At 45.4% G+C, this 57,671-nt stretch carries 52 protein-coding genes (1 of these 52 running past the window's edge); 7 read left to right on the top strand and 45 right to left on the bottom strand.

Annotated features, from left to right (window positions below):
* The 5 genes from RIN81_RS14785 to RIN81_RS14765 all read right to left on the bottom strand — a co-directional run.
* Positions 1–1,083, bottom strand: partial view of a Zn-dependent hydrolase gene (locus RIN81_RS14785; RefSeq protein ID WP_309091465.1) — the 5' portion only. Its footprint begins 144 nt before the window's first position; 1,083 of the gene's 1,227 nt are visible here — the first part of the coding sequence; its start codon is at positions 1,081–1,083; its stop codon lies off the left edge, out of view.
* Between the two features lie 152 nt (positions 1,084–1,235).
* Positions 1,236–2,066, bottom strand: coding sequence for a D-amino-acid transaminase (gene dat / locus RIN81_RS14780; protein ID WP_309091463.1), 831 nt, complete (start codon positions 2,064–2,066; stop codon positions 1,236–1,238).
* A 38-nt stretch (positions 2,067–2,104) separates the two neighbouring features.
* Positions 2,105–3,103: a class I SAM-dependent methyltransferase gene (locus RIN81_RS14775; RefSeq protein WP_309091461.1), complete on the bottom strand. Its 999-nt coding sequence runs from the start codon at positions 3,101–3,103 to the stop codon at positions 2,105–2,107.
* A gap of 1 nt (position 3,104) precedes the next feature.
* Positions 3,105–3,392, bottom strand: coding sequence for a hypothetical protein (locus RIN81_RS14770; protein WP_309091459.1), 288 nt, complete (start codon positions 3,390–3,392; stop codon positions 3,105–3,107).
* Position 3,393: 1 nt separating this feature from the next.
* Complete coding sequence (locus tag RIN81_RS14765) at positions 3,394–3,516, bottom strand: hypothetical protein (RefSeq protein ID WP_309091457.1); 123 nt, start codon at positions 3,514–3,516, stop codon at positions 3,394–3,396.
* Between the two features lie 113 nt (positions 3,517–3,629).
* On the opposite strand from RIN81_RS14765, the gene RIN81_RS14760 reads away from it, so the two are divergent.
* The gene (locus RIN81_RS14760; RefSeq protein ID WP_309091455.1) at positions 3,630–4,097 is read left to right on the top strand and encodes a GyrI-like domain-containing protein; all 468 of its coding nucleotides are present in this window, start codon (positions 3,630–3,632) and stop codon (positions 4,095–4,097) included.
* A 392-nt stretch (positions 4,098–4,489) separates the two neighbouring features.
* Here the strand turns inward: RIN81_RS14760 and RIN81_RS14755 are convergent, their stop codons facing one another.
* Complete coding sequence (locus tag RIN81_RS14755) at positions 4,490–5,293, bottom strand: ZIP family metal transporter (protein WP_309091453.1); 804 nt, start codon at positions 5,291–5,293, stop codon at positions 4,490–4,492.
* Positions 5,294–5,483: 190 nt separating this feature from the next.
* Here RIN81_RS14755 and RIN81_RS14750 point away from each other — a divergent pair, with 190 nt between their 5' ends.
* A complete protein-coding gene (locus tag RIN81_RS14750) occupies positions 5,484–6,359 on the top strand; it encodes a cation diffusion facilitator family transporter (protein ID WP_309091450.1) in 876 nt (291 codons plus the stop codon).
* Positions 6,360–6,416: 57 nt separating this feature from the next.
* Here the strand turns inward: RIN81_RS14750 and RIN81_RS14745 are convergent, their stop codons facing one another.
* The 20 genes from RIN81_RS14745 to pdhA form a co-directional block, all read right to left on the bottom strand.
* Positions 6,417–6,749, bottom strand: coding sequence for a bh protein (locus tag RIN81_RS14745; protein ID WP_309091448.1), 333 nt, complete (start codon positions 6,747–6,749; stop codon positions 6,417–6,419).
* Positions 6,750–6,877: 128 nt separating this feature from the next.
* A complete protein-coding gene (locus RIN81_RS14740; RefSeq protein WP_251271464.1) occupies positions 6,878–8,167 on the bottom strand; it encodes an NAD(P)H-dependent oxidoreductase in 1,290 nt (429 codons plus the stop codon).
* A gap of 2 nt (positions 8,168–8,169) precedes the next feature.
* A complete protein-coding gene (locus tag RIN81_RS14735; RefSeq protein ID WP_309091446.1) occupies positions 8,170–8,568 on the bottom strand; it encodes a PTS glucitol/sorbitol transporter subunit IIA in 399 nt (132 codons plus the stop codon).
* 14 nt (positions 8,569–8,582) lie between these two features.
* Positions 8,583–9,620: a PTS glucitol/sorbitol transporter subunit IIB gene (gene srlE, locus RIN81_RS14730; protein ID WP_309091444.1), complete on the bottom strand. Its 1,038-nt coding sequence runs from the start codon at positions 9,618–9,620 to the stop codon at positions 8,583–8,585.
* A gap of 21 nt (positions 9,621–9,641) precedes the next feature.
* Complete coding sequence (srlA, locus tag RIN81_RS14725) at positions 9,642–10,175, bottom strand: PTS glucitol/sorbitol transporter subunit IIC (protein WP_309091442.1); 534 nt, start codon at positions 10,173–10,175, stop codon at positions 9,642–9,644.
* A gap of 34 nt (positions 10,176–10,209) precedes the next feature.
* On the bottom strand, positions 10,210–10,578 hold the full coding sequence (locus RIN81_RS14720; RefSeq protein ID WP_251271458.1) for a transcriptional regulator GutM: 369 nt from the start codon (positions 10,576–10,578) through the stop codon (positions 10,210–10,212).
* 175 nt (positions 10,579–10,753) lie between these two features.
* On the bottom strand, positions 10,754–11,485 hold the full coding sequence (locus tag RIN81_RS14715) for an SDR family NAD(P)-dependent oxidoreductase (RefSeq protein WP_309091439.1): 732 nt from the start codon (positions 11,483–11,485) through the stop codon (positions 10,754–10,756).
* Positions 11,478–12,149 (bottom strand): SDR family NAD(P)-dependent oxidoreductase, encoded by a 672-nt coding sequence (locus RIN81_RS14710; RefSeq protein ID WP_309091437.1) that lies wholly within the window; start codon positions 12,147–12,149, stop codon positions 11,478–11,480. The genes RIN81_RS14715 and RIN81_RS14710 overlap by 8 nt, the downstream gene beginning before the upstream one ends.
* Before the next feature lie 11 nt (positions 12,150–12,160).
* Entirely contained in the window at positions 12,161–13,189 is a 1,029-nt protein-coding gene (locus tag RIN81_RS14705) for a zinc-dependent dehydrogenase (RefSeq protein WP_309091435.1), read from the bottom strand.
* Positions 13,186–13,620 (bottom strand): hypothetical protein, encoded by a 435-nt coding sequence (locus RIN81_RS14700; RefSeq protein ID WP_309091432.1) that lies wholly within the window; start codon positions 13,618–13,620, stop codon positions 13,186–13,188. The genes RIN81_RS14705 and RIN81_RS14700 overlap by 4 nt, the downstream gene beginning before the upstream one ends.
* Before the next feature lie 56 nt (positions 13,621–13,676).
* Complete coding sequence (locus tag RIN81_RS14695) at positions 13,677–13,955, bottom strand: PTS sugar transporter subunit IIB (RefSeq protein ID WP_251271448.1); 279 nt, start codon at positions 13,953–13,955, stop codon at positions 13,677–13,679.
* Positions 13,956–13,974: 19 nt separating this feature from the next.
* Positions 13,975–15,381, bottom strand: coding sequence for a PTS galactitol transporter subunit IIC (locus tag RIN81_RS14690; protein WP_309091429.1), 1,407 nt, complete (start codon positions 15,379–15,381; stop codon positions 13,975–13,977).
* A gap of 42 nt (positions 15,382–15,423) precedes the next feature.
* Entirely contained in the window at positions 15,424–15,903 is a 480-nt protein-coding gene (locus RIN81_RS14685; protein ID WP_309091427.1) for a PTS sugar transporter subunit IIA, read from the bottom strand.
* Complete coding sequence (locus RIN81_RS14680; protein WP_309091425.1) at positions 15,866–17,977, bottom strand: BglG family transcription antiterminator; 2,112 nt, start codon at positions 17,975–17,977, stop codon at positions 15,866–15,868. Before RIN81_RS14680 ends, RIN81_RS14685 begins: the two co-directional genes overlap by 38 nt.
* A 159-nt stretch (positions 17,978–18,136) precedes the next feature.
* A complete protein-coding gene (locus tag RIN81_RS14675; protein WP_309091423.1) occupies positions 18,137–19,081 on the bottom strand; it encodes a sugar-binding transcriptional regulator in 945 nt (314 codons plus the stop codon).
* Between the two features lie 167 nt (positions 19,082–19,248).
* Positions 19,249–20,190: a sugar-binding transcriptional regulator gene (locus RIN81_RS14670; protein ID WP_309091421.1), complete on the bottom strand. Its 942-nt coding sequence runs from the start codon at positions 20,188–20,190 to the stop codon at positions 19,249–19,251.
* Positions 20,191–20,210: 20 nt separating this feature from the next.
* Positions 20,211–21,599: a dihydrolipoyl dehydrogenase gene (gene lpdA / locus RIN81_RS14665; RefSeq protein ID WP_309091467.1), complete on the bottom strand. Its 1,389-nt coding sequence runs from the start codon at positions 21,597–21,599 to the stop codon at positions 20,211–20,213.
* 9 nt (positions 21,600–21,608) lie between these two features.
* On the bottom strand, positions 21,609–22,940 hold the full coding sequence (locus RIN81_RS14660; protein WP_309091419.1) for a dihydrolipoamide acetyltransferase family protein: 1,332 nt from the start codon (positions 22,938–22,940) through the stop codon (positions 21,609–21,611).
* A 15-nt stretch (positions 22,941–22,955) separates the two neighbouring features.
* Entirely contained in the window at positions 22,956–23,963 is a 1,008-nt protein-coding gene (locus RIN81_RS14655) for an alpha-ketoacid dehydrogenase subunit beta (protein ID WP_309091417.1), read from the bottom strand.
* 20 nt (positions 23,964–23,983) lie between these two features.
* A complete protein-coding gene (pdhA, locus tag RIN81_RS14650) occupies positions 23,984–24,967 on the bottom strand; it encodes a pyruvate dehydrogenase (acetyl-transferring) E1 component subunit alpha (RefSeq protein WP_309091416.1) in 984 nt (327 codons plus the stop codon).
* A gap of 202 nt (positions 24,968–25,169) precedes the next feature.
* Here pdhA and RIN81_RS14645 point away from each other — a divergent pair, with 202 nt between their 5' ends.
* Positions 25,170–25,949 carry a Cof-type HAD-IIB family hydrolase gene (locus RIN81_RS14645; RefSeq protein WP_309091414.1) on the top strand — a complete coding sequence of 260 codons (780 nt, stop codon included), beginning with the start codon at positions 25,170–25,172 and terminating at the stop codon, positions 25,947–25,949.
* Positions 25,950–25,993: 44 nt separating this feature from the next.
* Here RIN81_RS14645 and RIN81_RS14640 read toward each other — a convergent pair whose 3' ends face one another.
* From RIN81_RS14640 to fdhD, 4 genes are all read right to left on the bottom strand, one after another.
* Positions 25,994–26,782 (bottom strand): formate/nitrite transporter family protein, encoded by a 789-nt coding sequence (locus RIN81_RS14640; RefSeq protein ID WP_309091412.1) that lies wholly within the window; start codon positions 26,780–26,782, stop codon positions 25,994–25,996.
* Between the two features lie 73 nt (positions 26,783–26,855).
* Entirely contained in the window at positions 26,856–27,473 is a 618-nt protein-coding gene (locus RIN81_RS14635; RefSeq protein WP_309091410.1) for a helical membrane plugin domain-containing protein, read from the bottom strand.
* A complete protein-coding gene (gene fdhF, locus RIN81_RS14630; RefSeq protein ID WP_309091408.1) occupies positions 27,466–30,423 on the bottom strand; it encodes a formate dehydrogenase subunit alpha in 2,958 nt (985 codons plus the stop codon). The genes RIN81_RS14635 and fdhF overlap by 8 nt, the downstream gene beginning before the upstream one ends.
* A gap of 280 nt (positions 30,424–30,703) precedes the next feature.
* Complete coding sequence (gene fdhD / locus RIN81_RS14625; protein WP_309091406.1) at positions 30,704–31,495, bottom strand: formate dehydrogenase accessory sulfurtransferase FdhD; 792 nt, start codon at positions 31,493–31,495, stop codon at positions 30,704–30,706.
* 120 nt (positions 31,496–31,615) lie between these two features.
* Between fdhD and RIN81_RS14620 the strand changes: the two genes are divergently transcribed.
* Positions 31,616–32,500, top strand: a complete 885-nt coding sequence (locus RIN81_RS14620; protein WP_309091404.1) for an NAD(P)-dependent oxidoreductase — start codon at positions 31,616–31,618, stop codon at positions 32,498–32,500.
* Positions 32,501–32,605: 105 nt separating this feature from the next.
* On the opposite strand, the gene yidA is transcribed toward RIN81_RS14620, so the two are convergent.
* Together yidA and RIN81_RS14610 are read right to left on the bottom strand one after the other, a co-directional pair.
* The gene (gene yidA, locus RIN81_RS14615) at positions 32,606–33,415 is read right to left on the bottom strand and encodes a sugar-phosphatase (RefSeq protein WP_309091402.1); all 810 of its coding nucleotides are present in this window, start codon (positions 33,413–33,415) and stop codon (positions 32,606–32,608) included.
* Positions 33,416–33,550: 135 nt separating this feature from the next.
* Positions 33,551–34,528 carry an aldo/keto reductase gene (locus RIN81_RS14610; RefSeq protein WP_309091400.1) on the bottom strand — a complete coding sequence of 326 codons (978 nt, stop codon included), beginning with the start codon at positions 34,526–34,528 and terminating at the stop codon, positions 33,551–33,553.
* Between the two features lie 189 nt (positions 34,529–34,717).
* Here RIN81_RS14610 and helD point away from each other — a divergent pair, with 189 nt between their 5' ends.
* Entirely contained in the window at positions 34,718–37,045 is a 2,328-nt protein-coding gene (gene helD, locus RIN81_RS14605) for an RNA polymerase recycling motor HelD (protein WP_309091398.1), read from the top strand.
* 41 nt (positions 37,046–37,086) lie between these two features.
* Here the strand turns inward: helD and RIN81_RS14600 are convergent, their stop codons facing one another.
* Positions 37,087–37,515 carry a VOC family protein gene (locus RIN81_RS14600; protein WP_309091396.1) on the bottom strand — a complete coding sequence of 143 codons (429 nt, stop codon included), beginning with the start codon at positions 37,513–37,515 and terminating at the stop codon, positions 37,087–37,089.
* Positions 37,516–37,644: 129 nt separating this feature from the next.
* A complete protein-coding gene (locus RIN81_RS14595) occupies positions 37,645–40,758 on the bottom strand; it encodes a PAS domain S-box protein (RefSeq protein WP_309091394.1) in 3,114 nt (1,037 codons plus the stop codon).
* Positions 40,759–41,106: 348 nt separating this feature from the next.
* On the opposite strand from RIN81_RS14595, the gene RIN81_RS14590 reads away from it, so the two are divergent.
* A complete protein-coding gene (locus tag RIN81_RS14590) occupies positions 41,107–41,523 on the top strand; it encodes a very short patch repair endonuclease (RefSeq protein ID WP_309091392.1) in 417 nt (138 codons plus the stop codon).
* A 91-nt stretch (positions 41,524–41,614) separates the two neighbouring features.
* Here the strand turns inward: RIN81_RS14590 and RIN81_RS14585 are convergent, their stop codons facing one another.
* From RIN81_RS14585 to RIN81_RS14535, 11 genes are all read right to left on the bottom strand, one after another.
* Complete coding sequence (locus RIN81_RS14585) at positions 41,615–43,612, bottom strand: DUF262 domain-containing protein (protein ID WP_309091390.1); 1,998 nt, start codon at positions 43,610–43,612, stop codon at positions 41,615–41,617.
* 69 nt (positions 43,613–43,681) lie between these two features.
* The gene (locus RIN81_RS14580; RefSeq protein ID WP_375164558.1) at positions 43,682–45,199 is read right to left on the bottom strand and encodes a DUF3427 domain-containing protein; all 1,518 of its coding nucleotides are present in this window, start codon (positions 45,197–45,199) and stop codon (positions 43,682–43,684) included.
* Positions 45,200–45,341: 142 nt separating this feature from the next.
* A complete protein-coding gene (locus tag RIN81_RS14575; protein ID WP_309091386.1) occupies positions 45,342–46,619 on the bottom strand; it encodes a DNA cytosine methyltransferase in 1,278 nt (425 codons plus the stop codon).
* Positions 46,620–46,732: 113 nt separating this feature from the next.
* Positions 46,733–48,457 (bottom strand): hypothetical protein, encoded by a 1,725-nt coding sequence (locus RIN81_RS14570; protein ID WP_309091384.1) that lies wholly within the window; start codon positions 48,455–48,457, stop codon positions 46,733–46,735.
* A gap of 175 nt (positions 48,458–48,632) precedes the next feature.
* Positions 48,633–50,108, bottom strand: coding sequence for a sigma-54 interaction domain-containing protein (locus tag RIN81_RS14565; RefSeq protein ID WP_309091381.1), 1,476 nt, complete (start codon positions 50,106–50,108; stop codon positions 48,633–48,635).
* 54 nt (positions 50,109–50,162) lie between these two features.
* Entirely contained in the window at positions 50,163–51,014 is an 852-nt protein-coding gene (locus RIN81_RS14560; protein WP_309091379.1) for an aromatic acid exporter family protein, read from the bottom strand.
* 73 nt (positions 51,015–51,087) lie between these two features.
* Positions 51,088–52,347: a Glu/Leu/Phe/Val family dehydrogenase gene (locus tag RIN81_RS14555; protein ID WP_309091377.1), complete on the bottom strand. Its 1,260-nt coding sequence runs from the start codon at positions 52,345–52,347 to the stop codon at positions 51,088–51,090.
* A 17-nt stretch (positions 52,348–52,364) separates the two neighbouring features.
* The gene (gene putP / locus RIN81_RS14550; protein WP_309091375.1) at positions 52,365–53,828 is read right to left on the bottom strand and encodes a sodium/proline symporter PutP; all 1,464 of its coding nucleotides are present in this window, start codon (positions 53,826–53,828) and stop codon (positions 52,365–52,367) included.
* 80 nt (positions 53,829–53,908) lie between these two features.
* Positions 53,909–55,477: an L-glutamate gamma-semialdehyde dehydrogenase gene (gene pruA, locus RIN81_RS14545; RefSeq protein ID WP_309091373.1), complete on the bottom strand. Its 1,569-nt coding sequence runs from the start codon at positions 55,475–55,477 to the stop codon at positions 53,909–53,911.
* Positions 55,478–55,496: 19 nt separating this feature from the next.
* A complete protein-coding gene (locus RIN81_RS14540; RefSeq protein WP_309091371.1) occupies positions 55,497–56,408 on the bottom strand; it encodes a proline dehydrogenase family protein in 912 nt (303 codons plus the stop codon).
* Between the two features lie 199 nt (positions 56,409–56,607).
* Complete coding sequence (locus RIN81_RS14535) at positions 56,608–56,760, bottom strand: hypothetical protein (protein WP_309091369.1); 153 nt, start codon at positions 56,758–56,760, stop codon at positions 56,608–56,610.
* A gap of 123 nt (positions 56,761–56,883) precedes the next feature.
* Between RIN81_RS14535 and RIN81_RS14530 the strand changes: the two genes are divergently transcribed.
* A complete protein-coding gene (locus tag RIN81_RS14530) occupies positions 56,884–57,516 on the top strand; it encodes a hypothetical protein (protein WP_309091367.1) in 633 nt (210 codons plus the stop codon).
* The last annotated feature ends 155 nt before the right edge of the window (positions 57,517–57,671 follow it).

Raw genomic sequence — 57,671 nt, 5'->3', positions numbered from 1 at the left:
CTGCGCATCATGCCCTGCTCCGCTCACCATCCGCTTGTGAGAAAAACCGAGTGAAGCAGCCGACTGCTCAAAAGCATCGCGGAGCGCCGGCTCAAACCAGACCGTCTCACGTCCCCACAATTTTTGAACTTTCACATTGCATGCTACCCTTTCTGCAGACCCCTGCATCTCCCGAATGATGTCCTCTACTTTTTGGATCTTTTCTGCGGAAGTATGCCGTGCTTCCAATGAAAAAACCACTTTGTTTGGAATGACTGTGTGGATGTTCGGCGACACGTTCATCCGTCCAATTGTATAAACGAGGTCATCACCAAGCGCAGCCAGCTTTTCTCTCGCTTCTTTGATTAAATCCACCGCTGCAAACAGAGCATCGCTGCGCATCGACATCGGCGTGGTGCCAGCGTGGTCCGATTCACCTGCTACTTCAATTTCATAACAGACCATACCGAGCACACATTCAACGATGCCAATCGACAGCTTCTCTCTTTCTAAAATCGGCCCCTGCTCAATATGTAATTCCAAGAAAGCTGCCGCTTCTTTCATCCTGTTTTCCACTTTGCCTTCATAACCAATCGATCGCAATGCTTCTCCAAACGTGATGCCTTCTACATCTTTTTTGGCCATCATTTCTTCTTTGTTAAACTTTCCGGAAAGCACACCGGAGGACATCATCGATGGTTCAAAGCGGGCGCCTTCTTCGTTGGTCACATTCATGACGACAACCGGCACACTTGGCTTTACGCCGTTTTCTGTTAAAGTCCGCATGACTTCAAGCCCCGCCGCTACACCAAGCACACCGTCAAAGCGTCCGCCTTTTTTAACAGAGTCAAGGTGAGAACCCATGACAACCGGCGGTTTGTTTTCACGGCCCGGGAGCATCCCATACATGTTGCCCATATCGTCCACCGATAAGGAAAGACCTATCTCTTCACAGCATGTGCGAAAATAATTGCGTGCAAGGCGGTCTTCTTCCGATAAAGCAAGCCGTGTCACACCGTTTCGAGCTGTCCGGCCAAACCTAGCAAACGTTTCAAGTGATTCCTGCAGGCGTTCACCGTTAATCTTTATTTTTTGATCATTCACATTGCATCCTCCCTTAAAAATATTTTTAAAAAATAATGCAATCAATAAATCATGTTTCTTATTATGGCACAGATAGAGAAGATTGAATAGCATATTTACAGAAAATTCTGTACATATAAATTTAAAAAAGGCCCTGTTAAAGGGCCTGTGCTTTAAACGCGTTTCATAAACGCTTCATAGATTTTTTTCGTTATGTCGCCTGGCTTTCCGCTTCCAATCTTTTGATCATCCGCAGTTGTAACCGGCACAATCTCAATCCCAGTACTCGTTAAAAATACTTCATCTGCTTTCAAAACAGCTTCAGGTGCAAATGTCGCCTCTTTTACCGGAATACCGAGCTCTGCAGCGATATCAATCACAGCCATACGCGTAATACCATGCAAAATATGCTTTGTTGCAGGCGGAGTAATTAATTCTTCTTCTTTGACGAGAAATAAATTAGAGCTTGATCCTTCTGTTACCACACCATCGCGGACGAGCACTGCCTCAAATGCACCCGCTTCAAACGCTTCCTGCTTCGCCAGGAGATTTGGCAAAAGATTGAGCGTTTTAATCCAGCAGTTTTGCCAGCGTTCGTCAGGCAGAAGCTTGATGCTGGCTCCATTTTCCCGAAGTGTTTCATCGATCGCCCGGAACGGCTTGACCGTCATGGAAATCGACGCGGGCACATTCGGAAACAAGTGGTTGCGCGGAGCAATGCCGCGTGTCGCCTGCATGTATATATCGCAATCAGACAGCTCGCTTCTCTTGATCAAGCCGGCTGTAATCTCTTCAATGTCTTCTCGTGAATGATCCAGATTCAGCTTGATCGCCTCAGCACTTTTAAAAAAGCGGTCCAGGTGCTCCTTCATCATAAAAGGACGTCCGCTGTAAACACGAATATATTCATACACTCCGTCACCAAATTGATGTCCGCGTTCATCAATCGGCAGCACAGGATCATCTGAGTTTATGATTTTCCCGTTCAAGTACCCAATTGCCATTTTATCCGCCTCACTTTAGTTTGTTTCCTTCATTATATCTATTTTTTTGAAAAATTTATACAATACCAGCTTCCTTCGCGCACGACCGTTTTAATCGATTTTAGCTGTAGTCCCGCTTCCTCTGCATCCCGGATAAGTTCATCCTTTCTTGGCAGCGGGTATAAATTTTCATGCGCTTCCATAAATGAATTAAACGCAGCTGAAAACCGCTGTCCGCCTCGTTCCAGATAAAGGGGGGTAATAATAATAACGGTCCCGTTTTGGCTGATCAGCTTTGAAACACGGGCGAGCAGCTCTTTTCGCGCATCCTGTGAATAGTAATGAAGAAGGTTATTCATCATGATCACATCAAAAAAACAGCTTGGCACTTCCCACGTATTGATATCTGCATAATAAAAATTTACTTTTTCTCCCAGGCTCTTCTTCCGGACTTTTTGGCGTGCTTCTTCAATGCATTCTTGACTGATGTCCACCCCAACGAAAGTTCCTTGTTTTATTTTATCGGCCAGTTTTATTAAATAGCCGCCCGTTCCGCAGCCAATATCCAGCACCCAGCGTGGTTTTTGTGCATTTATCTCCGACAGTACATGTCCAAATGCTCTTTTTTCAATTAAAGCGGAGGTGGCCGCAACTGTTTTGCCAAAATCCTCTCCGTTAAACCGCCCTTTTTGATTGGATGTAATCATTTGGGGATAGTTCATCAAAGAAGGCATATGCATTTCAAATAATTCCTTGAGCAGCTCACCAACCGAGTGATCACTTTCCTGCGAAAAAAACTTCAGCATTTTTTTAGAAGGAACAAGCCGGCTGCCGTCCTGTTTTAAATGACCCAGCACGATTCCTGTATCGGCCCAGGAACTCAGAAGTGTTTCTTCATAGCCATAGTCTTCTGCAAGCGATTCGAGTGTCGCTCCGCCTGCGAGTTTATGAAACAAATCAAGCCGGTAGCCGACATATGCCTGCCATGTCGGCAAAAAGGGTTCATTTTTCTTCAGCCAGTTTCGCGCTTCCCACATTTTTCGGTATTCAGCAATCATGTTACTTCCCCCTGTTTTTCCAAAGATAGTCATCACCGTCTGTATATAGATGCTCTGCGCCGTTTGCTTTCAGCAGGACAGTTCCGGGCAACCCCCCGTTTGCACAAAGCGGCTCACTTCGCTTCATCTCTTTGTATTCTTCTTTTTTAATAAGGAGTACCGTGCGCACCCGTAAATCAGGAAGAGGAAAAAATCCAGGAAAGGAATGACCGCATACAACCATTTCGCCTTCTGTTATGCTTTCAGGCTGGGGAAATGTAGTGGTTAGAAAGCAATGGTTGTATGCCATTTCAGTCCATCGAAGGCGCAGCGTCTCTTTCGGCAGCGATCATGTTGACGCCGCTTTGCGTAAGCTGCATACCGACTAAAAGATCGGACACACCGCCGCCTGAAATACATGTATTTGTTTTCATAAGGGGTCTTCCTTGTATAACTTTTGTTCATTGTTTTTACAATTGCTATTCCCTTAGGAAACGGTGTGAAAACATTTAAAAGCGGGAAAAGAAGGGAAAAAGGAGCTGAGATCATGAATCCGAAACTTGTAGATGTACGTGCAATCACGGTAGTGGGATTTGAAATGAGCGGTACAGAAGAAGAAATTGCTGCTATGCGCCCTGAATGGAAAAAACGGTTTCTAGAAACAGCCAGCCAGATTCCCTCCCAGACAGACGGCTACTTAATGGACATTTGCTTGAAGCGGGCTGGCCAGCTGTATACACACTGCATCGCCATGGAAGTGAGCCATATCGACATTATTCCGTCCGGCATGTCGAGTTTAACGATCCCGGCTGGTTCCTATGCCTTACTTGAGCTTGACGGACAAGAGAAAAATGTAAAAAACGGATTTCGCTCTATTTTGGCATGGGCACGCGAGCATCATATACGGCTTGATCCCAATGAATTTCGGATTCATGTAACCATACACGGTGAACAACATCATTTATACTGGCGGCTGGCGGCTAAACGCAGCGAAGCAGCTGAAGAAGCGGTTTAAATTGTTTGGAAGGAATTCTAACAGACTCGCTGACAATCCTTCTCCGCAAGTTCATACTGAACGTATGAACTTGCTCGGACGAGGAGGAATCACCGTTGACAGACGAAAATGTGGAACGAAAACCTTCTATTTATTTGCCCGGCTTAAGCCTAATTATTTTTTATGAGCTAAAAAGAAAAAAAACAGCGCCTGTTCTCCACTGAGAATAGGGCTGTTTTTTCTTTTATCGGTATCAGGTACGGGCCTTATCCAGCTCCAGGCACCATCAGCTCGAAGGCTCACAGGATGTGAGTTACAAAGGCGTTGCAGCAGGATGCTGCGTTTTAGCCTTTACTCTTTATAGTCAGCTCCTTATGCTTGTCGCTGATAACCAGGGACCTTCCGCTTTCTTATTATCCGAGCGCGACATCGAGCACCATCATCAGGGCAAAGCCGACCATAACACCCATTGTGGCAAGGTCTGTGTTGCGCGAGGATTCTGCTTCCGGAATCAGCTCTTCAACTACGACAAAGATCATGGCTCCTGCAGCAAAAGCAAGGGCGTATGGCAAAATAGGCTGAATAAACAGGACCGCCGCCGCTCCAATAACAGCTGAAATCGGCTCAACGAGCGCCGAAGCCTGCCCGTAGTTAAATGCTTTCATCCGTGACATTCCTTCTCCGCGAAGCGGTACTGACACCGCCGCTCCTTCCGGCATATTCTGAATGCCGATTCCAAAAGCAAGCGCCAGAGCAGCCGCTATAGTGGCTCCATCCATATTCAGCGAAGCCGCTCCAAATGCCACACCAATGGCAAGTCCTTCTGGAATATTATGAAGCGTAATCGCTAAAAATAAGAGCGTCGTTTTTTTCAATTGTGTAGACGGGCCTTCTCCTTTTTCCCGCCCGATATGCACATGCGGCACAACGACATCAAGCAGACGAATAAAAACGCCGCCCAGCAGAAAGCCGATTACTGGCGGCAGCCAGGCAATCTGTCCGCTTTTTTCGCTGAATTCAATGGCTGGTGCCAGCAGCGACCAAAAAGAAGCGGCAATCATCACACCCGCTGCAAATCCTAACATCATTTTCATGATGGATTCTTTAATATTACGAAAGAAAAACACGACCGCTGCACCAAGCGCTGTCATTCCCCAGCTGATCATGCCGCCGGCTAACGCCTGCAGCGCGGGGTGCAGGCTGCTGAATGTTTCCATTGCTTTCACCACCTATTTATTATTCTTTTTTTCTTTTCCCCATTGTTTTGCAATTGACTCTCTTTTTTGCAAAAAAGAACAATTGTAGTACAAGGGCAACTTGTTAAGCCAGCGGCAATCATGTTGCCGTAGACCCACCCGAATAAGGGCTGGTATAGTATAAACACTAACTTTTCTGGAGGAACCAAAGGTGGAAACAGCATACGAAGATTTAAAAAAAGGAGAACGCGGTGCATGGATCAGCATCGCAGCCTACTTATTCCTTTCCGCAGTAAAGCTGACCGTCGGCTGGATCGGCAATTCCGCAGCGCTGAAAGCAGATGGTTTAAATAACTCAACGGATATTATCGCTTCCGTCGCTATTTTGATCGGCCTGCGCATTGCCCGTAAACCGCCGGATGAAAATCACCGGTATGGCCACTTTCGTGCAGAAACGGTTGCTTCACTTTTAGCCGCTTTTATTATGGCATCCGTTGCCATTCAAGTCTTGCTTTCAGCAGGACAATCCCTGTTTGAGGCGAATCATGAAACACCTGATATGTTTACCGCCTGGACGGCTCTGGGTGCTGCACTGGTCATGTATGGCGTTTACCTCTACAACAGGCGGCTTGCCAAAAAAATTAACAGCCAATCTATTTTAGCGGCTGCCCAGGATAACCGTTCAGATGCCCTTGTCAGCGTAGGAGCCTTTGTCGGGATTATCGGATCGCGCCTGGGTCTTGGCTGGCTTGATACGCTCACTGCTTTTGTAGTCGGCCTTATTATCTTAAAAACCGCCTGGGATATTTTTTCTGACGCATCTCTTGCCCTGACAGATGCATTTGACCTTAATGAATTAAAAGGGATGCAGAAAACTGTTGAAAAAGTACCGGGTGTCCGCGGTGTGCCGAGCATTAAAGCCCGCTCGCACGGAAACATTACGCTTGTAGACGTTGTTCTTCTTGTAGACCCGGGTTTAAATGTAATCGAAAGCCATGATATTACCGAGTATGTAGAGGAAGCCCTGCTGCAGGAGCATGGCATCCGCTTGACCCATATTCATATCGAACCAGACGGCCACAAATAAGTGTGCCGTCTTTTTTAAGCACAAAAAAGCGGCTGCTTCAAAAGCATACCGCCTGCGTTAAGAATGTTTAGACTGTTTGAGTACTTTTCTCGTTTCGTTCACATATTTGATGAGTCTGTATGGCTTGCTGATCACCCGCAGCGGCATGCCGGAAACAAACTTGCTTAAGTCCTGCTTATATTCCTGTGTCATTCGTGAAGGCTTTGTTGAAATACGGTCGTACATTTCTTTATATAATTCTTTTTTCGTATCGATTTTCATGCCAGTCAGCCGATGACATTCCTCGCATTCAATGCTTTGAATTTTATTGTTCACATACACAACCCGATGAATGGTTTCATCATGACAACGCGTGCAATAAAGGCCGGCTTCCATTTCGGAAATTTTCACTAAGCCTCACTCCTTCACACCTATTTCTTTCCCTCTTTATTATATGCCAATCAAGGGGACCGGTAAACCAAGCTGTTCAAAACAATTGAAGGGATGCCCCGATATACGGCAGCATCCCCTTTCGTTCCTTAAAAGCTCTGTGCTTGAAGCGAGCGCAGCTTCCAAATTGTTGACTCCCGCTCCTGTTCGATATCATCATATGTTAAAATGTCGCCTTTTTTCACTGCACGTTTCACGACCACATTTGGATCTACAAGTCCGATTGGGAAAGCATTGGCGGCTTTGGATTCTTCCTGGCTGTACAGCGTGCCGTATACCGTAAATCCGCCGATGCCGTCAAGGCGGTCACCTGGCTGCAGATCTTTTTTCGCTGTTGCGACGGTTTCTGCCTGCAGGCCATGCCAAGGTGCGATGGTGGCTGACTGGTTTAAATATGCCCGAGCCACTGAAAGCGGCGTTTCTAAGCTCGTTAAGTGGTAAGGGCGGAACAGAATATAATTTGGTCCCGGGCCCATTTTTAAGTACTGCATTTCATGGTTTACTTCTTCTTTTTCGGAAGAAATGATGGCAAAGACGCCCGGCGCAACGCCATTTACATAGTCGACAATCTTTTTACTTTTTAAAATGCCGCCTTCTTCCTGCAGACGGAAAATATCCGGCAGCTCTTTCACCGTGCCTTCCGGGCCATGCATGCCTGGTTTATCCGGTAAAAATCCTGTTGCATTTGCGACCGCGTTCATTTCAACCATTGTTTTCGTTCCATCCTGGAAGGAAGCGAGCATTTTCGGACTTGAGCCTTTTTCTTTTGCTTCTGCTGCCGCTGAATCCGGATTTGCTTCATAGTTTAATGGGTTGTTTTTTCCTTTTCCAAGAGCGACGATGTCAAAGCCAAGCGCATCGGCAAAGTCATACAGTTCCATAATACAGCCTGGCTCATCACCAGCAGATCCTGTATAAACAACGCTGCTTGCTTCGGCCATTTGATGAAGCAATGGACCGACTGTAATGTCCGCTTCTACATTCAGCATAACGATATGCTTTTTATTCATAATCGTTTTCCAGGCAATTTCAGCACCAAGGTTCGGGATGCCTGTTGCATCTACAATAACATCAATGCCCGGCAGCGCGATCACCATAGACACATCGGTAGTGGCCACCACTTTGTTTTCTCTTAATGCTTTTTCTGCTGTTTCGATTTCTGTTGTGGTAACGATATGCTGCGGCTCCACACCGGCTGTCATGTACGCATTTTGAATAATATCTGTTTTCAAGTCGGCTGTTGCGGCTACACGCATGCCCTTCATGCTTTCAATTTGCGAAATCATGCCGCGTCCCATTTGACCGCAGCCGATCAAGCCGACTTTAATTTCCTTTCCTTCTTTCTCAAGCTGCATTAGTTTTCGGTTAAGTCCCAACATGTTTAGGCCCCCTCAGGCTTTTGAAATGTAATCATTGTTGATACCGAGATGACCGGCATGTCTTTATCCTCTACACAAAGCGTTCCTGGCAGATCTGCATGATCTGCTCCGTTAAACGTAATTGTGCAGTGGCCAAGCTCCGCAACCGTTTCGTTTACTTTGTCCCCTACAAACGTCACCTTGTACGCCTGATCGCCAAAAGTCAGAATATCACCCGCTTCAATTACACCTTCAAGCGGCGCAATGCTATGCACCACCGCGATATCACGCAGGTCTTTCGGTGCGCTTTCATTGAAAATAATCAGCATTTTTTCTTCCGCAAACATCTCCACGTCTGCACCAAGCTCTGTAACAGTTGACTGATAAATCGTTTTCATTTTTACGCCTCCAAGTACACTCAAAGTGACCCCTCCTATTATTCATATAAGCCAAAGCTAAAGAAGTATGCAATCACGACCGCAAGCGGCCCTGTAATTAAACGTGACATTAAAACAGCCGGCACCCCGACCTCTACTGTTTCCGGTTTTGCTTCCCCAAGTGTTAAGCCCACGGGTACAAAATCTGCGCCTACCTGCGGGTTAATCGCAAACAGGGCGGGAAGAGCAAGGCTTGGCGGGATATTTCCTTTGCCAATTTCCACCCCGACGAGTACACCCACGACCTGGGCAATCACGGCACCCGGCCCGAGCAGCGGCGACAGGATCGGCACGGCACAAATCACCGACAGAACGAGAAGCCCGAAGATATTGCCGGCAAGCGGCGATACAAAGTTGGCAATAATATCACCGATACCTGTGTACAGGATAATCCCGATCAAGGTGCTGACAAGCGCCATAAATGGAATGATGTTTTTCAATACCTGCTCAATCGTTTCACGTGCTGCCTGGTACAGCACCCCGATCACGCCGCCCATCGAACGGCCCAGCTTTTCGATGATGTTCTGCTTGCGCGGTTCGCCGCTGCTGGTTTTCATCTGCGCGACTTTTTCGCGCGCTTCCGCTTTCAGCTGCTGGGCATTTTTCGGATGAGCCGCCGCGGTAACGGACGGTGCTGCTGTTCCGTCTGCCGGCTGAATGTCCGGCTCTCTGACGCCGGAAACAAAGTTGTCTTCTTTAATAAATTTCATTAATGGACCGGACGGTGATGTGGGCGTCAGGTTGATCGTCAGCACACCCATCTTCGGATACACACCGCAGCGTGCGGTTCCGCCGCAGTCGATGAGAACACAAGCCATTTCCTCTTTTTCAATCGATGTTTTAAAGCCGTCAACGGTCTGTGCACCGGTTAAATCTGCAATACGCTGGGCAACCGGGTGAATGCCTCCGCCAGTAACGGATACGATATACTTTTTCTGCTCATCCGGCTGGATGACGAGCGGCCCTCCCCATCCGCTGCTGCCTTTGGTAATTTTGACTGCTTTATATGCTGGATTTACTGCTTGATTTTCAGACATCTGCTTCTCTCCCTCTCTTCCTTAGTCCGTTATAGAAATCCCCTGGCGTTTCATCATCGCAATGGTAATACGTTCTGTTAAAATCCCGCGGATTAAAATGACAATCATGCCGACAAGGAAAAACCGGATTGCCAGTGGTCCTGTTGAAAGGCCAAGCGTCGTAATTCCCTGGGCAATTCCCATGTACACGAACAGCTCTGCCGCATTGGCGTGCGGGAAAAGCCCCGTAATCGGATGGACGAGTGAAACAGCTGAATCATAGAAAGCTGGTTTCTGACGCTCTGGCAGGAACTTCCCGAACGTATAAGCCATCGGGTTTGTCAGGAAGAAGACGGCCAGGAGTGGAAACAGCGTATAGCGTAAAATAATATTTTTCGTTGTTTTACGGGCGAAGCGGTCGATCCGCTCTTCTCCGATAATTTTAATTAAAGCGTTTACAGCAAGAATTAAACAAATGAGTGTTGGAATGATACCGGTAAACATGCCCATAAAAGTTTCTCCGCCTTTTTGGAACATCCCGATAAATCCTTCTGCAAATTTTACCAAAAAGTCCATCTTACATTCCCTCCTCTTTCTTGTATAATGAAAGTTAAACGGTTACAGCCGTATTCATTTGCTGTTTGATTTTATCAGTGGCCATTTCGAGCGACTTTTCCCATTGTTCATCATGCAGTACGGAAATATGCTGACCTATAAACCGCTTACATTTTTTGAATTTAGCAAAAACCGTGACACCGCTCATGACCCGGCATTCTTCAACAATCCCTTGCTCATTTGTAACAAGAATCAGCACGGTACCGGAACCAAGTTTCTTTTTCTCAACACCAACACCCAAGTAACCGCTTTCTCTTCTGCTCATATGTTGAATCGTCATTCGATAATGCTTCATCTGACGCATTGTCAAATAAATTTGAAGCAGCCATAAAACGACAAATCCCGCAAGAAGATAACCCCACATTGAAGATCACTCCTTTACATTTGTTCTTATATGTTACCTTTGTAATGATTGTAGTCCATCCTATGAATTAAAGTCAACAGTAATTCACGGATTTTATGAAAAAATTTTCAGACAAAAGGAAACAAGCTATTTTTACAACAGGATTGAACCATTGTAAAAATAGCTTGTTTCCTTTTTAGTAGTTTCCTTGATACGTTCTTCCGCCATCAAGAAGAAAGATTTGGCCATGAATATAATCCGCTTGAGCTGAGCTAAGATACTGCACCAGTTCAGAAATATCAGCCGGCCGGCCCAGTCTTCCGATCGGAATTTTACTCCTGACCGTTTGTTTTAGCTCTTCCGTTGGATAAAGTGAATCAAGCATTTGTGATTCGATGACTCTCGGGGCGATCACATTAATATTAATTTGGTGTTCTCCAAGCTCTTTCACAAGCGATCTCATAAGGCCAAATGCACCGCCTTTTGAGGCGTAATATTGAATGCCTCCTCCTGATCCTGTAATAGCAGAACCAGAGCCGATAATAACGATTTTTCCTTTTTTTCTGCCCATCATGTGCGGCACGGCGGCTTTGATACTGAAAAACAGACCATGTAAATTAACCGCCATTGTTTTTCGCCATAAAGCCCAGTCTGTTTCTTCCAGCTTCCCTTTTTTCGTTATGCCTGCCGAAAGCACAAGCGTATCGATGCTTCCTATCTCATCGATAACTTGCTCGATCATTTCCGAAACGCTGTCCCATGAGCTGACATCTGCTTGAAATCCATGTATTTGATTTTGCTGGGTCATGTCTATTAAAGCTGACTGGTCAATGTCCGCCACGGCTGTACAGTATCCTTTTTCAGCAAAGTCCAAAGCAATCTGGCGTCCAATTCCTGCAGCACCTCCAATGATGAGTACATTATCCAACGCTTTTCCCTCCATCAACGAAAATTGATTCACCGCTTATATAGCCTCCGTAGTCTGAACAAAGCAGCAGTGTCATGGCAACTGTTGAAGAAATCACCTGCTCATTTTCTTTTTCTCCCTTGGCCAAAAGAGCAGGTGCTATGCCGCTGACACGTACATTTTTCTCTCTATACTCACGAGCCAGGCCGCGCGTCATTGATTGTAACGTGCTGCTTATCGCGGCAAAAGGAGGACCCCCTTCACCTGTCACCGCTGCGGATGATGAAATATTGATTACAATGCCGCCGTGTGCTTTTGCCATGTGAGGCATGATTTCCCGGCACGTCAGAAAAGGAACATCCACGTGGTACTGGAACAAAGACAGCCATTCTTCTGGATCCGTCTCCAAAAGAGACCGGGCTGGAGGGGCTGGAAAAGAATGAATTAAAATATCAATCTTTTTATCTTTTTCCAAAATACATTCTGCCAATTTTTTCACTTTGTTCGGCTGGCGAACATCTGCTGCGATGACTTTGCTGGAGGGGCTCATCACGGTTTCTTTTTCTTGAAACACTTGATGCCATACTTTGGCACCTGCTTCAGCCAGTGCTTCACAAAGAGCTCGATTGATTGGACTGATTCCTCCAATCAGCAGTACCGTTTTTTCTTGCAATGTAATATTCATAACACTTCTCCTTATGAAGGGGTAATGAGTACCTTGAGCACTTTTTCATTCGGATCATGTGCACAGCGGATCGCTTCATGCAGCTGTGAAAGCGGAAAACGATGGGTCACCATTTTATCTGCTTGAATGATCCCTTGTTGTATCATTTGAAGTGCACTTTCATAGTTATAGGGGTTGGATGAATAGGAGCCGATGATTTTAATTTCATCATTAAAAAATCGTTCAGCTGGTATCTGTACGAACTCCTTTTTAAACGGAGCAAAAACAAGAATCGTGCCGCCTCTTCGCACGCATTCCATTGCTTGAGGAAGCAGGCTGCTGATGCCAGCGGAGATAATCACGTGGTCTGCTCCGTTTCCGTTCGTCAAACGCATCACCGTATCCAGCAGGTCTTCTTCTTTACTGTTAACCGCATAGTCTGCACCAAACTGAAGAGACTGTTCAAGCCGATAGGGATTAATATCACTAACCATGATTTGTCCGGCTAAAAGATGACGGGCAATTTGAACCTGCAGACAGCCAATTTGGCCGGCCCCTAAAATAAGAAGCGAGTCTCCCGGCTTGACTTGAATTGATTCAAATCCGTGCAGGCAGCAGGCAACGGGTTCGACAAGTGCTCCTTCTTCAAAGGTGACGCTGTCTGGCAGTTTTCCCATCGTGTGCTTAACGTGAAGCTCTGGTACACGAATGTATTCGGAAAAGCCCCCTGGATCCAGGTTCGTTTCTTTAAACTGCCTGCACAAGGTATACATTTTCCGCTGGCAGTAATGGCATGTAAAACAAGGTACATGATGGGCCACGAATACCCGGTCTCCATCTTTAAAGTTCGAAACCCCTTGGCCTGTTTTTACGATCGTACCGGATACTTCATGGCCAAGAATGCTTGATTCTGGTACGGATTCGTCAAGCACCTTGTGAATATCCGTGCCGCACAGTCCGCACACTTCCATTTTTAACAGCACTTCTCTAGGTCCTATTTCCGGAATGGCTCGCTGTTCATATTGAATGGTTTGTTTATCATAGAAAACGGATGCCTTCATGCTCTTTTCACGTCCTTTTGGCTTTTCTGTTCTAAAAGGCTGAGGAGCTCCTTATAGTCATTCATTTCATGTGTAATCCAGTATCTTCCGCCTAAAATGCGCGGCTTGCCAAGCCGGATAAACGTCTTTCCTACATACTCATACTTCCGGATAAAAATAACACCCGCTTCTTCCCATGTGTACGTGTGGCTTCGGCCAAAACCGCTGAAGGTAATCGACTGGTCGGTCACTTTTACACTCGATGGATTGTGAAGCCCGATAAAAGAAGACAAGAGAAGCACCGGCATTGTATATAGAATCAGCTCATCTAACGGAAACCTGTTTTCTGACAGCAATCCATAGACGGCACAGGCGAAAAGGCCGACCATAACCAACACCGGCAAAAAGATTGTCATGTTTTTTGATGATTTGCTGTACGTGTAAATAGACATCGAAAACATCTCCCCATCGCATCATAAGAAGAGGGGAGAGTCTCCCCTCCGCCTTTTTATCCCAAGTACTGAATAATTTTTTCGATATCTGTGTCGATTCCAACACCTGTTAGAAAGGAAATGGTTTGAATAACAGGCGTGCTTCCCGCATCGCTGATTGGCGTAGTCGTGACAATCACATCGGCACCTGCTGCTTTATAAGGAACCTCTGATGCTTTACATTGCTCGACAACGACGTCATACCCTTTGCTTTTCAATGTCTCTTCTACTTTTTTAGCGACAACCGTTGACGTAGCGACTGCTGTTCCGCATGAAACCAATATTTTTTTTGCCATTCTTTATTCCCCCTAATAATTAATTAATGTTTTCAAGCTTTTTATCTGCTCCATTTTCCTGCTGTGCATCAAGGCCCATTTCCTTGGCGTACTGCTTGCGGATATCGTTGCGTACCCAGTACCAAAGCAAGGCGTACACAACGGCTGCGCCGATTGCGGCAAAGAAATAAGGATTAGACGGATCAAGCAGGCGAAGGATAATCCATGGAAGAACGTGTGATCCAAGGTCAATCCCCGAAATTAATGTGGCTCCTTCAGGGAAAGCAAAGCCGACTGCACGTCCCATCGTCGTTGCAAGATCTGCCAGGTTTGTTGCCAAGAAGAACACAATCATCAGCGTAAAGATACTGTTAATCAACCCGCGAATAATGTTGCCTCTAGCAGCAGCAACTGCCCAGACAACGGTAAATGGAAGCACGGATAAATCAGCAAATGGAAGCATGTTGTTGTAAGGCAGAATCACCGCCAGCAGGATTGTGATCGGAACCATTAAAAGCGCTACAGCCATATTAGCCGGGTGCCCGATGACGATGGCTGTATCAAGCCCGATGTACACGTTTTTCCCGGGAAATTTCCGGTTAATATAATCGCGCGCACCTTCCGAGATCGGGATAAGCCCTTCCATCAGCAGGGCAACCATCCGCGGCATTAAAATGAGGACAGCTGACATTTGCACGCCCAGCGTCAAAACGCCTTTCGTGTCATATCCGCCAAGAAGGCCAATTAACATCCCCAGCACAAGCCCCATAACAAGCGGTTCGCCAAAAATACCAAAGCGTTTTTTCAAGGTTTCAGGATCGGCATGCAGCTTATTCAGTCCAGGTATTTTGTCAATGACTCGGTTGGATGCATACATGAGTGGTGCAAAGTTAACGGTTTCGGAATGGGCCATCGATACACCCTTCAACCCGAAGTGATGCTCGATTGTCGGAGCCGTCCAGTCCGCCAGTTTCAGGGTAATCGCGGAAACAACCAGGCCGACTACAATAGCGAGCAGCATATTGTCGTACGCATAGTACGCAATAGAAGCAGCGAAAATAAGGTGCCAGAAATTCCAAATATCGACATTCAATGTTTTCGTCCAGTTTAACGAAAGCATAATTACATTCAATATGAGAATAAGCGGAATCATAAGCGGGGCCACCGGTGTACCGAATGAAATAGCCGCGCCGATCGGCCAGCCGACATCCAGGATGTCCAGGCTGAGTCCTAATGATTTGACCATGGCTTGTGTGGCAGGCCCGAGCGCTTCCATAAGCAGACCAATCACAAGATTAATTCCGACAAAGCCGATACCGATGGTTAAAGCCGCTCGGAACGACTTATTAAATCCCTGTTTTAAAATAAGTCCAAACGCAAGCATAATAATGGGAAGCATAATGGATGGCCCTAAATCTAACACAAAATCCACAACATCTTTAATCATGTTTACACCCCCTGATTAATATGAGATTGAAGCGCTTTCATCTTACTTTATTTCGATAAGCTGCAATTTATTATTCAGCAGCTCGACAATTTTTTCTTCTGCCTCGGCATTTTTAATGGCTTCCATCGCTTGTTCATCCTGAAAAACATTCATCAGCCGCTGCAGCATGGCCAGCTGCTTTTTCGGATCAGAGATTGCCAGTATCAGTACAATATCGACACTAATTTGTGTGTCCGGGCTGCCCATCATATTGAATACAACCGGGTTTTGCAGGACACTGACCGCGATAGCCGGCTTCAACACATGCTCTGAGTCCGTGTGCGGAATTGCCACACCCATTCTTGAAAGCGGCAATCCGGTCGGGTAGATTTCCTCCCTCTTCAACACGGCTTCTAAAAAAGACTTTTTTACATACTGGTGTGTATGCAGTTTTTCAAACAAGTGCTCAATAACATCTGAGCTTGAGCGGTGATTTGCTTGAAGTTCAATCAGCTGTTTCGTTAAGGTAATGTGACTGTCCATTTTGCTCACCCTTTTCTATATACATTTTAATTCTCCCGGCAGCGTCCGCTTTGCTTTTTGCTTTTGCTATTCGCTGAACTTCTTCGTGCTCAAGCGCCAGCTGTGAAAGCTGAAACAATGCTCGAATATGCTTTTCTTTGTCTTTTGCCGCAATCACGACCACTAAATGAATATGAAAATGGTCAGAAAATGGCACACCATCCTCGATGCACAGCAGGCCCATCGCTGTTTCGTGCACGCCTTTTTCCGGGCTCGCATGAGGGATAGCGACATGTTTTCCCAAAACCATATAAGGGTTTTCGTAGTTGTGTTCTTTGATCACCGCTTCTGTGTATTCCGGCTCGATTTTCCCGGCTTGAACGAGCGGAGCTGCGGCCAGACGGATGGCCTCTTTCCAATCGGACACAGATGGGACAATGGTCAGCGTGCTTTCGTTGATAAAATGGGTCAGGTCAAGCCGCTCCTGTTTTTTCAGTGTTTGAATCCCTGCCCCTGCCTGCTTCGCCTCGAGCAGTGTCTGTAATTCTTTTTTTAGCTTTTTTTCGTCTTTGATCTGGCCATGCTTGTGAATAATTGAAAAAATTTCTTCCACATTCAAGGCGGATGGCACATATCCATATAACTCCTGCATCACCCGTTTCCTAAGCTGCATTTTCTCTTCTTCCGTCGGCAGCTGCTTTACAATAAACAGGGGTTTGTCCGTCAGCAGTACATGCGGGGCAAAAACCAATTCGTACTCGCGCTTATAATGCTGAAATTCCCTGATCGATAGAGAATCCCAAAATAAAAACTCCGGAAAAATGGTTTGAAGTGTTTGTTTCATCAGCTTTGAAACTGACAATCCGTTTGGACAAACCACGACCGCCCGTATTTTGCTGTCGATCCGGTCCCCCTGCCGTTCGAGCCATCCCCCTATAAACATCGTTAAGTAGACGATCTCACTTTCTGGAATAGGCTCTCCAATCAGTTCTTCTAACGGTGCGATAGACTGCTTAATTAAAAAGTGAAGTTCTCCAAATTCTGCATCGATTTTTTCGGCGTACTGGTTAGAAGTGGTCAGATGATACTTGATCCGGTAATAAGCCGGCTTCATATGAATAAAAATAAGCCGGGTTAAGTTTTCTTTTTCCTTTAGCTCAATGCAGGCATTTTTTTCAAACAAGTGCAAGGTGGTTTCTACTGCTTTTACGAGTTCAGGAAGATCTGTATCTGTCAGGACCTCATAGGAAGAAACATTGGATGCCAAGAGGTTTAAGGCGATAAACAGCCGCTCTTCCCTTGGAATGGTTTCATCACCCTGCAATAGCAGCTCGACCGCCTGATATTCTTTTGTATCTGACAGTTCCTCGTAATGAATACAAAATGCCGCATCAATTCGTTCAAATTGCTCAATTCTCTCCAGTGTAATCGCAAGGATGTAAGGAAGCTGCTTCATTTTTTCGTCGGTAAACGTTAAATTCAGCTGCTGTTCTACTTGCTCAAGCCATTGCTGAATATCCACTTTTCTTTGTTTATGAATTTCTTTGACACTTTCAAGAGCCCATTCCCCATGCTCTTTTTCAAGTATTCTTTGCACAAGATAGATCAGAAATTTTCTTTTTTGAATTTCACTTCCGATCATTTCGTACCCGCTCTGCCGAGAGTAGCCTACTTCAAGACCGTGCGGCTGCAGCAGCGTTTGAGCCATTTTCAAATCATTTAAAATGGTATTCTTGCTTACACATAGAGCACTCGTAAAATGGATAAGCGACAATTCCTCCCTTTTGCTTAAAATCATAAGTAAGATGAGCTCTGCCCGTTCATTCTCAGAAAAAATATACGGCTGCCCGGCGGCCTCTGCTTGATGATCCATTTTGAAGTAGGAGCGGACTTCTGTTTGAATGATAAAAAATCCATTTTTTGCCTTTTCAATAACAGGCAAATTATTTGAGGTCAGCCAGCTGTTAATTTTGTTAATACTGTAACCGACCTGGCGCCGGCTCAGCCCGTACTTTTCCTCTAAATCCTTGTTTTTAACATGAGGATTGAAAACGAGGTCTTTTAACAGTAAGCTGCTTCTTTCGTCCAGATACATCAATATGTCCTCCTTGCTTAATTACATGCTATCACGATTTTTTCTGAAAATGTATGCGTTTTCATCACAGTTTTTATCCATCGCTGTGTACACAATTGTGCTGAAACGAAACAAATGAAAAAACTGCCAGGAACCTCCGGCAGCTTAAACAGCAATGTTTTAGTTTAAAAGAGCTAATGCGGTTTGTTCATCGGTAATGAGCGTTTGTACGTAGCCGCCTTTCAAGGCCGCTTCGATGCTTTCCGCTTTGTAGGTTCCCTCGACAATGCCGATCACGTACGGAATGTTCTTTAAGTCTCTCAGCCGAAGGCCGATAATCCGCTTGTTTAATTCATGTTCAATTGGGACACCGTCCTGATCGAAAAAACGGGAACCGATGTCTCCGATGGCGCCTGCTTTTTTCAAGCTTTGGATATCCGTTTCATGGATATAGCCGATGTCTTTCATCGTAGAGCCCTTGTGCGGGTTCCCGATTCCGACAATCGCTACCTCTACATTTTTTCCTTCTTCGAGCACCTGGGCAATGTCCTGCATTTGTACGAGCCGTTCGGTTAATTCGACTGATTCTACAATGGCAGGTGCGTACAAGTATGAGCAGGTGCCGTTCATTTTTTTCGCCAGCTCGTACGCCAGCTGGTTGGCATGAATCTCCACACTTTTCGTTCCCATGCCGCCGACAAGCGGCACAATATTCATATTCTCCCGCCGTTCAAATGGATATTCCTTTACAAATTCAGACAGTGTCGTCCCCCAGGAAATGCCGAGCCGCTCCACATTTGTTTTTAAATGACGCGACACGTAATGGGCAGCGGCCTGCCCGACCGCACGGCGAACCATATCTGGTGTAAAACCGACCGATGGAACCACGACGGTATCTTGAAGACCGAACTTTTCTTCCAATCCTTTCTCCAGCTCTACCGTATGCACGCTTTCGTCTTTTATGTACACTTCTACAATGCCGGCGTCTTTTGCCCGCTGCAGCATTTTAGAAATTACGGGACGGGATACCCCGATTTTTTTGGCAATCTGCTGCTGTGTCCAGCCTTCTGTATAATATAAATTCGCTACTTTCACAAGTTGACGGCGCTCTTCCCAGCTTAACATTGAAACCCCTCTTTTTGTTTATGTCATAGATAATGTTTTGGCAGGACGTAATACGTCTCTTTCTATTTTATTATAACAATTACACACAAAGATGAGAGCGTTTTCTTTAAGGAAAGGAAGAAAAAAACACACCTTGTTTCAGATGTGTTCTTTTGTAAGCGCCTCAATCAATTGGTCAGAAGCGCCATGGCCAAACCTTCATCAACGACCAATATATTGACGATTCCGCTTGTGAGAAGGCCCTTCATGCTTCTTTGTTTGTTCGTTCCATCTGCCACTGCCATGACGGATGGAATTTGTTTAAGCTGCTCAAGCGGAATGCCGACTACTCTGTTGTTAAAAGGGTGCTCAACGGCAGAGCCGCGGTCGTCAAAAAAGCGGAATCCAACATCGCCCGCTGCTCCTGCTTCTTTAAGAGATTCCGCTTCTTCTTTACGAAGGTAGCCTACTTTCTCAAGCGTCGAATCTTCGTGCGGATTGCCTACGCCGATAATTGCCATTTCCACGCCGGCTCCTTCATGAAGCACACTTTTAATGTCAGCCATCTTCATAAAGTGCTCTTTCATTTCTTCTGAATCTACAATCGCCGGCGCATATAAATACGAACAGGAGGCGCCGCTTTTTTTCGCCAGCTCATAAGCCAGGTGATTCGCGTGAATATCGATCGATGCCCTTCCCATCCCGCCTTCAAGCGGGACAATGTGCAAATCCGGACGCTTATCAAACGGAAAATGCTTTACAAGCTCCGCCACGGTGGTTCCCCAGGAAATACCGAGACGATTCACATTTCTGGTTTTTTTAGCGGCATAATACGCACCGGCTGCTGCAACAGTACTTTTCATAGAATGACCCTGTGCCCGGCTTTGAGGCACGACGACTGCTTCGTGAAGGCCGTATACCGCTTCAAGCCGCTGTTCCAAGGCAACTGTATGAACCGTTTCATCCTTAATAAACACTTCGACAATTCCCGCATCCTTTGCCCGCTGAAGCAGCCGGGAGACAATGGGACGGGACATGCCGATTTGCTTGGAAATTTGCGCCTGTGTCCATTCATCGTGGTAGTAAAGCGAAGCGGTTTTCACCATCAGCTTTTGTTCGTCCCCTCCCATATTCATGCCTCCTTTTTTGGTTATGCCTGCTTCTTCAGCTTATTGACCGCGTGAACCGCTGTTTCAAAAAATGTTTCCGAGATCGTTGGGTGCGGATGAATCATTTTGGCTGCTTCATCCAATGTGCCTTCTAAATACATAAATGCAGAGGCCTCAGAGATCATTTCGGTTACGTGCGGGCCGGCCATCACCACACCGATAATTTCACCGTACTTCGCTTCGTATATGATCTTCGTAAATCCTTCCGGCTCGCCGGCTGCCAGCGCTTTGCCGCTCCCGGCAAAATCAAATTTTTCAACCCGTACGTCGATCCCCTGCGCTTTTGCTTCGTCTTCTGTTAAGCCAACGCCCGCAATTTCCGGCAATGTATAAATACAGCGCGGCATCACTTTGTAGTCGATTACATCCGGGACGCCAGCTGCATTGTTTGCCGCCACGACTCCTTCTGCGCTTGCCGCGTGGGCCAGCTGCCAGCCGCCGATGACATCACCGACCGCGTAAACGTTAGGACTGCTCGTTTCCATCCGCTCGTTTACAGCGATAAACGGCCCATTCATGTTCAAGTTCAGTTCACTTGTTGCAGATACATTCGGCCGTCTTCCTGTGCTGACAAGCAGTGTATCAGCTTCCACTTCAAACTCTTTTTCTTTCGCATCCACACAGGTGACGATTTTGGTCCCGTTTTCTTCCCGCACCGACTGCACTTTCGCTTTTGTCTGGATCGCGACGCCTTTTTTCTTCAGCGCTTTTGCTAACAGCTTGGCAGCTTCCGCGTCTTCTGTCGGTACAATTCGATCCGCTGCTTCCACAATCGTGACCTTTGACTTGAGAGAAGCGAAGATGCAGGCAAATTCCACACCGATCACCCCTCCGCCGATAATGACGACGGACTTTGGAATCTCTGGAATATCAAAAATCGTGTCACTCGTATCAAAGTGGACTGAGTCAAGGCCAGGGATCGGCGGCACAGCCGGTGTTGAACCGGTAGCGACGATCACTTTCGCCGCCTGGATCGTTTCTTCACCAGATTCCGTTTTGACCGCTACACGCCCGCCTTCTTTAACAGAGCCGAAGCCGTTATAAACATCGATTTTGCCCTGCTTCAGCAAAAACGCAATGCCGCCGCGCAGCCGTTCAATTACGTCATTTTTCCGCTGTTTCATTTTATCGAACGAAAGCGTCATTTCCCCGGTTTCAATGCCCCAGTTCTTCGCTTTCTCGATGGATTCAATGATTTCTGCATGCTTGAGCAATGTTTTAGATGGAATGCAGCCGCGGTTTAAACACGTGCCGCCTAAAAAATCTGGTTCTACTAATGCTGTCCTTTTGCCAAGCTCCGCCGCGTGAAGCGCGGCGACATAGCCGCCCGGTCCGCCTCCCACAACAACGATATCGTATGATGTCATCAGTTACACTCCTTATACAAGCAGCTCATATGGATTTTCTAAAATATCTTTAAGCTCCGTCAAAAAGGCGGCTGCCGGTGCTCCATCAATCACACGGTGGTCAAATGACAAGCTGAGTGTCATCATTGGCCGGATTTCAAGCGCTCCGTTTACCGCGACTGGCTTGTCCTGCATCCGCCCCACGCCTAAGATGGCGCTTTCTGGCTGATTAATGACCGGTGTAAACATATCAACGGCATACATACCGACGTTGCTGATCGTAAACGTCGACCCTTTCATTTGATCAGGGAGCAGCTTATTTTCACGCGCCCGCTGGCTGATTTCTTTCGCATCCTGTGTCAGCTCCGCCAGCCCCTTGGCGAGCACATCTTTAATGACCGGCACCATTAAGCCGTCCGCCACTGCTACGGCAAGGCCAAGGTGAACATGGCCGTGCTCGACAATTTCATCACCTTCAAGCGATACGTTGATTTCCGGGTGCCGTGCCAGAGCTGCGGCTGTTGCTTTCATTAAAATTTCTGTGTATGACAAGCGGAAGCCCGTCTGCTTTTCTACAACCGGCAGAAGCGATGCACGCAGTTCTTTTACTTTCGTCATATCAATCTCGCTCGTCATCGTGACGTGAGGTGCTGTCTGCTTGCTTTGTACCATACGTTCAGCAATCACTTTACGCATACCCGACATTTTTTTGCGCGTCGATGTATCCGCAGCAGGCACTGTTGTGCGTTTAGCGGAAATCACATCTTGTTTCACGACTTTTCCGTTGGCGCCGCTTCCCTGTACAGTGGACAAATCGACACCTTCTCCTTCCGCAACCTTGCGGGCAAGCGGTGTTGCTTTTGCCTCGACTGGACTGCTTTCTGCGTGAGCGGTTACATCTTTTTTATGCACGCGCCCATTTGGGCCGCTTCCCTGTACGTCACGAAGCTCAATTCCTTCTGTCCGGGCAAGGTGCCGGGCAGCCGGTGTAGCCCGCGGCTTTTCGTCCGTGATCAATGTTTCTGCCCTTCCCGCTGCAACAAGCTGCGGCTCTGGGTTTTCTACTGGAGCGGCTTCTTCTGTTTCAGCACCCGATACCCCTGGTGCTTCTTGTGGCACGTCTTCCCCTTCGGTTCCAATATAGCCGATTACATGATTCACCGGCACCTGGTCGTCTTCTCCAAAGTATTTCTTTAATAAAACGCCTTCCTCATATGACTCTACTTCAATATTGATTTTGTCAGTCATAATTTCAAAAAGCGGCTCGCCAATCTCGACGCTGTCTCCCTCTTCCTTAAACCATTGAAGGAGGGTTCCTGTTTCCATCGTGCTGCTCAGCTTTGGCATAAAAATTTCTTTAGCCATCGTTCTCCCTCCTTCTTACTTGTTTTTCACCGTTTCTTTTACCGCTGCAATAATATCCGGCACCTGAGGAATCGCCGCTTTTTCAAGTGTCGGATTGTACGGAATCGGCACTGCCAGTCCGCCCAGGCGCTTGATCGGCGCGTCTAAGTAGTCAAATGCTTCACTTTCCGCAATCATGCTGGCGATTTCTCCGCCGATGCCGCCGCGCTTCACCGCTTCATGTACCACGATGAGACGTCCCGTTTTCTTGACAGACTCAATAATGGTTTCTTCATCGAGCGGCACGATCGTACGCGGATCCACTACTTCTACACTAATGCCTTCTTTTTCGAGCTCCGCTGCTGCTTCGAGCGCTTTATGAACCATAATGGCTGTTGCGACAATCGTTACGTCTGTTCCTTCCCGCTTTACATCAGCTTTTCCGAGCGGAATAGAGTATTGTTCTTCCGGCACATGACCAGATGTTCTGTATAGTAACTTATGTTCATAGAAAACAACCGGGTTGTCATCATCCATCGCTGCCTTTAAAAGTCCTTTTACATCGTAAGCCGTAGAAGGCTGAACCACTTTCAATCCTGGAATATGGGCCATCCACGCTTCTAAGCTTTGCGAATGCTGGGCAGCCGCGCCTGTTCCAGATCCAGCCGGTGTACGGAGCACCATTGGCACTTTCCCTTTACCGCCAAACATATAACGTGTTTTGGCGGCCTGGTTGACCATCTGATCCATGGCAATTGTAATAAAGTCCGAGAATTGCAGTTCTAAAATCGGACGCATCCCTGTCAAAGCCGCCCCGACTGCTGCACCGGAAATCGCTGCTTCTGAAATCGGCGTATTGCGCACGCGCTCCGGACCGAACTCTTCAATCATGCCGCGCGTGACACCGAACGCGCCGCCGTATACTCCTATGTCTTCTCCAAGAATAAATACATCGCTGTTTTGACGCATTTCCTGGCTCATGGCTTCCCGAACGGCTTCTAGATACGTAATTTCTCTTCCTGTTGCTGACGTAGCTGTTGTCATGGTCTCCATCCCTCCTGTTTTTACGCGTATACGTCTTCTTCTAAAGTATCAATGGACGGTTCTGGACTCGCTTCCGCAAATCGCACCGCTTCTTCAATCTCCTGATTGGCTTCTTCCCGCAAGGATTTCGCTTCTTCTTCTGTTAAAACACCCGAGGCAATCAGTGCTTCCTTAAACCGCTTAATGCCGTCTTTCGCTCTCCACTCGTTTTCTTCCTCACGCGTACGGTACTTTTTCGCATCGCTTTTTGAGTGGCCTTTCCAGCGGTATGTTTTCATTTCAATCAACGTCGGCCCGCCGCCTTCACGCGCACGGCGCACAGCGTTGTCTACGCTGTTCATAATGTCGATCATGTCACAGCCGTCTACAATCTCTCCCGGAATTCCATATGCTTTCGCGCGGTCTGCAATATGTTCAACGCGGGTCATGTCTTTGACCGGGCCCGACATGCCGTACTGGTTATTTTCGCAAATAAACACAACCGGTAAATCCCAAATAGCCGCAAGGTTGACCGATTCATGGAAACTTCCTTCATTGGATGCCCCGTCTCCAAAGAAGCAAAGCACTACATAGTCTTCATTTCTCATTTTGGATGTCAGGGCTGCTCCAACTGCAAGCGGAATACCGCCGCCTACGATCCCGTTTGCACCCAAATTGCCTTTTTCTACGTCTGCAATGTGCATCGAGCCGCCTTTTCCTTTACAGTAACCGGTTTCACGACCGAACAGCTCAGCCATCATTTTATTAACATCGCCTTCTTTGGAAATACAGTGTCCGTGACCCCGGTGTGTAGAGACAATCTTGTCCCGAGGCTCAAGTACAGCGATCGAGCCAGCCGCTGATGCTTCCTGTCCGACACAAAGGTGCGTCGTTCCATGAATAAGCCCCTTCGCAAAAAACTGATCTACTTTTTCGTCAAAATAACGAATCAGCCACATTTCTTTGTATAAGTCTCTTAGTTTTTCATCCGTGATCGAAGTGGGCAGGTTTAATTTGGTTACCATGATTGTTCCTCCCTTTACTTTTGTTCGTATATGTTACATTTGTAAATAGCATATAACCTTCTCTTCTTTTCGTCAAGAGGTTAAGCGAAAATAAAGCGATTACTTTTCTGAAAATTAAAAGCGGTTACATAATGTTTCATTTGTTCGATTGACTTTCGTTTGCTAGTATATAAAGGGAAAATAAAACGCGAAGGGGATTTTTATGAGCCAAAAAATTATTTTTTTTGATATAGACGGCACATTGTACGATCATGACAAAAAGCTGCCGGCTTCTACCCGGCAGGCTATCCGTGAGCTTCAAGGGCACGGCCATGAAGTAGCGATTGCCACAGGGCGTGCGCCATTCATGTTCGAAGGTCTGCGCAAGGAGCTGGGTATTGAAACATTCGTCAGCTACAACGGTCAGTATGTTGTTTTCAAAGGAGAACCGCTCTATAAAAATCCGCTTAATAAAGAAGCTCTGCTCCGCTTAACAGATGTAGCCGTTGAACGAAAGCATCCTATTGTGTTTATGGATCATGAAGATATGAAAGCCAATACGCCTGAACACGAGCATGTTACAACGGGTATTAACTCACTGAAAATCAATTACTTCCCTGAGCATGACCCGACCTACCATGAAGGGCGCGACCTGTATCAGTCTCTGTTGTTCTGCCAGGACCCGGAAGACAAAGAATATGAAAAAGCGTTTCCTGAGTTTGATTTTGTCCGCTGGCATCCTGTCTCTGTTGATATTGTGCCGGCTGGCGGATCAAAAGCAAAAGGAATTCAAAAAGTCATTGATAAACTTGGCATTTTACCAGAAGATATTTATGCATTTGGAGACGGCTTAAATGACGTAGAAATGCTGAAGATGGTGGTAAACAGTGTAGCAATGGGCGATGGACACCCCGAAGCGATCAATGCTGCCAAGCACGTGACAACTAATGTTGATGCAGACGGGATTTTAAACGGTTTAAAAATGGTTGGACTGCTTGATTAACATAAAAAAACCACTCTCTTCATGAAGAGAGTGGTTTTTTTATGTTATTTATCGGCCGGCACGGAGCCTCTCGACACGTAAGCAATCCAATACACCATGGCAACAAAAATAAAACCGCCGACGGCATTTCCCAAGTATACCGGTACAAAGTTTCGCAGAAAGTCCATCCAGGTTAACTCTCCGGCAAAAATTGCTGCCGGAATCACAAACATGTTGGCGACAATGTGCTGGAATCCGATCGCGACAAAGCCCATAATCGGAAACCAGATGGCCAGAATTTTCCCGCCAATGTCGTCTGCGCCGTACGCGAGCCAGACAGCCAGCCCTACAAGCCAGTTGCAGCCGATGCCGGAAATGAAAGCCGGCCAAAAAGCTGTATCTACTTTTGCGTGAGCGGTTAAAACGGTTTTCTCCAAGTATGGACCGGTTTCTGTCAGTCCAACTACATGGCCGAAAAAATACGCGACAAACAGGGCACCGATAAAGTTGCTGATCGTAATCCAAAACCAATTATGCAGCAATCTTGAAATGGTCACTCTTTTAGCCAGAAATGCCATTGGAATGGCCATCATATTGCCGGTCAGCAGTTCTGCTCCGCCAATGAGAATTAAAATAAGGCCAAGCGGAAAAACGGCTGCGCCTAAAAAAGAAGCAAACGATCCCCATTCATGCGGAACATCAGCTGATACCCGGATCGCTAACAAGTATCCAATTGAAATAAAGGCGCCTCCTAAAAATCCCAATACAAGCATTTGAGGAAGCGGGAGCTCAGTTTTTGTTTTACCTGCTTCTATGGCCACCTGGGCAATTTTCTTAGGGGGATAATAAGCCATCTGAAGCCCTCCTGGTCTATAATAGAAAAGCAGTGCGTTCAACCGGTATTCTTAAACGCACTACTTTTTCTTTTTACTGATGATGAATGACGTCGTACTCGAGAGATTCTGACTCTGTTTTACTCGACTGCTTTGATAAAAGAATGACGCTGGCAAGTGACAGGCCTGCGGCTACAAGCCAGCTCTTTTTTCCTTTTTTCTTCTTTGGCACAGGCTGCGGCTGCGGCGCGGCTGCTCCCATTCCTTTGAGGAACGAAAGAAGAAATACGAGCGCTTCTTTTGTTTCCGGAGCGGCTAAGGTTCGAAGCATGAAACCGTAGCCCGTTTCTTTATTCTCTGAGCGGACAGCGTGATGTAAGCCGCCGTTGATTTTTTCAATAAATGGATTCATGTCTTCAATATTGATTTTTCCAAGCGAGCCAAGCAGAAGCAGGCTGTTTTTAATCATTTTCGCTACTTCAGGCTTGTCCGTTGCTTTAACCAGCACATCAAGTACCTCATCACCTTTATCAAACAAGCCGGTTACCACATCCAGGCCGCTGCGGTCTTGAATTTTATTCAGCATATGCAGAAAATCTTTAATGACTTCTTTGTGTTCAATGAGCAACGTTCCCAATTCTTCAAGGTCCCGGCGGCGCTGTTCTTCTTCACTGATTTCTAAGCGGCGTATCGACGTGATTGCTCTAGCCACGCTTCGACACTCCTTTCGTTACCAAGTCACCAGGGAACACATAATCTGGCCGCGCCCATTTTTTCTCAACTTGTACACCAATTTGCGGCTGCGGATTGCCGTTGCGGTGATTGATGCTTGGCAATGGGCTGTCTCCTTTGGCTGATAAGATTTCCATTTTCGCACTGATTTCTTTGTAAGCCGGCGTATCTGTATCTTTGTCAGCATAACTGCTCGTCAAATAGTTGATCGCGCCTTCTCCCTGGCTGTTCATCGGCAGGTACACTTCTTTGCCTTTCACTCGGTCCGTGACAAGACATGGAACTTTTACGCTTCCATACGGTGATGTCAGCCGGACAACGGTTCCGTCTTCAAGCCCCCGCTCGGCCGCAAGCTCCGGTGATACCTCCAAAAAGACGCTCGGTGTTTTCGAAGAAATACCAGCAGATTTATACGTCATGTTCCCTTCATGGAAGTGCTCCAAAAGACGGCCATTGTTGACATGGAGATCATACTCTTCCTCGTATTGGAGCGGCTCGGTCCACTCGACTGGATAAAGCCGTGCTTTGCCGTCCGGGAACGGGAACAGCGTTTTAAAGAGCAGCGGTGAATCAGTCCCGTCTTCCGCTACCGGCCATTGCAGGCTGTTAAAGCCTTCAAGACGGTCGTATGTGACACCTGAATAAATCGGCATCAAGCTTGCTGCTTCGGCCATAATTTCGCCTGGGTGTGTGTATTCCCAGCCAGCGCCAAGGCGGTTTGCGATTTCCATAATGATCTGCCAGTCTGGTTTTGAATCGCCCATCGGCTCGAACACTTGATACAAGCGCTGAATACGGCGTTCTGTATTTGTAAAGGTGCCCTCTTTCTCAAAAGACGGAGAAGCTGGCAGAACGACGTCGGCAAACTGAGCCGTTTTAGATAAGAAAATATCCTGTACCACGAAGAAATCCAGTTTCTCAAAAGCGGAATGAACGTAGTTTAAGTTTGAATCCACTAAGCCCATATCTTCGCCTTTTAAGTACATCAGTTTCACGTTGCCTGCATGGATGCCGGACACCATTTCGTGGTTGTTTAAGCCTGGCTCCGCTGGAATTTTTGTACCCCAGCTTTTTTCATATTTAGCGCGGACAGCATCATCCTTCACACTCTGGTAGCCCGGGAAGCGGTCCGGCATACTGCCGAAATCACTTGCACCCTGCACATTGTTATGGCCGCGCAGCGGATAACTTCCGGCACCTGGTTTTCCGTAGTTGCCGGTAATGAGCAGCAGGTTCGAAATGGCTGTACTTGTGTCACTTCCGCCCACGTGCTGTGTAACACCCATTGCCCAAAGAATGCATGTTGATTTCGTGTTGTGAATCGTTTCGGCAATCGTAATCAGCTCCTGCCCAGAAATGCCGGTCACTTGCTCGGCGTACTCGAGTGTGTACGGCTGAATGCTGGCAATATATTCTTCAATGCCGTTGACCCGCTTTTGCAGAAATTCTTCATCAGCCCAGCCCTGGTCCACAATATATTTTGTGACTGCTGAGAGCCAGACAAGATCTGTACCGGCTTTTGGCTGAATAAACAAGTCAGCCCGGTCTGCCATTTCGTTTTTCCGAAGGTCTGCAACAATCAGCTTTTGGCCAAATAATTTATGGGACCGTTTAACCCGTGTAGCGAGTACAGGGTGAGACTCAGCACTGTTCGCACCGACAATCATCACAAGGCCGGCCTGTTCAATATCCGTGATAGAACCAGAGTCACCACCGTAGCCGACTGTCCGGAACAGCCCGACTGTTGCTGGTGTCTGGCAGTAGCGTGAACAGTTATCGACGTTGTTTGTACCGATGACGCCGCGGGCAAGTTTTTGCATTAAGTATGATTCTTCATTTGTACATTTTGAAGAAGAAATGAAGGCCATTGATTCAGGACCATATGTTTCTTTTATATTTTTGAATTTCGATTCGATCAATGAAAGAGCTTCTTCCCATTCCGCTTCGCGGAATGTTTCACCGTCTCGAATCAACGGTTTTGTCAGACGGTCCTCGCTGTTGACAAAATCCCAGCCGAACTTTCCTTTTACACAGGTAGATACACCATTTGCCGGTGCTTCCACTGTCGGCTCCACTTTTAAAATATGCCGGTCTTTCGTCCATACTTCAAAGCTGCAGCCAACACCGCAATATGTGCAGACCGTTTTTGTTTTCTTAATGCGCGTCTGGCGCATCGCTGCTTCCACATCAGAAATTGGCATAATGGAACTAAAGCCTGTTTCCGCATTTTTCGTCAATTCAATCATGGATTTCAGCGTATCTTGTTTAATGCCTGTTAGGAAGCCAGCTTCCCCGACCATTCCTTTTTCCATCATGGCGTTACATGGGCAGACCGTAGAACAGTGTCCACACGATACGCATGAAGATTCGTTAATCGGACGCCCATCATCCCAAACAACACGCGGCCGCTCCAGGCTCCAGTCAATGGACAGCGTTTCAGTTACCTGCAAATCCTGACACGCTTCTACACAGCGGCCGCACAGGATGCACTGATCCGGATCATAACGGTAAAAAGGGTTGGTATTGTCAACTGCATAGGGCTTTTCTTCATAAGGTTCATTTTGATGCTCAATTTTCATTTGTTTAACGGTATTGTGCACTTCACAGCGTCCATTATTGTAATCACAGACCGTGCAATACAAGTCATGATTATGCAAAATCCGGTCCATCGCGATATTCTGAACCTGCTTTACCTCACCTGAAGTGGTGTCAATGACATCCCCATCTTCAATAGGAGTAGAACAAGAGCGGACAAATTCCCCATTCACTTCAATCAAACATGTGTCACACGTTTCGATGGCACCCAGCTGCGGATGATAACAAACATGCGGTACCTCTACCGCCTGCTCCTGAAGTGCCTGCAAAATAGATACGTCTCCCGGAATACTCATTTTCTGCCCGTTAATCGTCACCTTTACGTAATCGGTCACAGCAAGAACTCCCCCTCTTTTTCATGATCATTGTGCCTGCCCATTTTTATCATTTTCTATCATTTCAAAAGACTTTGTAAAAATACCCTTTCGGGAATAGAAATAAACAAAAAAAGACAGCATGCTCTTGTGAGCACGCTGTCTGCTTCTTTCGTTTCCCGTCGAAAGAAATGCCATTACGATCATGATAGAAAAAACGAGGTGGCTCGTTTTCTATTTCCTTCATCACCGAAGGAAGCCTTTTCATGTAAGCGTTATCCATTATAGCAAAGAGCCTTTTTTAACGCAAGATGATTCGTTCAGGCCCAGTATACACGTTCATAGAGCCGCCCCGGATAAAGCCAACCGTAGTAATGCCGAGTTCTTCGGCTGCCTGCAGAGCCAATTCTGTCGGCGCTGATTTTGACAAAACCATTTCACAGCCGATCTTGGCTGCTTTAAGTAAAATCTCCGAGGAAATCCGGCCGCTGAACACAAGGATTTTCCCCCTCGTCGACACGCCATGCCGCAGGCAATATCCATATAATTTATCGAGAGCGTTATGCCGGCCAATATCCATTCGATGCAGCAAAATACCGGATTCATCACAAAGCGCTGCGTTGTGAACACCGCCTGTTTCTTTAAACACATCCGCATCTTCCTGCATTTGCTTCATCAATGAAAAACAAAGATCCGGTGTTGCTTTCACATGAATATCATGCATTTTTTTTGCGGTAAGCGCGTCGTTGGCAAACACGAATCCCTGCCGGCTCATGCCGCAGCAGGATGTGACATACCGCTTGTTTTGAAGCTGTTCAAAAAATGGATTGACACGCGCCAGCTCTACATGAACAAAGCCCGAATCGTCTATTCGCATTTGCTTTATATCCTCATAACGGCGAATAACACCTTCTGACGCTAAATAACCAATAACCATATCTTCTATGTAAGACGGTGTACACACCATGGTAACAAACTCGTTTCCATTGATTTTGACCGTTACTGGCTGCTCGGTCACAATGCGGTCTTCCATCTGCTCTGCCGTTCCTTTATGAAAACGGAGCACTACCCGTTTCGTTTGGACATCTTTCATTTTGTGCTCCTCCTTTTCTTATCTTTAGCATTTTACCACCTACAGTAAAATCTAAAACAACCGCCCGGTTTTTTTGATACAATAAAGAAGAAAGCAATTTTTGGAAGGAGTCGATTACATATGAGCAAAACGGTTGGATTTATCGGAACAGGTGTAATGGGAAAAAGCATGACCGGCCATTTAATGAAGGCAGGCTACCCGGTTGTCGTCTATAACCGGACAAAAGCACGGGCGCAGGAACTGCTCGACGCAGGCGCTGTCTGGAAAGATACACCGGCAGAAGTGGCGCAGACAGCGGATGTAATCATTACGATTGTCGGCTATCCGAGTGATGTAGAAGCCGTTTATCTTGGGGAGGATGGCATTTTATCAAACGCTAAACCAGGATCGTATGCCATTGATATGACGACTTCAAGCCCCCTTTTAGCTGAGAAACTGTATGAAGAAGGAAAAAAGAAAGACATTCACGTCTTGGATGCACCGGTATCGGGCGGGGATGTGGGCGCCAAAAACGGTACATTAACGATTATGGCCGGCGGGGATCAAGCTGATTTTGACGCAGTAAAACCCGTCCTCCAAGTAATGGGGCAAAACATTATTCTTCAAGGAGCGGCCGGTGCAGGCCAGCATACGAAAATGTGCAACCAAATTGCCATTGCGTCGAACATGATGGGTGTCGCAGAAGCGATTGTGTATGCGGAAAAAGCAGGACTTGATCCAGAGCAGGTGCTTGGCAGCATCGGAAGCGGAGCCGCTGGCAGCTGGTCACTGGCAAATCTTGCGCCGCGCATGATCAAAGGTGATTTTGAACCTGGCTTTTACATTAAGCACTTTATTAAAGATATGAACATTGCGATTGAATCAGCTGAGGCCATGGGCATGAATACACCAGGCCTTACACTCGCTAAATCGCTGTACGACAAACTGTCGGAGCAGGGACACGACGATAAAGGGACGCAGGCTATTTATTTACTGCTGGCGGGCGGACGAAAAACCCTGGTTTAAGCCGGAAACATAACAAATAGGCCGGATTTTAGACGCTGGTGGCCGGAAACTTCTTTTTCCGGCCATCGCAGATAGAAATCCGGCCCAAATTCTTTTTATCCGGCCTTACACAAGCACCAATTCACGAATCGCATGGGCCACGCCATGCTCGTTGTTGGATCTTGTTTGAAAATCAGCCGCTTCTTTTACCATCGGAATCGCATTTTCCATCGCCACGCCGCAGCCTGCAAACTGAATCATCGACAGGTCGTTTCCGTTGTCACCGATTGTCATGACTTCTTCCCGTTTAATGCCCAGCTTCTCAGACAAGCGTTTCACCGCATTTCCTTTGCTGACTTCGCGATGTAAAATCTCCAAATAAAACGGTGCACTTTTCACCATCATATATTTATCATTGATTTCAGCAGGAATCGCTGCAATGGTCCGGTCCAGACGTTCCGGCTCATCAATATACATTACCTTTGGCATGGCAATATCAGCCGGCACTTCTTCTACCGTTGTATGAAGGAATGGAATTTTCGTAATAAACGCTTCATGTACGGTATACGGGCTGATCAGTTTGTTCGTCGTGTATAAATACTCTGCATCAAAAAAGTGCATCGGCGTATCAAGCGTCAGGCTCAGATCGTGCAGTGCGCGGAAATCTTCATAGCCAAGCGACTGTTTAAACACGACTTCGTTTGTATGTGTATTTTGCACGATGGCACCATTATAGGCAATCACATAATCCTCTTCATTTTCAAGGCGTAGGTCCTTTAAGTAGCGGCGTACGCCGGCAAGCGGACGGCCTGTGCAAAGAACCACCTTCACACCGCGTTCCCGAGCTTCATCAAGGGCGCTGCGCACTTCATCGGTTACTTCATGGTGATCGTTTAAAAGCGTACCATCCATATCAATCGCAATTAATTTGTACATTTCCCATACTCTCCTGTCTATGCAATCTACTTTTTATGATAAACGAGCGGCGGAGCGGCGGCAAATCCATTTCTTTCTTTTTGGAAAAGACCGATCTCTCTTGAAAAAAGCCCGCGCTCTTGGCGCAGGTTTTCTTTATGGCAAATTCACGCCGCGTGATGCGACATAAAGGGTATACCATTCATCCCGGCTCATTTCTACATCGGCTGCTTTTGCCGAAGCCTGAATTCGTTTCGGGCTCGTTGTGCCGATCACCGGCTGAATCATGGCCGGATGCTTCATCAGCCAGGCAAGTACGATCGCTTCTGTAGTCGTGTTCTTTTCCTCTGCCATTCTCTTTACAAGTGCGGCTGTTTCCTGCACCGTCTCCGGTTTGTCTTCAAGTGGCGCCCCCGAGTACATTCCCTGTGCCAGCGGACCCCAGGCTTGGATTTGGATGTTTTCCATCCGGCAGTATTCAAGTGTGCCTTCTGGAAAAATCGTTTCACAAAATGCCGGCTGATTTACATGCACACCGGATTCGAGCCAGCCAATTTTATGCAGGCTCATTTCCAGCTGGTTCACAACAAGGCGATCACTGATCGCACTTTGCAGCAGCTTAATTTGTCCGGCACTCATATTTGATACGCCAAAATACCGCACTTTTCCAGACGATTTCAGCTGATGAAACGCTTCTGCTACCTCTTCCGGCTCCATTAGCGCATCCGGCCGGTGCAGAAGCAGTGTGTCCAAGTGCGTCGTATCCAGCCGCGACAGGATGCCATCGACACTGTTTAAAATGTATTCTTTTGAAAAATTGTAGCGTGTCGGCAGCCCTGCTTCTTTATCCGGAAACGTAATCCCTGTTTTGGATTGAATTAAAATGTTGTCACGCAATGATGGACGCTCCTTTAAGACACGGCCAAATACTTCCTCCGCTTTTCCATATGCATAGATATCCGCATGGTCGAAGAAATTAATACCGGACTCAAGTGCCGCATCCACTGCTTCATGTGCCTGCTTGACCTGCTCCTCGGCAATGGCATCACGGCTCCAGCCTCCGCCGAACCCCATACAGCCAAGTACAAGCCGGCTTGCGTTTATTCCGTGCTTTTGAATCGGTAACGTTTTCAAAGAACCATCTCCCTTATTCAGTATGTACACTCTCTTTCATTGAATCATAAAACTGCCCGGAATGCGATCCAGACCGTTTTTTTGGAAATACTATGTTCAAGCCGTGCATACGTTGTTTGAGTAAAGCATGAAAAGGTGATATAGAATGAGTAGAAGGAAAAACTTTGAAAAACGGGATGTGTTTGGAGAATGAACCAGGAAACAGAACAACTGAAAGAACAGCAGCGTGTAAACGAAGTGATTGATCTGATCGACCGAAAGGAAGAGGGCCTTAAAGAAAAAACAGGCTCTTTGAAAGAAGGTATTATCGGTCTTCGCAAAAACTTTTGGGAAGATGTAACTGTCAATATGGACGAGCCAGATGATGTCATCGAAACACAAGCCGGCATTAAGCAGCAGGCCGAATTGCTTCAGGAAAGAGAAAGAAGCCACAGGCAGCTGTTTAACGAGCTGAAAAAGCTGGATCGGCTGCGCCGTTCCCCTTATTTTGGCCGCATTGATTTCCAGGAATCCGGCGAACCGAAGCCGGAACCTATTTACATTGGCACCGCTTCCTTAATGGACGAAGCACAGGAGAATTTTTTAATTTATGACTGGCGGGCCCCTATTTCAAGCATGTACTACGATTACACAACAGGGCCCGCTGCTTACGATACGATGGAAGGCCGGATTGAAGGAGAGATATCGCTAAAACGGCAGTTTATCATTCAGCAGGGGGAAATTACCGGCCAATTCGATACCAGCTTAACGATCGGCGATCATATTTTGCAGGCGGTTTTGGGCGGAAAATCAAGCGCGCAAATGAAAAATATTGTGGCCACCATCCAAAGGGAGCAAAATCAAATTATCCGCAATCAAAAAAGCCAGACGCTGATCGTGCAGGGAGCAGCCGGAAGTGGAAAAACATCGGCCGCGCTGCAGCGCATTGCTTTTTTGCTGTACGCCAACCGCCGGACATTGCGGGCAGAAAATATGCTTCTATTTTCGCCCAATCCCCTTTTCAATAGCTATGTGTCTACGGTACTGCCTGAGCTCGGAGAGGAAAATATTCTCCAGACAACCTATAAAGAATATGTAGAGGACCGGATTGGTAATGCCTTCACCATTCAAAGCCCGTTTGAACAGCTGGAACAGTTTTTGCTGGAGGGAACAGAGCAGAAGAATCCTGCTGAAGCAGCATCTGTTCAATTTAAAGCGAGTCTCGATTTTAAAAAGATTATTGATGACTATCTCGCTTCTCTGTTGCAGAAAGGCCTCCTTTTTCACAACATTGTCTTCCGGAATAAAGTTCTCATTTCTTCGGAAGAAATAAGAGAGCACTTTTATACATTAGCCACTTCCATTCTGCTGCCGAACCGGTTAGAGCTTGTATCAGAATGGCTGCTAAAAAAGCTTCAAAAACTGGAGCGGCTTGAACAAGACGAAGAATGGGTGCGGGACGAAGTGGAGCTTTTAGATAAAGAAGATTTTTTAAACGCGTACCGGGCGCGCCAGAAAAAACAGTCAAAGAAAGAAGATACCTTTAACGATGTAGACATGGAGTGGCGTATTTTAAGCAAAAGCGTCGTGCGCAAACAATTCCAGCCTTTAAGAAACAAGATAAAGCGGCTTGGCTTTGTAGATGAAAGCGCCAGTTTCCGGCAGCTGTTCGAAACACGTACGCAGACGGCCCCGCCTATTTGGGCTTCTGTTTGTGCCAAGACCCTTGAGATACTGGACCAGCACACCCTTGACTGGGAAGACGCAACCGCTTATTTGTATTTTCAAGACCAACTGAAAGGGAAAAAGTCTTTTTCCCATATCCGCCACGTTTTTATTGATGAAGCACAGGATTATTCACCCTTTCAGCTTGCATATTTAAAAACGCTGTTTCCATACAGTAAAATGACGCTGCTGGGAGATGTAAACCAGTCCATCTTTGTGCAGGCCTTGAATGAGCTATCCGTTTTAACAGATACGCCGGACAACAAGGAATCGTATGAAAAAATTACTCTTACGCGCAGCTACCGATCCACCCGGCCGATTGTTGAATTTACGCGACAATTGATCGAAGGCGGCGAACAAATTGAAGCGTTTAACCGGGAAGGGACAAAACCGACTTTAACATATGCGAATCACGAAGAAAACCTTCAGCAAAAGCTGTTAACGCGTATTCGCTCAATGCATGAAGGAGATCATCATCAGACGATCGCTGTGATCTGTAAAACGATGCAGGAGAGCCAGCGTGTACACGCGTGGCTTTCGTCTCACATTCCCGCTCAACTACTCGATCAGGAAACGTACACGTTTGAGCAGGGGCTGGTTGTCATTCCTGCTTATTTAGCGAAAGGGATTGAGTTTGATGCGGTTCTTCTTTTTAACGTATCTGAAGATGTATACGGACGGGAATGGGAGAGAAACTTGTTTTATACTGCCTGCACCCGCGCCATGCATGAGCTTCACCTGTTTTCGTCAGGAAAAGAAACGCCGCTTATGCAGGCCGTCCAGCCCCAAACATATACGATCATCGAAAATTAAAAAACGTGCCCCGGTCATTTTGAGCCGGAGCACGTTTTTTCTTACTGTTCGCTATAGCTGATCTGCCAGTCAATGCCGAATAGATCGCGGACCTGCCCATACAGCTTGCTCCAGAATGTTTCCTGCAGCGGCATGGTCACCGTTCCACCTACAGCCAGCCCTTCAAAATAAGAACGCAGCTTAGCCATATCCGAGCCAACGAGCGCCAGGCTGATTGCGCTGCCCGGTGCATATGGCGTACCCGGAAACGTATCGGAAAACAGAAGCGTTGTACCTTCTACTTCCAAATTCGCATGCATAATGCGGCTTTTTGCTTCTTCCGGCAGCGGATGATCCGGATGCGGATGATCCGGATGCGGCGGTGCTTCACCGAATGTCATTCGCTTAGCTTCTGTGCCGAATACATTTTCATAAAAAGAAAGAACGTCCTCGCAGTTTCCATCAAACACTAAATATGGCTGAACTGCCATTCCAATCACTCCTGTTTCTCATATTCATTCTTCTAGCAATCAGCCGAAGGTACTGCTTCTATACGTCATTCTTTTTCCACATAGCCGTTCGAAAGTCCTTTATTTACAAACCATAAATCCTTTTAAACTTTATAAGGGACGGGATGCAAGAGGAAGAAGAATATGAACCGTTGTCCCTTTTCCTTCCTCACTTTCAACCCGCATCATTCCTTTGTGTTCTTCGATAATTTTGTAACTGACCATCAGCCCCAGGCCCGTTCCTTTTTCTTTAGTAGAGTAAAAAGGTTCAAACAGATGCTTGATTCTTTCCGGCGAAATTCCTTCTCCCTGGTCTTGAAATTCGATATGAAGATGGGAGCTCGTTTTTTTGCAGGTAATGGTCAGCGTTCCTTTAGAAGCAGTAGCCTCAATTGCGTTTTTTATCACATTAATAAACACCTGCTTCAGCTGATGTTTATCGCATTGAAATAAAGGAAGACTCTCTTCCATCACCGTGACAATCTCCATGTTATGCATAATCGCCTGGGCAGTCATTAAATGGACGGTTTGCGTCAGGATAAGCTCGATATCATTTTTTTGAAAGTTGAGCGCCTGTGGTTTAGCAAGAGCCAAGAATTCACTAATAATGCCTTCAATCCGCTCAAACTCTGATCTTATAATCGAAAAGTATTCCGGCTCACGCTCGTCCGTTTCTTCCAACAATCGAATAAATCCTTGAATGCAGGTGAGTGGATTTCGAATTTCATGAGCCACTCCCGCTGCCAGCTGCCCGGCCATTTCTAATTTAGCTGATTTCAGCAAATATTCTTCTGCCATTTTCTTCTCTGAAATATCTCTAAAAGCAACCACAACTCCCTGAATTTCTCCGTTTTCCAGGATAGGGGAACAGATATAGTCGACAGGGAAGCTGGTACCGTCTTTTCTATAAAAAAGCTCGTCTGTTACATGACGGGTTCTTCCATCAATCAGCGTATGATTCGGCATACAATGTTCAAGCTCATATACATGCCGGAACGTTTCTTTCGGTGTTTTGCCTAACAGTTCTTGCGCGTCATAACCAAGCATTTTCGCACCCGCCGGGTTGATTAAAGTAATTTCCCGCTTGACATCTATTGCGTAAATACCGTCTCCTATCGAGTCCAGCACCAGTTGCAATTGTTGTTTTAAGGAAATGATTTCCTTCTGTGCTTTCTTCTGTTCTGTTATATCCTTTGCAATCCCATACACACCCACAATTTGACCGTCTACTACAATCGGCATATTCGTCGCATGAACCACTACTTCCTCGCCGTTTTGATGAATACCGACTGTCTCATAGCTTTGCGGCGTTCCTTGTAATGCCTTCTCAAAATATTGCTTTATTTCCTTAAGAAACTGCTCTCCTACAAACATTTCCCAGCCTTTCTCCTTCACTTGCTCAGGCGTATAGCCTAATACTTGATGAAACGAAAGGTTTGTATTGAGCAGCGTACCATTCACATCCATACTATAGACGATGTCTGGATTAAAGCAGAAAAGAGACTCATAACGCTGTTTATTTTCCTTTAACTCTCGTTCAGTCCTTTTCTGCTCGCTAATGTCCCGGATAATGGCGGATGCCCCGGTTACCGTCCCATTTTTATCTTTAAGCGGAGATTGTGTCACACTGACTGGAATAACTCTTCCATCTTTACTTAGCCGCTCCGTCTCAAACTGGCTTACCTTTTTTTCTGAGAAGGTAAGCTGGGCAAGATGAGTAAATGTTTCCCTACAGTGATCGGGCACATTCAAAATCTCTTTGCCCAGCAGCTCGTCTTCCTCCCACCCAAATAAATCCACATACGCCTCATTCACATAGGTGACCTGGCCTTGATCGTTCATCGTCACGATCGCATCGGCGGTATTGTTTACAAAAGACTCTAAAAGCTCCTTTATCTTCCGCAGCTCTTCATGGGCTTTTTTCAGCTCTGTAATATCATTGCACGTGACAATCACTTCCGTAACCTGTCCATCCTTAAAAACTGGATTCAGTACAGCGCTGTAATGAATGCCGGGCAGCTCTACTTCGTAGGCCACTTCTTTTCCTTCCCAGCCCATTTGATAAAATTTCTCTTTTCGTGCGGCAAGCTCCGCCGGGAAAAAGTCATACAATGTTTTTCCAAGAGCTTTTTCCAGCGTTAAACCCATCCGCTTGAGCATCTGTCCTTCTCCAAATGTATGGATAAACTGACCATTTTCTTTTTTATATTTAAAAATAAGTCCTGAATGGTTTTTAAAAAGAAACTCTATCTCTTGATGAGTCGCAACCAGCTCTTCTTCCATTTCCTTCTCGCGGGTAACATCGCGGCCGATTCCGTATACACCTGCAACCTCGCCATTCACCATAATTGGAACATTGGTCAAGCTTACAATTAAATGATTTCCTCTCCTATGTTCAACCTTACATTCATAATGCTGAACGATTCCTTTCTTTGCCTCATTAAAATGGCACTGAACTCTTTCTCTATCCTCAGGGGCGATTAAAGGAAGAAAGTTTTTTCCGAGCAGCTCCTTTTTGCTATAGCCGGATATCGGCTCCGATGCTTGATTGAAACCTAGAAAATGTCCTTCCAGTGAAAAAATATAAGCAGAGTCAGGATAGTAATCAAACAACGATTTAAACCGCTGCTCGCTTTCCTGCAGCTGCCGTTCCAGCTTGATCCGCCGGTCCCGCTCAATCGCAAGTCCTGCCAGGCTGGCACACGTTTCAAGCATTTCAATTTCATGAGCAGCAGGCGTGCAAACCTCTGAATGGTAAACCGCAAATGTACCGACAACACGGTTTTCTACCAGAATCGGACTGGACCAGCAGGCTTTGAGCCCAAAATGGAGAGCATCCTCGCAAAAACCTTCCCAAAGTGGATCATTCTCAATATCAGGAGAAATAACGGTTTCTTTCCGGCAGACGGCAGCTCCACATGATCCAATTGTCGGGCCTGCTTCAACAAGATGAATCGCCTGCTGATACGCCTCGGGAAGGGTCGGTGCATATTCAACAACAAGTCTGTTTTCTTCATTCACCATTAAAAGAGAACAATGTGTTTTCCGTTGAAAATGCTCTTCAAGCTTTAATGTCAGTGCTTGTATCGTTGTCTGCAGTGAATCGCCGCTGGCGAGCGTTTTAATCATCCATGTATGTAAATTTATAATAGACGCCATTTCGTCTGTCGAGACGTCGTTTGTACAACAGTTTCGATTAACCGGCTTCCCTTTGAATACCTCCATGATGTGCCTCCCGCTTTACATAATGATCTTGTAAAGAAATAAATCCCTTATGTTCTTTTTTGGAAAGAAAACGCTTACATGCATCTTTTTATGTTCCATATTAGGATGATTATAACATGATATAAGGACGGAAATATGACTATTCAGACAGTTATTAAATGTAATAAATTTACATACATGATTGTGAGAGAAACGTAGCTGGAGGAGTTCTGTAGGGGATGGAAATCAAGAAGTAAAGCATAGACTTAAAAGGCTGCAAAAAGCCATCTCTTATCTCCGTCTTTTTGACATAGCTCTTCTCAAAAATGGGTATAATCCGAATAACTAATACTTCAGGATGTGACAACCATGGACAACCTTACACCTGAGCAGCGAAAAAAAGTTATGAGATCGATCCGGTCACAATCAAAACTTGAAAATAAAGTGACGAAAGCACTTTGGCATAAAGGTCTTCGCTTTCGGAAAAATGCCGATCTTTATGGCAAACCTGACATAGCCATCCAAAAATATAAAGCTGTTGTATTCATAGATTCTTGTTTCTGGCATAACTGTCCAAGGCATGGCCATATCCCAACTACTAACGAGGATTATTGGACAAAAAAATTAGGCCGCAATATGAAGCGCGACCTAGACGTTACCCGCTACTACAAAGAAGAAGGCTGGTGCGTTCTTCGCATGTGGGAACATGAGTTTAAAGAAAATTTTGATGAAGCGATTGAAAAAATTATAAAGTTTATTGATTCAGCAAAGCAAAAAGCCGGATAAGCCGCTTCCTTTTGTTTGTACAGACTATCGATTTCCTTTAAAGAAAGCGGCTCTTTTCCTCTTTTATAATGATTTAGCAGAATTTTAAAGGTCAATAAATACTATAAGTTTTGTAAAGCTCAACCTTTAGCTTATTAAATCTTTTTTGCATTATTTGAGCAAAATCTTCTCTTGATATTTTCAATTGGTCATTTTTAACAAATCCTTTTAGATGTAAGGAGGAAGGATCTTCAAGTAAGAGCTCTTTAACCATTTCTTTTAATTCACCCGGAAACTTTTCAAACTCTTTAGATTCTGAAAATTCATCCCACCATTTATCACCTTTTTTATTGTTGACTTCACTTGGCACTAAAACTAAATTGCCTACACAACTCATAGCAAAGGAGGTATTATCTCTTTTTGCTGTTTCTTTCAGTAAGCTAATTGGGTATATATGGTCAAATTCATAAAAGTATTCCATCGAACTAAAAGAGTCGATTTTCTTAGCATATAAATAATTTAAAAAGAGCTTTTCAACTGGATGAATTCTTGTTCTTTGTACTTCTTTTCTCTCCAGCTGCTTTTCAAGCCAGTTATCAAGTACCCCTTCAAACTGCTGCCTACTCAAGCTCTTTAAATATCTAGAATTTTTTCGAATCCACACAGCTATCTCATCATGATTGATCAGCTGGCTGCTTTCCAGATTAGATATATCCATTAAATTTAAAGAATTTTTAAGTTTCGAGTCTGTAGGTCCTTGCCATTCACTGCGAAGAGTATCATATAGATAGTGAAGACGTATATTTTGTGCATAATCTCTCCTTCCTTGTGATTGACTGGAAGGCCAATCAGGAGAAACTCCATATTCCTGATCATACTTTGCATAAAAAATAGTCGCCACTATAGAAATCATTTGATGTTTTCCATGTACTGCATTGTTTGACAAAACGCGCTTGTTAGACTTGAAATTAAGGACTGGTCTTAAATATTGATCAACTTCACTAGCAGCACTATAGATTGCATTTAGAAATCGATCGATTTTTCCTGCCCGATTTAATTCCACAAACCGATCTTCTAAGTAAGCCATTTTGTTCAGAGGGAGACCTAGTGCAACAGACATAAGCATAAACCCGGTGTCATCAACAGAAACAAGCTCCTGTTCATCATCATTCTTATAATCCCTTGGAGCAAATAATATTGGAAACTTCCTTTTCAAATCTTTGCTTATCGCAAAGAGGTAGTCAAACAATAGATAAGATTTTTCTTCTGTTACTCCCAAAGATTGGTTGTTTCTATTATAGATCTTATATCCATATTCTTCTAAACTAGAATATTTTTCATCTATAATACGTTCATATTCCTCCTGCTTCGTGCCATTATAAGAAAAAGTTTTGTCCCATTTAGCCGCAAAGATTTGGTATTTTGAAAGTTTAGTTCCTTGTTTATTAATTAACTCAAAGATCTCTGGAAGATTTTCGTAAGGTCCGTTATAAATAACCACTGGAATTTCAATATCATCAATAAGGGATTCTTCTCTAATTGAATTAATATGTTTTGAAACATCTCTTCCGTGATTTTGATACATCATTGTAAATAATGTAGGGTTCTCAAAAAAGCTATCTGTTTCAACCCATTCCTTTACATGATCCAATAACAAAAACGCATCAAATACTTGAGAATTAAATGAAGAAACCTTACTAATCCATTTCCTCATTTCCTTTCGAAAGTTTTTATCAAAGTAATCAAAATCTCCATTTTCAATAACTTTTTCACTCTTCAGGGCGTTAAACATTAATTCCACTAAATCAGCCGGTATGTCATTTTCGTCATAGAAAGCAGTTGGGTCTTTTATATAAGCGGCTAATGAAGAAGTCCTCTGTAATCCATCAATTAGTAAATTTTTATTTTCCTCCTCATAGAACAACAAGGAACCTACAGGATAACCATTTTTTATCGAAGTTATTAATTCCTTTTTTTGATTTTGTGACCAAACAATGTTTCTTTGAAAGGTTGGTACTTCAATTTTCAATGATCTGCTTTCTCCATGAAAGGCTTCTACTAGATCCATTACTTTGTGATTTTGAACCTTAGTATATCTTTTACGCATCATGAAAGCTCTCCTTTTAACAATCTATTTTACTCGTGATTTTATATCTAGCAACCTTGCAAAATCAAACATTCAGAATAGCTGCGCACCATCCACATGCCAGTTAACCGCCAGTGTTTCATAAATGGCCCTTTTGGGTTTCAGCTTTCCAAAAGGGTCAGCAATGACTTTCGGTTCCGGCTCGCCGTCCACGTTTCGAATAACTACAAGAAAGTAACGTTCACGCAGTTCTTTTGCCGTTGTCCATTCCTTATCGGTAAACATAATATTACCATTTCGTTCTCTCAACCCTTTTACTTCAAACACGTAACCGGACTCACCACTCATTTTAAAGTCGTAGCCGGTTCCCTCCATCGTAGTATTCTTTAGAGAAACATCCAAGTCGATAATTCTTCCATCCTGGTAAAATTGTTGAAACAGTTCTTCCGCTTTTTTACCGGTAATGCCACGGGTCGTGTAAAGTGCCGGTGTTTCCTCCACATGTTGGCGCTCAATAAGTGGATTTATATATAAATCTGATTCCTTTTCCAGAAGCTCCTGTACAATTGAGCCGAGTGCCGCTTCACTCATAGATCCGTACTGCTCCATTACAGCTACTTGGCTTTGTGTCCATGCAATGGGTTGATCCCGGTTTTCTAAATAAGACCTGTAGCTTTGAATATAATAACCTAGTTTCTCATAATCCATTCCAAACTTGGATTCGTTTTGGTCAAATGCTTCTTCTATGTTGCTTAATAATAAAAGTGGGCTAACTTCTCCTTCAAAACGAGCCAAATATAACGCAATAATGAGTGACACTTTGTAGCCAATACTTTCTTTTCTTGAAGAGAAAACCCCAATAGTTTTTAGGCGGTGCAAGCAATCAATTAAGGCAGAAAAATCTTCTTCCCGCTCTTTTAAAACCGCAATTGCTTCATTAAGCGTAAACTTTCTAAAAATACCTCTATGTTGCTTTCGGAGACCAATAAAGTGAAGAATGTACATTGCAGCACCGTGCCTGTCAGGATTTAACTCAAAAATATTTTCATCTATCCAGCGCTGGCTTTCTCCATTAAACAAATACTCATACATAGCGCGATCTCTTTGAGCGAAACTATGCTGCTTATATTCCCGACCCTTGTTCGATGGCTCCAATGGCGGAATTACTATGCTAGATTTAAAAGTAGGTTCCAGATCTCCAGTCATACTTTCCGCTTCTTTAAAATTCCAAATGATCCGTACAGGAGTTTCATCAAAATATTTCTTTGCCCATCCATTACCTACATACGTGAAGTTTAGATCGCTGCTGTTTTCACGGATAAAAATATAAATATTACCTGTAGGATTCAAAAAGTTTTTAATTGTTTCTTGCCCTAAATGTGTATCCTTTTTAGCAAACCATTCAAAACCTTCATCTATAAAGCGATTTGCATAGTCATGACCAGTTCTTCCAGCTGTATTAACATTTGCAAAGATAAAATAATCTTTATTAACACGTACATATCCTGTAGCCCAGTTTCCTCCTTTGCGTTTATCTTTCGGTATATTAAACATTTCTTGCACATCTTTTCTTGAATAATTTTTGCCAACCTCAAAAGGGTTTTTTCTCACAATGCCACCTCCAGCTTCTTTAATATTCCTTAAAAATAATAAATCAAATCTAATATAACACTTTAAGAAACATTGACTAAGTTTAGCTATATACTCAAAAAAAACCGGCATATTCCTATATGGAATATGCCGGTTTAGCTACTTAAAATAAGCTAATCTGCATATGGTCTTCCCTGCTTTTATCTTCTTGCCGTTTCTTAAGCTCACCCGCTACCCATTTGGCGATAGGACCTGCAACAGCTTTAGCAAGGAGAACAGGCACAGCATTGCCAATTTGTTTGTATTGTTTGTCCAAGCGGTTATTCTCAGATGCCGTTTGGCTTCCCCCATCTGAAAATTGGAACCAGTCCGGGAATGTCTGAATGCGTGCGATCTCACGGACAGACAAGCGACGATGCTGGTCAGGACCACCTGGCAATATCCATGCATCGGTGCCTATTTTTTCCATTGGGGGACCATCCGGATGAAGCGGTGCTTGCCGCCCAGACGCCTGGATAGTAAAACTTTGTTCATTCCAGCACTTCTTTCGGTTTCTTGACAAGTAAATAGATGAGTGTGATCCAGTAAAATAAGGTCCTGGATTATCGCGTAAGTCACCAATTGCTTGTTCAAGCGTTACATATGGTGCCTGCCCTAGCCCCGTCCCGTGTGTTGGCGCAGGGTAGTCATATTTAAAATTAAGCCCTTTTTTGGTACCAACGATAAAGACCCTTTCACGCAATTGTGGCACCCCATAATCACGTGCATTCAGTAATTTATACTGCACATCATACCCCGCCGAAGCAAAGTCTTCGGAAATTTGACGGATAACTTCGCCTTTTCCAAGCGTCAGCATCCCCTTTACATTTTCCGCAACAAAAACATCTGGCTGTGCTTGCATAATACAGCGGATAAAGTGGATATATAAAAAATTGCGCTCGTCATCAATTAAGCGCGGACCTGCTTCACTAAAACCCGGGCATGGAAAGCCGCCAAGGATCAAGTCTGCTTTCGGGAAATGCTTTACTTTCCTGATATCTTTTAGCTGCTGGACAGCTGAACCAGAAAAGTTCATTTTGTATGATTCTTCCGCTTCCTTGAAAATATCATTTGTATAAATTGTATGGAAAACACTTTGGTCACGAAGTTTAGCATAAGCTTCCTTGTCCTTAAATGCTTCCATCGCTTTTTCTTCCCCTATAGCGGCAGCCAGCCCAGATAGTTCAAAGCCAAGATCCAGCCCGCCACAGCCGGAAAATAAGCTGATCACATTAAATTTCTTACGGTTATATGAAATGTGCTCAAGTATATCTATATCGTCATCATCAATAATGCTTGATGTTTCTTCAGTAATCTTCTCGAGAAGCACGTTGCGAACGTCGTCGACTGAATAGTCAGGAGCCGGCTTAAACTTTCCGCGTCCTCGCTCGTTTAATTTCAAAGTTGATCCCTCCAGTACTCTTATTATAGCACTGATTTTAAATCTTGGCCAAACATATATTTCCATAAGGGAATTGTTACCGTAATATTAACTTTTAAAGTATTTTAGTACTTTCAACTATGCTTTAGCTGGTATTCTGAGGTAAGCTTTAGTGAAGACCAACCGTGTTGTTGACCTCTGCTAAACTTTACACGCAAACTAATCGACTCACTCCCATCACTCCAAGCAAGCGTGTTTTGAATGGCTGTAGGGACGTTAACCAGCACCTCAACATTACTGTTGATATACTCGTGTTCTTTGCAATAACTTGTGTTCTCTTCGTAAAAGGTTACAGCCACCATTGCTTCTCCAAGCAAGTGTTCAATCCCCTGTTTTAGTTGCTCTTGAGTAGCCTTGCTTAACTGGGCCCCTAATTCTCTTGCTACTGTTGTTAAACTATCTTGATGGCCAAGTTGGCCAGCGTGAAATTGCTCTTTCGTTTCATTGACAATATCTGAAAGACTTCCTACATTAAAGTATGCAGGACCTAAAATAGTACCGATGCCTGGATTTTTCGTCGTTATCTTTACACTTTTGCGAGCTGCTGCTTTTAGTGAGATATTCTCCGTTATAGACTTGCCTTCCTTGTACAAGATAAGTTGTAAGTCTGCTGTATCCAGTTTGTCTTTTACATAAGCCTCTGGAACAAGCTCAATCGCTTCAACTGTATAGGAGGAGTGCTTTTCATTTAATACTTGGACAACAGGCTGGATAATTGTTTCTGTGGCTTTGTATATTTTATGGAGAAGATCTGGCTTTACATCAACTGCGTAACGCTCAATTAATTCCAGGCATGCTTTCTCATCCACTTGATTAATTTGTGGAAAAGCCTTTAAAAAGTAGTAATACGAGATCGCTTCATGGCATTTCCCTACCGAATTACTAGTATTTGATTTAGGTACATGCAGGTGATCAGCAATTGCTTTTTCGACTTTGCGAATTGTAGCGGCATTTTTGCGCTCTCGCTCATCTCTCTCTGGAAAATGCTCATAACTTGCAGCCAGTTTAATTGATGAAACTGGTCCGCTTTCAAATTTAAAACGAAGTGTTAAAGCAATTGGCCCGAACTTAATGCCTAGTGTCCCTTTGCCTTTTTTGTAAATTTTAATATCATCAAAACGTGGCGGCGAAAAAGAGAATTCTTCTATCTTTGTTACTTCGTCTCCTTTGTACCTTGTAATAATATTCAGGCTTTCTGTCATAAAAAAAGAATGGAAGGCATGAATCATCCCCTTGTTCCGTTGGTTAAAGCTTTGTTGCAACAACTCAAAAGCAGCTTCTCTTAAATCAAAAAGCAATTGTTCGCGATACTTTTCAATTTGGGGTGTGAACTTTGGAAAATGACTTTTAATAAATTGCTTTAATAGCCTTATATCTATTGAATATTGTTGTGGAACGGCTTCGTCTGCCACAGACTGTAAAAAACTTACATAGCTTCGATCAAATGCATAATTAAACGACTCTTGTAAATCCTCTGCTAAAAAGTAGGTTGATAAAAAGCTTTTAGCCCCTGGATTCCTTGGTTGGATATAGCCATTCCCCTGGATCATAAACAAATTGACAGTAACAACTTCACCACTTTGAAGATAAAGCGTTAAATCATTTGCTTTACTTGAATTCTCACTATCAAACTTTGATAATACACAGCTGATAGCTGGAATTTTTTCATGTATAAACTTAGCAGTAGCTAAGGCTGTTTCTGGAATGACAGACAGAGGATCATTATGTATTAATTCTTTTAGAGCTGCTTGCACACTTTTGACGTGTTTATCACCAATTTCCCTAGGTTTTTTTCTCATGCCAACTGCCCCCAATTTAATTACTCTATATGAATTATTTTCAGAATAAATAACTGATTTGCAATATCAAATAATCTCTTTAAAGCAAATCCTCTTCCATACCGCTTCTTAATTTAGTAAATTATAACACATATAAAAACCAGCTCCCCACCTTAGCAGGAAACTGGCTCTTGTATTAAAGTCCATATTCTTTCATTTTGTTGTAAAGCGTGCCTCTGGAAATGCCGAGCAGGGTGGCGGCTGCGGATTTGTTGCCGTATGTTTTTTGCAGTGCCTGCTCGATGGCGGCCGCCTCATCTGTTTTAGCGGGGCGGGCCATGTCCTCCGGCAGGTGCTTTTTGGTTAGTACCGGTCCGTCGCCAAGCAGAACGCAGCGCTCGATAACATTGCGGAGCTCGCGTACGTTGCCGGGCCATTCATGCTCAGTGAGCATGAGCGCCGCATCCGGACTGATTGTATCCATTGGTTTGTTGTATTTGGCGCTAAATTCTTTTAAGAAGGTTTCTACGAGCGGCAAAATATCTTCTTTCCGATTTCGAAGCGGCGGAATGTCAATGGTGATCGCCATTGTTTGATCAAGTACGATTGGACTGCTGGAGGCGGTAATAAGCCGGACGTGCTCCGTGGAAGCAAACAGCCGGTCCCGAAGCGGTGCTGGCAGCTTGTCGATATCTCCAATGAACAATGTGCCGCCCCACGCTTGATTCAGCTTGCCCGTCTGGCTGTCGTTTCCATAGCCGAACAGCTCCATTTCAAGCAATGATTCCGGCACCACACTGCAGTTCATCGCAACGAACGGCTCGGCTGCTTTGGAGCCGCTGAAATGAATCGCCTGGGCCATCATTTCTTTCCCGGAGCCTGGCTCGCCCGTTAAATGAACCGGCATGTTGGCGTGCGCTGCTTTTCGCGCAGCTTCCAGAGAAGCCGCAAGCTTCGGATCACTGCCCGTAATAGAGGAAAAAGGATCTTTCGCCTGTATATGCATGGGCAGCGCTGAATCGAGCTCGTCATTCAGCTTCATCATATTGGTAATATCGTGCTCGGTCGCAATGCCGCCAGCTATATTCCCATCTACCACAACCGGAGAAGCATTAATGAGCACGTGGTTGGTCTCATTCGGACGGTGATATTCCCCCCGGATGTTCTGGCCATGCTGAAGAACACTATTAAGTACAACCGACTCGGCCTGGAAATGGTCACCGATTTTTTTCCCGATAATTTTTTCCCGGGAAATGCCGTACGTTTCTTCAGCCGTTGTATTCCAGAAAAGAACGGTTCCTTCTCTGTCAACTGCCGTCACGGAGTCATTAATCGTTTCGGCCAGTGTATGAAAATACCCGGTTAAAAGGCGGATCCGCATATCCGGGGTGACAATCTGGTCAATGCTATTGTCCCGTACGTAAAGAACAGGCCGGCGCCAATCCCAATCGCCTTCTCCTTCTGCCTGAACCGCTGATGATGGAAGCCAGCCGCTTCTCTCCAGCCATTCACCAATGGTGCCCTCGCCTGAAAGCAGGCCCGCTTCGTGCTGTTCAATTGTATAATAGTTCTCGCCTTTTTGAATGACGATACAATGGCAGTTTGCCAGCTGCTGCCCTGCATCGGCCGCTGCTGTGTCCGGATGAACCGTCTGAAAGGTGATGCGTTCCATAAAAAAACCCTTTCTTCCTTTTTATTTAACTTACCATAAAAGGAAGGGTCCTTTCTACCGGGGGTGCTGGTCCATAAACTGATTCATCTCCCAAATAGCAAGAAGAAGGCGGGCAGGCTGAGGGGGTTTCCCGTCTTTTATTTCGCTGCCATAGCTGAATGATTCGATCCAATCTGCCAGTTCTTCGTTCGATTCATGAAGCGGAACGACGTCCAGAAAGCGGCGCAGCGCAGCCAGCTTCTGCTCAGCCTGCTCAAAATAAGCACAGAAGCTGTCATCTGAACGGCCAAAATGGTTTTCCTGCTCTCGAGCTGCCAATTTCTGCGCTTCTTTGATTAAATGAGCCGTATGGAAAAGATCCGCCTCTTTCCAGCAGGGATTTCCGTCCCGCAGTGACAGAACAACGTCAATCAGCAGATGTTTAAAGCGTGCTTCAATTGTTTCTTTTTGAAGGGCGAGCTGGCGTTCAAGCCCCGGCATATACAAATTCACCAGCAGCGCCGCGCTAATACCAATCACCACGAGGCCGATTTCATTTAACACAACCGCTGCTGTCATATGGCCAAATGCGTAAATATGCAGGAGAATGACCGTACTCGTCACAATGCCTTCATTGATTTTCAGCATAACCGTCAATGGAATAAAAACCAGCAGCAGTGCGCCGATCACAGGTGGATGGTAGCCGAATCCTTCGAAAAAAACAAACGAAAACGGGATCGACAGCATGCAGGCAAAAAAGCGGTCACGGGCGCTTTGGAGCGACTTCTGACGTGAATGCTGTACACATAAGATTGTAATGATTGCGGACGATACATAAAACTCAAGCTGAAGAAACCCTGCGGCGGCAATCGCTGCCGACACAGCCACAGCTGTTTTCACCGTACGAAAGCCTATTTTAAAAGACACCCCGTATCCCTTCCTTTCTCCTTTATCTATCTTTTTCAGTAGAAAAAAGGAGCACCCAAAGGGCGCTCCTTTATTAAACCCATCCACGGTACGTGCAAGCTTCAACCATTTTCTTCAGTCCCGCCATGTAAGCGGCAAGGCGCATATCTGTTTCATGCTGCCGGGCTGTGTTATACACACTCGTAAAAGCAGCTGTTAAGATCGCTTCAAGCTTTTCATCTACTTCCTGTTCAGTCCAGTAGTAGCCTTGATTGTTCTGCACCCATTCAAAATAAGAGACGATCACGCCGCCGGCGCTTGCCAGTACATCCGGCACAAGAAGGATGCCTCGTTCGGTGAGGATTTTCGTTCCTTCCAGCGTCGTCGGACCATTGGCCGCTTCCACTACTACTTTTGCTTGAATGTGAGGCGCATTGGCTGCTGTCAGCTGATTCGAAATGGCTGCCGGCACAAGAATATCACATGGTTTTTGCAGCATCTCTTCATTTGTAATACAGTTTTCTACTAAATTTGAAACCGTTCCGAACGAGTCGCGGCGGTCAAGCAAATACGGAATATCGAGTCCATCAGGGTCATAAAGAGCACCGTATGCATCAGATACACCGACGATAATCGCGCCCTCTTTATGAAGAAACTGGGCCAGATAACTGCCCGCATTTCCGAAGCCTTGAATGATCACCCGTGCTCCCTGCACAGAAAAACCAGCGAGACGAGCAGCTTCTTTCATTACGATGGTCACGCCTTTAGCCGTTGAGGAATCCCGTCCAAGTGAACCGCCGAGTACAAGCGGTTTACCGGTAATAAACCCTGGTGAATCGAATTCGCGAATGTGGCTGTATTCATCCATCATCCAGGCCATGATTTGTGCATTGGTATATACATCCGGTGCCGGAATGTCCTTTGTCGGTCCGACAATTTGGCTGATCGCCCGGACATACCCCCGGCTGAGGCGTTCGAGTTCACCCATCGACATAGCCCGCGGATCACATTGAATGCCGCCTTTACCGCCTCCATACGGCAGGTTGGCCAAGCCGCATTTCATACTCATCCAGATTGACAACGCCTTCACTTCTTCTACCGTTACGTCCGGATGAAAACGAATCCCGCCTTTTGTTGGGCCGACTGCATCATTGTGCTGGGCGCGCCAGCCGGTGAAAACAGTCGTAGTGCCGTCATCCATTCGAACTGGAATTCGGACCGTCAGTAGGCGCTGCGGTTCTTTTAACAATTCGTAGACGTCTTTTCCGTAGGACATTTTATTCAGTGCCTGCTCCATCACAAGTTGTGTACGTTCAAGTACATTAAGCTGCTCTGTTTTTGCTGCCGCGATCATTGGATTCATCCTTTCTTTTATGCCGTTTCCTCGTATTTTTCATATGAGCGGGTTAGTTGTGCGCTTGGCGCAGGTGTCATTAAGCTGACTGCCCAGACAGCGACGGTGCTGACAAAGAAGCCTGGGATAATCTCATACAGCAGTCCTGCCAAAGACGGAATGCTCGCCCAAACGATAACCGTTGCGGCTCCGCCGATAATACCAGCCAGTGCTCCCCATTTATTCATGCGTTTCCAGTACAAGCTCATTAAAATAACCGGGCCAAATGCGGCGCCAAATCCTGCCCATGCATAGCCGACAAGCGACAGAATAGTACTGTTATTATTAAGTGCCAGGCCAACGCCAATAATAGCGACGACCAATACAGCACCGCGGCTGATCAGCATCAATTCTTTGTCGGATGCAGACCGGCGGAAAAACGTTTTGTAAATGTCTTCTGTCAATGAGCTTGACGTCACAAGAAGCTGCGAAGAAATTGTACTCATGACAGCCGCCAGCAATGCCGCCAGTAAAAAGCCGCTTATAAATGGGTGGAACAAAATTTCACTCAATGTAATAAAGACGGTTTCCGGATCGGCAAGCTTTCCCTGCTGCTGCGAGTAATAAGCGAGTCCAAGGAACCCAGTCAGCATGGCACCGCAGACCGAGAAAATCATCCAGCTCATGCCGATATTGCGCGCTTTTTTAATTTCTTTTACAGAGGTGATGGCCATAAAGCGAACGATAATATGGGGCTGCCCGAAATAGCCGAGTCCCCATGCCAGTAATGAAATGATGCCAAGAACGCTTGTCCCGGTAAAAATATTAAACAGATCTGGATTCATCGCATTCATTTCTGTGAAAACCGGGCCGATACCGCCAATTTTCATAATGGTTACGATCGGCACCAAAATGAGAGCGCTTACCATAATAAGTCCTTGAACAAAGTCCGTCCAGCTGACGGCTAAAAACCCACCAAATAATGTGTAGGCGACGACAACACCGGCAATAATCCACAAACCGACTTTGTAATCGACCCCAAACGAGGTTTCAAACAATACGCCGCCGGAAACAATGCCTGATGAGACATAAAACGTAAAGAAGACGATAATGACAAGTCCGGATGTCAGCCGGAGCAAATTAGAGCGGTCCCCAAATCTGTTTTCCAAAAAAGATGGAATGGTCATTGAATTGTTCGCAATCTCCGTGTACACACGTAAACGAGGTGCGACATACAGCCAGTTTAAAAAAGCTCCGATCGTCAAACCGATCGCAATCCAGGAAGCGCTCAGCCCCTGTACATACATTGCCCCGGGAAGCCCCATTAACAGCCATCCGCTCATGTCAGAAGCGCCTGCACTAAGAGCTGTAACAGCCGGTCCAACCGAGCGGCCCCCAAGCATGTAATCTGATAAATTCGATGTTCGTTTGTACGCTGCGTAGCCGATCAATAGCATCCCCACCATGTATATGCCAATTGGAATAAGTAATTGGATATCCATTTCTCCTTCTCCCCCTTTTGATAAAAGAAGAGCTGCCTTTCAAGACCTGAAAAGCCAGAAAGGCAGCTCGAGATTCACTCTTACAGCTTGCGTGCCAGCATTTTCCCCTGTGTGAAGAGAAGAAGGTAATCATACCCGCCCGCTTTTGAATCCGTGCCGGACATATTAAACCCGCCAAACGGGTGCACGCCAACCAAAGCGCCTGTGCACTTTTTATTTAAATACAAGTTACCACAATGCATGTTTTCGAGTGCATAGCTCAAACGCTCTTCTTCCTTAGAGAAGAATCCGCCTGTTAAGCCGTATTCTGTGTCATTGTAAATGGCAATTGCTTCTTTCCAGTCCGCCGCTTTTGCCATTGCCAGTACAGGGCCGAAGATTTCTTCCTGCATAATACGCGCTTTTGGATCTACATCTGCAAAAATCGTTGGCTCAATATAATAGCCGTTTCCTTCCGCTTTTTGGCCGCCTGTTTTTAAAACGCCTTCTGATTTGCCGATTTCGATGTATCCCATAATTTTATGGAATGATTTTTGATCAATTACCGGTCCGATTGATGCATTTTCTTCCGGAAGGCCCACTTGAAGTTCTTTCGTAAGCGCGACTACTTTTTCAACCACTTCGTCATAAACAGATTCAACGATAATCGCACGGGAGCCCGCTGAACACTTTTGACCCTGGAAGCCGTATGCTGAAGCAACGATTGCCGCTGCTGCCGCATCTAGATCAGCTGTTTCATCTACGACGACGCCGTCTTTTCCGCCCATTTCAGCTATGACACGCTTCAGCCATAATTGGCCTGGCTGTACTTTTGAAGCACGCTCGTAAATACGGCAGCCAACAGCACGAGAGCCTGTAAAGGAAATAAATCTTGTTTTCGGGTGCTCTACCAAGTATTCTCCTACTTCAATGCCATCGCCCGGTACAAAGTTCAAGACGCCATCCGGCAGGCCGACTTCTTCCATCAGCTGAACGAATTTCGCCGCAACGATTGGAGCAGAATCTGCCGGCTTTAAGATGACTGTGTTTCCTGACACAATCGAAGCAACCGTTGTTCCAGCCATAATCGCCAGCGGGAAGTTGAATGGTGAAATCACAATGCCTACGCCAAGTGGAATATACGTTAACTCTGTTTTTTCCCCTTCTACTTGTGTTAACGGCTGGTGCTTGCTCGTTTCGCTTAAACGGATCATTTCACGTGCGTAAAATTCCATAAAATCAATCGCTTCTGCTGTATCTGCATCTGCTTCTGCCCAGTTTTTCCCTACTTCGTATACAAGCGCTGCAGAGAATTCATGCTTGCGCTGGCGCATCAAGTCTGCCGCTTTGAACAAATACTCAGCGCGCTCTGCCGGTGCTGTGTGCTTCCATGATTCAAATGCTGCTAGTGCCGCCTGCATTGCTGCTTCCGCATGCTCTGATGTTCCTTTTGATGCGTAGCCGACAATTTCATCTGTGTTCCCTGGGTTAATAGATGTTAGTACTTCTTCTGTTTCTACTCGTTTTCCGTTGATTACAAGCGGGAATGTACCGCCAAGTTCACTTTTTACTTTTGCCAGTGCGTCCTGCATCGCTTTTTTGTTTGCTTCATCCGCGAAGTTTGTGAATGGCTCGTTTTTAAATGGTGTGCGCTCGATTGTAGTTGTCATCTTTACCGTCTCCTTTTAATTAAAATAAGTTTTTTAGTACAAACCAGACGTTTGCCGGGCGTTCTGCCAGCCGTCTTGTAAAATATCCAAACCAGTCATTTCCGTATGGTACATATACACGAACTTTGTAGCCTTCTTCTACCAGCTTGTTTTGCAGATCCTCACAAATTCCGTACAGCATCTGAAATTCAAATTGCTCTTTCGGAATGTTATGTGTGCGGACAAGCTCCTTCGTGTAAGCGACAGCGTCCTCATCATGTGTCGCCACAGCCGCATAGTTTCCATTCAGCAGATGCTGCTTGATGATTTTTTTGAAATTATCGTCTACATCTTTTTTCTCTGGAAACGCAACCTCCGGTGACTCTTTGTAAGCACCTTTTACGAGGCGAAGATTGGCTCTTTGCTCGTTTAAGTCCGCAATGTCCTGCTCTGTACGATATAAATACGCCTGGATGACAATTCCGACGTTATCGTAATCAAGGCGAAGCTCTCTATAAATATCAAGAGAGATTTGGGCATGTGCGTAATCTTCCATATCGATTCGGACAAAATTATTGTGAAGTACGGCGCGGTCTAAAATTTTCCGCATATTCCGCATGCATAGCTCTTTACTAATATCAAGACCAAGCGATGTCATCTTCAATGATAGATTCGATGTAACACCCGCTTCAGCAATGGCATCAAGTGTCTGGATACACATAGCGGTTGATTCGGCTGCTTCTTCTTCTGTAAAAACAAACTCGCCTAAATGATCCAGCGTGACCACTTTGCCTTCTGCATTTAATTTTCTTACCGCCTGAATGGCTGTGCTGATTGTTTCCCCGGCAACAAACCGGCCGGCACCGAAACGCAGTCCATATTTCTTTGCTAATTTATTAGCCGATTGATTTTGTCCAATGAATTGAAATACGTTACGCATCATCAGTTCCATTCTATGTACCTCCTTTTCCATTTATACATTATTGTTCATTTATTATTTTTTGAACAACTTTGTTTATTTGATAAATTTAATATACCATAAATTTTGCCTTAATGTTGCGAATTGTCAGATTTTCTAACAAAAATTTAAAAAAATATGAAAAAAGCAGGTATTGGGCAGTGTGAAACACTCCTAAATACCTGCTTTTCTCTTATCTTTTTTTAGATAAAGAACTTTTCTTCTCAGAAGATGCTGCTTTTCTTTTCCCCCGTCCGTTCTCTTCTCCCTTTTCACTCGATTTTTTTCCAGGACGGAAGTTAGGATTTTTTTTGCAACCGCATCGACGACAGCCGCATTTTTTCATCTGCTGCCACTCCTTTCTTTTACTCACACGGTATGAAAGAAAGAAGCGAACGACACGGCGGCCGGCTTACATTGATTGTGAGAATGACATTCATTTATAATAAAGAAAAAAGGGGGGGCCAGCGTGGACCGTGCTATGTTTGCGTTTGGAAATGAAGGCGAAGCAATGGGAAGCGTAACAGAATGGGCAGGTAATGTACAGCTGCTGATGGCTTCGGCGGAGCAGAACTTAAAATTAACGTCGCTTCCAGCAGCGGCATCGATGTTTATGCGACGTTATGGGCTGTTTCTTGCCGGTCACCTGGCCGTTTTTTCAAAAGAGCGGCGCATATGGGACGGTGATCCTGATGAAGTGGAGATCGTCATGGAAGACGGAGACGGATGGCCTCTTTTATTTCGGCTGAAGCATGAAAACTGGATTTCCTGCGGCGACGAAGGGGCGGACTTTTTGCTGAACCGGCTGGCCGAGCCAGTGATCCAAACCATTGCGAAAGAAGCGAAGCTGCCAGCAGTTATTTCCCGGGAAAATATTTTCGGTTATGTGCTTTGGATGTATGTGCATATTTTAAAGGATACCCGCGATCTTGCGCTCCTGCCGCAATATGAACGGTTTTTACGCAAGCAGAAACCGGAGGAGGCAATGGCAAACTTTAGCCGGCTGACGTGCTGCTTGTACAAGGAAGTGCCGGGCTGCGAGAAATGCCCATACTGTCCGCTTTTGAAAAAGAAAAACTGTGAAACCGCGCAAACCCTTTAAAAAAGCCCGGCTTCCGTTTTAAAAACGGGGGACTGACCCCATAGGGTGAGACAAATAAAAACACCTTTAAGTTGAAAAACGGGTATGTAAGTACCTAAAAAGCCAACTTGGAGGTGTTTTTTCTATGGGTACAAGAATCAGTTATCCATCGGAAG

Source organism: Domibacillus sp., assembly GCF_031181085.1.
Classification (GTDB): domain Bacteria; phylum Bacillota; class Bacilli; order Bacillales; family Domibacillaceae; genus Domibacillus.
Note: the sequence above shows the minus strand (reverse complement) of the source record. Positions and strands in the feature narration are given on the sequence as shown.

Bases quoted from the DNA above. Each gene is read 5' to 3' on its own strand.
- RIN81_RS14640 (WP_309091412.1), bottom strand. From the start codon at position 26,782: ATGGCTTATTATCCCCCTAAGAAAATTGCCCAGGTGGCCATAGAAGCA.
- fdhD (WP_309091406.1), bottom strand. From the start codon at position 31,495: ATGAAAGATGTCCAAACGAAACGGGTAGTGCTCCGTTTTCATAAAGGA.
- RIN81_RS14660 (WP_309091419.1), bottom strand. From the start codon at position 22,940: ATGGCTAAAGAAATTTTTATGCCAAAGCTGAGCAGCACGATGGAAACA.
- RIN81_RS14695 (WP_251271448.1), bottom strand. From the start codon at position 13,955: ATGGCAAAAAAAATATTGGTTTCATGCGGAACAGCAGTCGCTACGTCA.
- RIN81_RS14705 (WP_309091435.1), bottom strand. From the start codon at position 13,189: ATGAAGGCATCCGTTTTCTATGATAAACAAACCATTCAATATGAACAG.
- dat (WP_309091463.1), bottom strand. From the start codon at position 2,066: ATGGCAATTGGGTACTTGAACGGGAAAATCATAAACTCAGATGATCCT.
- RIN81_RS14595 (WP_309091394.1), bottom strand. From the start codon at position 40,758: ATGGAGGTATTCAAAGGGAAGCCGGTTAATCGAAACTGTTGTACAAAC.
- helD (WP_309091398.1), top strand. From the start codon at position 34,718: ATGAACCAGGAAACAGAACAACTGAAAGAACAGCAGCGTGTAAACGAA.
- RIN81_RS14710 (WP_309091437.1), bottom strand. From the start codon at position 12,149: ATGAATATTACATTGCAAGAAAAAACGGTACTGCTGATTGGAGGAATC.
- RIN81_RS14620 (WP_309091404.1), top strand. From the start codon at position 31,616: ATGAGCAAAACGGTTGGATTTATCGGAACAGGTGTAATGGGAAAAAGC.
- RIN81_RS14590 (WP_309091392.1), top strand. From the start codon at position 41,107: ATGGACAACCTTACACCTGAGCAGCGAAAAAAAGTTATGAGATCGATC.
- RIN81_RS14565 (WP_309091381.1), bottom strand. From the start codon at position 50,108: ATGGAACGCATCACCTTTCAGACGGTTCATCCGGACACAGCAGCGGCC.
- RIN81_RS14570 (WP_309091384.1), bottom strand. From the start codon at position 48,457: ATGAGAAAAAAACCTAGGGAAATTGGTGATAAACACGTCAAAAGTGTG.
- RIN81_RS14600 (WP_309091396.1), bottom strand. From the start codon at position 37,515: ATGGCAGTTCAGCCATATTTAGTGTTTGATGGAAACTGCGAGGACGTT.
- RIN81_RS14655 (WP_309091417.1), bottom strand. From the start codon at position 23,963: ATGACAACAGCTACGTCAGCAACAGGAAGAGAAATTACGTATCTAGAA.
- RIN81_RS14765 (WP_309091457.1), bottom strand. From the start codon at position 3,516: ATGAAAACAAATACATGTATTTCAGGCGGCGGTGTGTCCGATCTTTTA.
- yidA (WP_309091402.1), bottom strand. From the start codon at position 33,415: ATGTACAAATTAATTGCGATTGATATGGATGGTACGCTTTTAAACGAT.
- pruA (WP_309091373.1), bottom strand. From the start codon at position 55,477: ATGACAACTACAATCGAGCGCACACCATTTAAAAACGAGCCATTCACA.
- RIN81_RS14760 (WP_309091455.1), top strand. From the start codon at position 3,630: ATGAATCCGAAACTTGTAGATGTACGTGCAATCACGGTAGTGGGATTT.
- RIN81_RS14770 (WP_309091459.1), bottom strand. From the start codon at position 3,392: ATGGCATACAACCATTGCTTTCTAACCACTACATTTCCCCAGCCTGAA.
- RIN81_RS14645 (WP_309091414.1), top strand. From the start codon at position 25,170: ATGAGCCAAAAAATTATTTTTTTTGATATAGACGGCACATTGTACGAT.
- RIN81_RS14755 (WP_309091453.1), bottom strand. From the start codon at position 5,293: ATGGAAACATTCAGCAGCCTGCACCCCGCGCTGCAGGCGTTAGCCGGC.
- RIN81_RS14675 (WP_309091423.1), bottom strand. From the start codon at position 19,081: ATGTTAAGCTGGGAAGAGCGCCGTCAACTTGTGAAAGTAGCGAATTTA.
- pdhA (WP_309091416.1), bottom strand. From the start codon at position 24,967: ATGGTAACCAAATTAAACCTGCCCACTTCGATCACGGATGAAAAACTA.
- srlA (WP_309091442.1), bottom strand. From the start codon at position 10,175: ATGGACTTTTTGGTAAAATTTGCAGAAGGATTTATCGGGATGTTCCAA.
- RIN81_RS14535 (WP_309091369.1), bottom strand. From the start codon at position 56,760: ATGAAAAAATGCGGCTGTCGTCGATGCGGTTGCAAAAAAAATCCTAAC.
- putP (WP_309091375.1), bottom strand. From the start codon at position 53,828: ATGGATATCCAATTACTTATTCCAATTGGCATATACATGGTGGGGATG.
- RIN81_RS14585 (WP_309091390.1), bottom strand. From the start codon at position 43,612: ATGATGCGTAAAAGATATACTAAGGTTCAAAATCACAAAGTAATGGAT.
- RIN81_RS14555 (WP_309091377.1), bottom strand. From the start codon at position 52,347: ATGATCGCGGCAGCAAAAACAGAGCAGCTTAATGTACTTGAACGTACA.
- RIN81_RS14685 (WP_309091427.1), bottom strand. From the start codon at position 15,903: ATGGACAGTCACATTACCTTAACGAAACAGCTGATTGAACTTCAAGCA.
- RIN81_RS14670 (WP_309091421.1), bottom strand. From the start codon at position 20,190: ATGGGAGGGGACGAACAAAAGCTGATGGTGAAAACCGCTTCGCTTTAC.
- RIN81_RS14775 (WP_309091461.1), bottom strand. From the start codon at position 3,103: ATGATTGCTGAATACCGAAAAATGTGGGAAGCGCGAAACTGGCTGAAG.
- RIN81_RS14680 (WP_309091425.1), bottom strand. From the start codon at position 17,977: ATGTATCTGGACGAAAGAAGCAGCTTACTGTTAAAAGACCTCGTTTTC.
- RIN81_RS14720 (WP_251271458.1), bottom strand. From the start codon at position 10,578: ATGTGGGGTTATCTTCTTGCGGGATTTGTCGTTTTATGGCTGCTTCAA.
- RIN81_RS14740 (WP_251271464.1), bottom strand. From the start codon at position 8,167: ATGTTGGGACTTAACCGAAAACTAATGCAGCTTGAGAAAGAAGGAAAG.
- srlE (WP_309091444.1), bottom strand. From the start codon at position 9,620: ATGTCTGAAAATCAAGCAGTAAATCCAGCATATAAAGCAGTCAAAATT.
- RIN81_RS14700 (WP_309091432.1), bottom strand. From the start codon at position 13,620: ATGTCTATTTACACGTACAGCAAATCATCAAAAAACATGACAATCTTT.
- RIN81_RS14690 (WP_309091429.1), bottom strand. From the start codon at position 15,381: ATGATTAAAGATGTTGTGGATTTTGTGTTAGATTTAGGGCCATCCATT.
- RIN81_RS14540 (WP_309091371.1), bottom strand. From the start codon at position 56,408: ATGGAACTGATGATGCGTAACGTATTTCAATTCATTGGACAAAATCAA.